This is a genomic window from Flavobacterium arsenatis, assembly GCF_031456785.1.
In the GTDB taxonomy this organism is placed as follows: domain Bacteria; phylum Bacteroidota; class Bacteroidia; order Flavobacteriales; family Flavobacteriaceae; genus Flavobacterium; species Flavobacterium arsenatis.
This window is the reverse complement of the sequence record NZ_JAVDVI010000003.1, coordinates 173015-230685: the sequence shown is the minus strand read 5'-3', so window position 1 is coordinate 230685 and position 57671 is coordinate 173015. Positions and strand designations below refer to the sequence as shown.

At 36.3% G+C, this 57671-nt stretch carries 49 protein-coding genes and 1 tRNA gene (2 of these 50 running past the window's edge); 14 read left to right on the top strand and 36 right to left on the bottom strand.

Going from position 1 to position 57671, the window contains the following annotated elements:
- The 7 genes from J2X31_RS05080 to J2X31_RS05050 all read left to right on the top strand — a co-directional run.
- Positions 1 to 184 carry the final stretch of an alpha/beta fold hydrolase gene (locus tag J2X31_RS05080; RefSeq protein ID WP_310024965.1) on the top strand. It extends 710 nt beyond the left edge of the window, so 184 of the gene's 894 nt are visible here — the last part of the coding sequence; its start codon lies off the left edge, out of view; the stop codon is at positions 182 to 184.
- Positions 165 to 614 carry an SRPBCC family protein gene (locus tag J2X31_RS05075; RefSeq protein ID WP_310024964.1) on the top strand — a complete coding sequence of 150 codons (450 nt, stop codon included), beginning with the start codon at positions 165 to 167 and terminating at the stop codon, positions 612 to 614. Before J2X31_RS05080 ends, J2X31_RS05075 begins: the two co-directional genes overlap by 20 nt.
- A gap of 42 nt (positions 615 to 656) precedes the next feature.
- The gene (locus J2X31_RS05070) at positions 657 to 1067 is read left to right on the top strand and encodes a DoxX family protein (RefSeq protein ID WP_310024963.1); all 411 of its coding nucleotides are present in this window, start codon (positions 657 to 659) and stop codon (positions 1065 to 1067) included.
- A gap of 11 nt (positions 1068 to 1078) precedes the next feature.
- Positions 1079 to 1939: an SRPBCC family protein gene (locus J2X31_RS05065; protein WP_310024962.1), complete on the top strand. Its 861-nt coding sequence runs from the start codon at positions 1079 to 1081 to the stop codon at positions 1937 to 1939.
- An 18-nt stretch (positions 1940 to 1957) separates the two neighbouring features.
- The gene (locus tag J2X31_RS05060; RefSeq protein ID WP_310024961.1) at positions 1958 to 2395 is read left to right on the top strand and encodes a VOC family protein; all 438 of its coding nucleotides are present in this window, start codon (positions 1958 to 1960) and stop codon (positions 2393 to 2395) included.
- A gap of 455 nt (positions 2396 to 2850) precedes the next feature.
- A complete protein-coding gene (locus J2X31_RS05055; RefSeq protein ID WP_374725209.1) occupies positions 2851 to 4707 on the top strand; it encodes a M61 family metallopeptidase in 1857 nt (618 codons plus the stop codon).
- A gap of 224 nt (positions 4708 to 4931) precedes the next feature.
- Positions 4932 to 5645 (top strand): DUF4369 domain-containing protein, encoded by a 714-nt coding sequence (locus J2X31_RS05050; RefSeq protein ID WP_310024960.1) that lies wholly within the window; start codon positions 4932 to 4934, stop codon positions 5643 to 5645.
- A 191-nt stretch (positions 5646 to 5836) separates the two neighbouring features.
- On the opposite strand, the gene J2X31_RS05045 is transcribed toward J2X31_RS05050, so the two are convergent.
- The 7 genes from J2X31_RS05045 to J2X31_RS05015 form a co-directional block, all read right to left on the bottom strand.
- Positions 5837 to 5910: transfer RNA gene (locus J2X31_RS05045), tRNA-Thr, on the bottom strand.
- A gap of 76 nt (positions 5911 to 5986) precedes the next feature.
- A complete protein-coding gene (locus tag J2X31_RS05040; protein WP_310024959.1) occupies positions 5987 to 6256 on the bottom strand; it encodes a hypothetical protein in 270 nt (89 codons plus the stop codon).
- A gap of 58 nt (positions 6257 to 6314) precedes the next feature.
- On the bottom strand, positions 6315 to 7283 hold the full coding sequence (locus J2X31_RS05035) for a type I phosphomannose isomerase catalytic subunit (protein WP_310024957.1): 969 nt from the start codon (positions 7281 to 7283) through the stop codon (positions 6315 to 6317).
- A 248-nt stretch (positions 7284 to 7531) separates the two neighbouring features.
- Positions 7532 to 7942, bottom strand: coding sequence for a 6-pyruvoyl trahydropterin synthase family protein (locus tag J2X31_RS05030; RefSeq protein WP_310024956.1), 411 nt, complete (start codon positions 7940 to 7942; stop codon positions 7532 to 7534).
- Positions 7943 to 7984: 42 nt separating this feature from the next.
- Positions 7985 to 8512 (bottom strand): isopentenyl-diphosphate Delta-isomerase, encoded by a 528-nt coding sequence (gene idi, locus J2X31_RS05025; RefSeq protein WP_310024955.1) that lies wholly within the window; start codon positions 8510 to 8512, stop codon positions 7985 to 7987.
- Positions 8513 to 8609: 97 nt separating this feature from the next.
- Positions 8610 to 10169 carry an NAD(P)/FAD-dependent oxidoreductase gene (locus tag J2X31_RS05020; RefSeq protein WP_310024952.1) on the bottom strand — a complete coding sequence of 520 codons (1560 nt, stop codon included), beginning with the start codon at positions 10167 to 10169 and terminating at the stop codon, positions 8610 to 8612.
- Between the two features lie 51 nt (positions 10170 to 10220).
- Positions 10221 to 11273, bottom strand: coding sequence for a DUF2891 domain-containing protein (locus J2X31_RS05015; protein WP_310024950.1), 1053 nt, complete (start codon positions 11271 to 11273; stop codon positions 10221 to 10223).
- A 109-nt stretch (positions 11274 to 11382) separates the two neighbouring features.
- On the opposite strand from J2X31_RS05015, the gene J2X31_RS05010 reads away from it, so the two are divergent.
- Entirely contained in the window at positions 11383 to 11616 is a 234-nt protein-coding gene (locus tag J2X31_RS05010) for a hypothetical protein (RefSeq protein WP_310024949.1), read from the top strand.
- 54 nt (positions 11617 to 11670) lie between these two features.
- On the opposite strand, the gene recQ is transcribed toward J2X31_RS05010, so the two are convergent.
- Positions 11671 to 13866, bottom strand: a complete 2196-nt coding sequence (gene recQ / locus J2X31_RS05005) for a DNA helicase RecQ (RefSeq protein ID WP_310024948.1) — start codon at positions 13864 to 13866, stop codon at positions 11671 to 11673.
- Between the two features lie 86 nt (positions 13867 to 13952).
- Between recQ and J2X31_RS05000 the strand changes: the two genes are divergently transcribed.
- From J2X31_RS05000 to lptB, 4 genes are all read left to right on the top strand, one after another.
- A complete protein-coding gene (locus tag J2X31_RS05000; RefSeq protein ID WP_310024946.1) occupies positions 13953 to 14918 on the top strand; it encodes a KpsF/GutQ family sugar-phosphate isomerase in 966 nt (321 codons plus the stop codon).
- Positions 14918 to 15721 carry a twin-arginine translocase subunit TatC gene (gene tatC, locus J2X31_RS04995; RefSeq protein ID WP_310024944.1) on the top strand — a complete coding sequence of 268 codons (804 nt, stop codon included), beginning with the start codon at positions 14918 to 14920 and terminating at the stop codon, positions 15719 to 15721. Before J2X31_RS05000 ends, tatC begins: the two co-directional genes overlap by 1 nt.
- 12 nt (positions 15722 to 15733) lie before the next feature.
- Complete coding sequence (locus tag J2X31_RS04990; RefSeq protein ID WP_026706201.1) at positions 15734 to 16084, top strand: carboxymuconolactone decarboxylase family protein; 351 nt, start codon at positions 15734 to 15736, stop codon at positions 16082 to 16084.
- Positions 16085 to 16297: 213 nt separating this feature from the next.
- Positions 16298 to 17038 (top strand): LPS export ABC transporter ATP-binding protein, encoded by a 741-nt coding sequence (gene lptB / locus J2X31_RS04985; RefSeq protein WP_310024940.1) that lies wholly within the window; start codon positions 16298 to 16300, stop codon positions 17036 to 17038.
- Between the two features lie 293 nt (positions 17039 to 17331).
- Here lptB and J2X31_RS04980 read toward each other — a convergent pair whose 3' ends face one another.
- Both J2X31_RS04980 and J2X31_RS04975 read right to left on the bottom strand, forming a co-directional pair.
- Complete coding sequence (locus J2X31_RS04980) at positions 17332 to 18186, bottom strand: glycoside hydrolase family 25 protein (RefSeq protein WP_310024939.1); 855 nt, start codon at positions 18184 to 18186, stop codon at positions 17332 to 17334.
- 194 nt (positions 18187 to 18380) lie between these two features.
- Positions 18381 to 19100: a CDP-alcohol phosphatidyltransferase family protein gene (locus J2X31_RS04975; RefSeq protein ID WP_310024937.1), complete on the bottom strand. Its 720-nt coding sequence runs from the start codon at positions 19098 to 19100 to the stop codon at positions 18381 to 18383.
- A gap of 98 nt (positions 19101 to 19198) precedes the next feature.
- Between J2X31_RS04975 and J2X31_RS04970 the strand changes: the two genes are divergently transcribed.
- Together J2X31_RS04970 and J2X31_RS04965 are read left to right on the top strand one after the other, a co-directional pair.
- Positions 19199 to 20266 (top strand): putative type IX sorting system protein PorV2, encoded by a 1068-nt coding sequence (locus J2X31_RS04970; protein WP_445351657.1) that lies wholly within the window; start codon positions 19199 to 19201, stop codon positions 20264 to 20266.
- Positions 20267 to 20371: 105 nt separating this feature from the next.
- Complete coding sequence (locus tag J2X31_RS04965; RefSeq protein WP_310024935.1) at positions 20372 to 21505, top strand: lipoprotein N-acyltransferase Lnb domain-containing protein; 1134 nt, start codon at positions 20372 to 20374, stop codon at positions 21503 to 21505.
- Here J2X31_RS04965 and J2X31_RS04960 read toward each other — a convergent pair.
- From J2X31_RS04960 to rpoC, 26 genes are all read right to left on the bottom strand, one after another.
- The gene (locus tag J2X31_RS04960) at positions 21474 to 22874 is read right to left on the bottom strand and encodes a sugar transferase (RefSeq protein WP_310024934.1); all 1401 of its coding nucleotides are present in this window, start codon (positions 22872 to 22874) and stop codon (positions 21474 to 21476) included. The genes J2X31_RS04965 and J2X31_RS04960 overlap by 32 nt on opposite strands.
- Before the next feature lie 179 nt (positions 22875 to 23053).
- Positions 23054 to 24073, bottom strand: a complete 1020-nt coding sequence (locus J2X31_RS04955; RefSeq protein ID WP_310024933.1) for a glycosyltransferase family 4 protein — start codon at positions 24071 to 24073, stop codon at positions 23054 to 23056.
- Positions 24045 to 25403, bottom strand: coding sequence for an O-antigen ligase family protein (locus J2X31_RS04950; protein ID WP_310024932.1), 1359 nt, complete (start codon positions 25401 to 25403; stop codon positions 24045 to 24047). The genes J2X31_RS04955 and J2X31_RS04950 overlap by 29 nt, the downstream gene beginning before the upstream one ends.
- Positions 25404 to 25406: 3 nt before the next feature.
- Positions 25407 to 26540, bottom strand: a complete 1134-nt coding sequence (locus J2X31_RS04945; protein ID WP_310024929.1) for a glycosyltransferase — start codon at positions 26538 to 26540, stop codon at positions 25407 to 25409.
- Entirely contained in the window at positions 26530 to 27615 is a 1086-nt protein-coding gene (locus J2X31_RS04940) for a glycosyltransferase family 4 protein (RefSeq protein ID WP_310024928.1), read from the bottom strand. Before J2X31_RS04940 ends, J2X31_RS04945 begins: the two co-directional genes overlap by 11 nt.
- A 10-nt stretch (positions 27616 to 27625) precedes the next feature.
- Entirely contained in the window at positions 27626 to 28450 is an 825-nt protein-coding gene (locus tag J2X31_RS04935; protein ID WP_310024927.1) for a class I SAM-dependent methyltransferase, read from the bottom strand.
- A 262-nt stretch (positions 28451 to 28712) separates the two neighbouring features.
- On the bottom strand, positions 28713 to 30500 hold the full coding sequence (locus J2X31_RS04930; protein ID WP_310024926.1) for an asparagine synthase (glutamine-hydrolyzing): 1788 nt from the start codon (positions 30498 to 30500) through the stop codon (positions 28713 to 28715).
- A complete protein-coding gene (locus J2X31_RS04925) occupies positions 30481 to 31827 on the bottom strand; it encodes a glycosyltransferase family 2 protein (protein WP_310024925.1) in 1347 nt (448 codons plus the stop codon). The genes J2X31_RS04930 and J2X31_RS04925 overlap by 20 nt, the downstream gene beginning before the upstream one ends.
- Complete coding sequence (locus tag J2X31_RS04920; RefSeq protein WP_310024924.1) at positions 31817 to 32869, bottom strand: exostosin domain-containing protein; 1053 nt, start codon at positions 32867 to 32869, stop codon at positions 31817 to 31819. Before J2X31_RS04920 ends, J2X31_RS04925 begins: the two co-directional genes overlap by 11 nt.
- 2 nt (positions 32870 to 32871) lie before the next feature.
- Positions 32872 to 34041 carry a glycosyltransferase family 4 protein gene (locus tag J2X31_RS04915; protein ID WP_310024923.1) on the bottom strand — a complete coding sequence of 390 codons (1170 nt, stop codon included), beginning with the start codon at positions 34039 to 34041 and terminating at the stop codon, positions 32872 to 32874.
- A complete protein-coding gene (locus tag J2X31_RS04910; protein WP_310024921.1) occupies positions 34038 to 35210 on the bottom strand; it encodes a glycosyltransferase family 4 protein in 1173 nt (390 codons plus the stop codon). Before J2X31_RS04910 ends, J2X31_RS04915 begins: the two co-directional genes overlap by 4 nt.
- Complete coding sequence (locus J2X31_RS04905; protein WP_310024919.1) at positions 35207 to 36580, bottom strand: asparagine synthase-related protein; 1374 nt, start codon at positions 36578 to 36580, stop codon at positions 35207 to 35209. Before J2X31_RS04905 ends, J2X31_RS04910 begins: the two co-directional genes overlap by 4 nt.
- Before the next feature lie 131 nt (positions 36581 to 36711).
- Entirely contained in the window at positions 36712 to 37842 is a 1131-nt protein-coding gene (locus J2X31_RS04900) for a glycosyltransferase (RefSeq protein WP_310024916.1), read from the bottom strand.
- Complete coding sequence (gene asnB, locus J2X31_RS04895; protein WP_310024915.1) at positions 37839 to 39659, bottom strand: asparagine synthase (glutamine-hydrolyzing); 1821 nt, start codon at positions 39657 to 39659, stop codon at positions 37839 to 37841. The genes J2X31_RS04900 and asnB overlap by 4 nt, the downstream gene beginning before the upstream one ends.
- Positions 39660 to 39774: 115 nt before the next feature.
- Positions 39775 to 40713, bottom strand: a complete 939-nt coding sequence (locus tag J2X31_RS04890; protein ID WP_310024913.1) for a glycosyltransferase family 2 protein — start codon at positions 40711 to 40713, stop codon at positions 39775 to 39777.
- Positions 40713 to 41639 carry a glycosyltransferase family 2 protein gene (locus J2X31_RS04885; protein WP_310024911.1) on the bottom strand — a complete coding sequence of 309 codons (927 nt, stop codon included), beginning with the start codon at positions 41637 to 41639 and terminating at the stop codon, positions 40713 to 40715. The genes J2X31_RS04890 and J2X31_RS04885 overlap by 1 nt, the downstream gene beginning before the upstream one ends.
- 1 nt (position 41640) lies before the next feature.
- Positions 41641 to 42339 (bottom strand): LbetaH domain-containing protein, encoded by a 699-nt coding sequence (locus J2X31_RS04880; protein ID WP_310024910.1) that lies wholly within the window; start codon positions 42337 to 42339, stop codon positions 41641 to 41643.
- A 2-nt stretch (positions 42340 to 42341) separates the two neighbouring features.
- Complete coding sequence (locus tag J2X31_RS04875; RefSeq protein ID WP_310024908.1) at positions 42342 to 43643, bottom strand: polysaccharide pyruvyl transferase family protein; 1302 nt, start codon at positions 43641 to 43643, stop codon at positions 42342 to 42344.
- 1 nt (position 43644) lies between these two features.
- Positions 43645 to 44352, bottom strand: coding sequence for a WbqC family protein (locus J2X31_RS04870; RefSeq protein WP_310024906.1), 708 nt, complete (start codon positions 44350 to 44352; stop codon positions 43645 to 43647).
- Between the two features lie 6 nt (positions 44353 to 44358).
- Complete coding sequence (locus tag J2X31_RS04865; RefSeq protein ID WP_310024905.1) at positions 44359 to 45432, bottom strand: DegT/DnrJ/EryC1/StrS family aminotransferase; 1074 nt, start codon at positions 45430 to 45432, stop codon at positions 44359 to 44361.
- A 152-nt stretch (positions 45433 to 45584) separates the two neighbouring features.
- Positions 45585 to 47363 carry an ABC transporter ATP-binding protein gene (locus J2X31_RS04860; RefSeq protein WP_310024903.1) on the bottom strand — a complete coding sequence of 593 codons (1779 nt, stop codon included), beginning with the start codon at positions 47361 to 47363 and terminating at the stop codon, positions 45585 to 45587.
- Positions 47364 to 47946: 583 nt separating this feature from the next.
- Entirely contained in the window at positions 47947 to 48702 is a 756-nt protein-coding gene (locus J2X31_RS04855) for a hypothetical protein (protein ID WP_310024901.1), read from the bottom strand.
- Positions 48703 to 49290: 588 nt separating this feature from the next.
- The gene (locus J2X31_RS04850; protein WP_310024900.1) at positions 49291 to 49467 is read right to left on the bottom strand and encodes a hypothetical protein; all 177 of its coding nucleotides are present in this window, start codon (positions 49465 to 49467) and stop codon (positions 49291 to 49293) included.
- A 161-nt stretch (positions 49468 to 49628) separates the two neighbouring features.
- The gene (locus tag J2X31_RS04845; RefSeq protein ID WP_310024899.1) at positions 49629 to 56495 is read right to left on the bottom strand and encodes a T9SS type A sorting domain-containing protein; all 6867 of its coding nucleotides are present in this window, start codon (positions 56493 to 56495) and stop codon (positions 49629 to 49631) included.
- 224 nt (positions 56496 to 56719) lie between these two features.
- A complete protein-coding gene (locus tag J2X31_RS04840; protein ID WP_310024898.1) occupies positions 56720 to 57031 on the bottom strand; it encodes a DUF3467 domain-containing protein in 312 nt (103 codons plus the stop codon).
- A gap of 96 nt (positions 57032 to 57127) precedes the next feature.
- A protein-coding gene (gene rpoC / locus J2X31_RS04835; RefSeq protein ID WP_310024897.1) for a DNA-directed RNA polymerase subunit beta' crosses the window boundary here: on the bottom strand, positions 57128 to 57671 show its 3' end. 3767 nt of this gene lie beyond the right edge of the window; the window shows 544 of its 4311 coding nt (coding positions 3768-4311); its start codon lies off the right edge, out of view — the gene reads right to left on this strand; the stop codon is at positions 57128 to 57130.

Sequence of the window (57671 nt, the reverse complement as noted above, 5' to 3'; positions counted from 1 at the left end):
CGTAGCCACTTCCGAACATGTTGTGGCAATGTCCAAACTTATTCCCAACTGCAAATTGGCAATCATTCCTGGAGGACATGGAGCTTATATTGGAGAAATAACAACCCTAAAAGAAAAGTACAATGGCACTGATTTTATTGTTCCGATTATTGAAAATTTCCTTGATGAAGCAGCAACAAACTAACAATCAATATAAAGAAACTATGGAAAAAATAACCGTAAGCACAACCGTAAACGCATCTATTGAAAAAGTATGGGACACTTGGACAAATCCTGAACACATTGTCAACTGGAACAATGCTTCAGAAGATTGGCACACACCGTTTGCCGAAAACGACTTAAAAATGGATGGAAAATTCAAATCTACCATGGCAGCCAAAGACGGCAGTATGAGTTTTGATTTTGAAGGCATTTATACTACCGTAGAAAACCACGAAAAGATAGCATACAAAATGGCTGATGACCGGGAAGTAATCATCCTTTTTGATAACTTGGGCGACCGCGTGAAGATTACAGAATCCTTCGATCCTGAAAGTGAAAACTCTTTGGAAATGCAAAAAGCTGGCTGGCAAGCAATCATCGATAGCTTTAAAAAATATACTGAAAGTATCTAAACAAATTATCTAGAAATACACTTTAAACAAAATCATATTGCTATGAAAGCAACCAAGAAACAATTAATTATAGGTTGGACATTAAGCGGATTGGTAATTCTCTTTATGCTTTTTGACGCAACAATTAAATTCCTAAAACCAGTAGAAGTCATCCAAACTACCGTAAACGAACTTGGATATACTGAAGATCACATTTCTATACACGGAATTCTAGCACTAATAGCAACGTTGCTCTATGCTGTTCCAAGAACATCTATTTTAGGTGCAATTCTTTTAACTGGATATTTTGGTGGTGCAATTGCCTCTCATTTAAGAGTGGACAATCCAACATTTAGCCATACGCTATTTCCCCTTTACGTTGGTTTATTAACTTGGGGCGGACTATGGTTAAGAAATATAAAACTTAGACAGATATTCCCATTTGCTACACAAAACAATATTAATAACCTTTAAACACACTTGCTATGGAACCAATCGTTATCAATTTTACCTTCAATGCTCCTCTGGAGAAAGTTTGGAATGCCCTATCAAACGAAACCGAACTCAAGAAATGGTACTTCCCTGTGGAAGATTATGAGTTTGAGGTGGGAAAAGAATTTACGTTCTACGAAAGTACCGAATCTCAAAAGTACTTTCACAAGGCCCGTTTTCTAAACATCATTCCCAATCAACTGATTGAACACACCTGGGAACATCCCAACGATTCCAAAGGAAGTTCCGTTGTGAAATGGGAATTGAAAGCCGAAGGTGATTCCACAAAAGTGACCCTCACCCACACCGGTACCGAAAGCTTTGAAGATGCAGGACCAGACTTTACAACAGCCAATTATGAAATGGGATGGACTGCCATTGTAGGCACCTCGCTTCGCAATTACCTCTACAACATCTCAAAATTAGAATTTACGGTAGAAATCAAAGCCACTCCACAAAAAGTGTGGCAGGAACTCTGGGACAAGGAATCCTATAAAACTTGGACGAATCCTTTTTGCGAAGGTTCCTATTATGAAGGCGAAATCAAGCAAGGCAATAGGGTTCATTTCCTGACACCATCAGGCGAAGGCATGTTTTCGGACATCTTTTATCTGAAAGAAAATGAAATCACGGTCATCAAGCACCTGGGGGTTTTAAAAAACTTCGAAGAACAGCCTATGGACGAGGAAACCCTGCAATGGTCGGGCTGTTTTGAAATCTATAAGCTGACAGAAGTGGAGGGCAAAACCCACTTCAAGGCCGAAGTAGATTCCTTGGAAAAATATGTAGGACACATGAACAAAACTTTCCCGCTGGCGTTGCAGGAACTAAAGAGAATATCCGAAATCAATTAACACTTAAAAACAAATAAAATGGCAAAAGTAAATCCTTATTTATCCTTTGACGGCACTTGCGAAGCGGCATTTACCTTCTACAAATCAGTATTTGGGGGCGAATTCCCCTATTTGGGCTACTACCGAGACATGCCTCCGGCCGAAGGTTTTGAAATGCCGGCCAGCGAAGGCAATAAAATCATGCACGTTTCCTTGCCAATTGGTGGCGACACGATGCTTATGGGGTGCGACAGCTCCGAAGCTTTTGGACAAAAGCACATCAACGGCACCAACTTTTCGGTCTATCTTACCGCCGAGAGCAAGGAAGATGCCGACCGTCTTTTTAGCGGACTATCAGCTGGCGGAACCGTAACTATGCCGATGGAAAACACCTTCTGGGGCTCCTATTTCGGGATGTTCTCCGATAAATTTGGCATCCAATGGATGGTTGGTTTTGATGAGTGCGAGGAGAATTAGATATTGTCTTCATCCTCAAACAATAAGATAAATCCCAAAATACAAATTCCAAAATACAAATAAGCTTCAAGTATCAATTTCAAAAATTCAAAAACTTTTCTTCGTGTGGAAAAGGTTTGAAAAATTGAAATTTTAAGAATTGGAATTTATTTGTATTTTGGAATTTTTCTTTTGTCTCTCTTCTGATTTTTTACAAAAGCTTAGGAACAGTTAAATGCACTTAATTTTATCGAACAGTATCTTGAAACTACTCTTCATACTCCTGCTCTTTGGGGGTATTATTTTTTTTACTCAATCCAAACTTAACAACTTCAGCTCGTTTTAAAAACAGAATAAAAAACTCCTTCATAAATTAACAACTCTATAACTCCCAGCCTTTTCTTAATTAACTTTCTTTGCATTGTGTAACAAAATTGTTAAACCACAGTCTTACATTCAAATCAAATCTAAAAAAGATGAAATTAAGGATCCATAACATCAAAAATTTTTATTTCCTGGCACTAACCATGTCATTATTAAGCATAAATGCTAATGCCCAATCAAAGGACAAGCAAATACAAGTTGACATTGATTTGAATGCCGTTAAAGACGATAAAGTAATGGTTACTGTTACTCCGCCAAAAATCACCACCAACGAAGTGACGTATCACATCCCGAAAATCATACCAGGAACCTATTCCGAAGATGATTACGGAAAGTTCATCGAAAACCTAAAAGCCTTCGATGCAAAAGGAAACGCACTCACAGTTGCCAAGATGGAAGAGAATTCCTGGACCATCAAGGATGCCAAGAAGTTGAGCAAAATCACCTATTATGTCAATGATACTTACGACATTGAGGACACACACGATATCTTCTCTCCAGCAGGAAGCAACATCGAAGAAGGCAAGAACTTCATGATCAACACCCATGCTTTTGTGGGGTACTTTTCAGATTTAATCGAGCTTCCTTACAAGGTAAACATTGCCCATCCGGCAACACTTTGGGGAGCTACAGCAATGGTTGATACGGATGCAAGCGACACAAAAGACACCTTCAACACCGCTCGTTATGCCGAATTGGTAGAAAACCCAATCATGTATTCAAAACCAGACTACACAACTTTTACCATCAACGGAATGGAAATCATTATTGCCGTTTATTCTCCAAACGGACTCATAACTGCCGAAAGCATCACACCGGAAATGAAAACGATGATGACGGCCCAAAAGAATTTCTTGGGTAAATTCAACTCTACCAAGAAATATGCAGTATTGCTTTATCTTTCCGATATGAACCGTGCAGATGCCAAAGGCTTCGGAGCCCTTGAACATCCAACCTCCACAACGGTAGTAATGCCCGAGATGATGCCGAAAGAACAATTGGCCGAACAGTTGAAGGATGTGGTTTCACATGAATTCTTCCATATCGTTACACCACTGACTATCCATTCAAAGGAAATCCAATATTTCGACTACAACAAGCCGAAAATGTCTCAACATTTATGGATGTATGAAGGCGTTACCGAATATTTTGCCAATCTGTTTCAGGTCAACCAAGGGCTGATTACCGAATCGGAATTCTACCAAAGGATGTCCGGAAAAATTGCCAACTCACGAACAATGGACGACACCATGCCGTTCACAAAAATGAGTGCCGAAGTCTTGAAAAAACCCTACAAGGACCAATATTTGAACGTATATGAAAAAGGAGCCTTGATTGCAATGTGTCTCGACATCGAAATCCGTGAAAAAAGCAACGGCCAAAGAGGAATTCTAGACCTGATGCAGAAACTTTCAACCGAATACGGAACCACAAAAGCCTTCGACGACAAAGATCTTTTTGCCAAAATCACACAGTTGACCTATCCAGAAGTGGGGCAGTTCCTAAACACCTATGTAGCAGGACCAACCCCTATTCCCTATGAGACTTATTTTGCAAAGATGGGTGTCACAAAAGGAATTATGGAAGTCCCAACCAACATTTTTATCCATAACCAAGCACCCGTTCTCACCGTTATGGACCCAACAACAAAAGAACTCATCATCATTCCCGGAGCCGAATTAAACGAATTCATGAACACCATCGGCATCAAGGGCGGAGACGTACTCTTGGAAGTAAACCAAGTAAAATACAACCTCGATAACGTAAACGACCTTATCATGATGAGCATGGCACTAAAAGACGGCGACCCAATAACCTTCAAAGTAAAACGCGACGGCAAAGAGTTAACCCTAAAAGGAACCACAAAAATCCCAACAGAGAAAGCCGAAGGCTACCAAGCAACAGACGCTTCAAAAGAAAAACTAAAAGAAGCTTGGTTAAAAGGATAAGGAGCGAAAGGCTAGGGCATTTTGGGAATCCATTTTCCTGCTTTCCGCAATAGTTTTTGTTCTGAACCCCAGAACAAAAAGCTATTTGCTCCAATCAGGGCTACAAAGCAAATCATAAAACCTGAACCTGAAAAAAAGAAATCATATTAATCCCCAATTTAAAATCTAAATTGGGGATTTTTTCATTATTTTGCCGAACATTAAAAAGCAATAAAAATTTACAAATGAAAAACGCTGTCGTTGCCCTATTTTCAATATTCCTAATCATCAGCTGTAGCAAAAAAGAATCGGACAAAAACCTTCACATAATAGGAAACATCAAAGGATTGCAGGAAGGAAAACTATACCTTCAAAGAATTGTCGATACCAACCTAGTAGCAATCGACTCCGTAATCCTTGACGGAAAATCCAATTTCGAATGGCATTTGGATATCGAATCGCCAGAAATGTTCTATTTGTTCCTCGACCGTGGCGTTACCAACTCTGTAGACAACAACCTTCCTGTTTTTGTAGAGCCAGGAACCATCAACATAGAAACCGATTTGAAACGTTTCTTCGCCGAAGCCAAGATAACAGGTTCAAAAAACCAGAAACTCTACGAAGACTATAAAAAGATAAATGCACGATTCACCAACCAAAACCTAGAACTTTCAAAGGAGAGATTTGACGCCATCAGATTCAACAGACCATCAGACGTTCCTGCTATAGAAAAAAAGATAGAAAGCAACCTAAAAAGAAAATACCTCTATGCCATCAATTTTGCCATTACAAACAAAGATTTTGACATTGCTCCTTACATTGCTTTATCCGAAATCAGCGATGCCAACATCAAATATTTAGACACCATCAATAATGCATTGCCAGAGAGCGTAGCAAAAGCCAAATACGGAAAACTACTGTCAAAATATATTGAAGACGTGAAGAAAGTTGAAAAATAAAAAACTACCGTTTCAAAAACCAAAAAACAAAACCAAAAAACCATCCGCCGTCGTGGATGGTTTTTTTTTATATATCGATTAGTGAAAATTTGTGAAATTCGTGTTGGTGTTTTCAAGAAGTAAATTTCCAAGAAAATCAAAAACCTATAAAACCAAAAAACCACCACATTGCTGTGATGGTTTTCTTATTGAGCCGGCGGAGGGACTCGAACCCACGACCTGCTGATTACAAATCAGCTGCTCTAGCCAACTGAGCTACGCTGGCGACTTCAATACGAGTGCAAATATAAGACTGAAATTTAATTTTCCAAAAAAAATCTGCACTTTTTTATTGTTTTTTTCTACTGCAATTCGTTGATTTTAGCAACCAATTGATTTGCAGCTTGTTCTAAATCTGCGTTAATTTGTTTGAAGTGTGCTTTTTTGTTTTCAACATTCTTTGCATTCACTTTTGCAATCAAAGTATCGAAAGAAGCAATCGCCTCATCAATTAAAGCATTAGTTTCTGGAGTTGGTTTTCCTGTTGTTGACATTTCAAATAAGTAAACTGCCTCAATAATATCTCCTAAAACGTAGTTGATGTCTTTCTTTAAATTCTTAATGTTTGCCATTGTATTTTTTAATTTTAATTTGCGATTGCAAAAGTACACATAATCTTCTTATAACCCACTATGAAATGTAAATTTCTAAAATTGAAGCATTTCCGCTGATTTTAAACATGTTCATCCCTGCAGGAATCAAAACGGTAGCGCCTTTTTCATAGGTATATTTTTCATCGTAGTATTCAATTTCAAAATAACCATCCACACACATATAAACCGTAAAGGATTCAAACGTTTTGTCAATTTCTATTGTGCCTTGAAGCGGAAGTACGTTTGTGGTAAAGTACGGACAATCAACAATTTCGTTAAAAACGTTTTTTTGGGTTTGGTATTTTTTCTGGGTTTCAACAACATTATAATTGATTGCATCGAGAGCCTGATCAACGTGCAATTCCCTTGTGTTTCCTGATGCATCTACACGATCAAAATCATAGATTCTGTAGGTAATGTCAGAAGTTTGCTGGATTTCGGCCAAAACGATTCCGGCTCCAATTGCGTGAACTGTTCCTGTTTCGAGAAAGAAAACGTCGCCTTCTTTGGCTGGAACTTGCTCTAAAATGGAAAGCAAATTTTTGTTTTTTAGATTTTCCAAGTACTCTTGTTGGTTGGATTTTTCCTTGAAACCTACAATTATACGAGAACCTTCGTCGGCTTGCATGATGTACCACATTTCGGTCTTGCCGAAAGAATTGTGGCGTTCCTTTGCCAATTCATCATTTGGATGCACTTGTATGGAAAGGTCTTCCCTGGCATCAATGAATTTAAAAAGCAAAGGGAATTGTTTTCCGAAACGTTCGTGCACTTTTGTTCCAAGGACTTCATCGGGAAAATTATTGATTAGGTCTTGAAGTGATGTTCCTTTATGTTCACCGTTTGCAATAATGCTAATATCGCCTTGAACTGTTGAAAGTTCCCAGCTTTCGCCAGTTATTTTAGAAGTAATGTCTTTGTTTAGGACTGTCTTTAATTTTTCGCCTCCCCAAATTCTTTCTTTCAAAATGGGGTCGAACTGTAACGGATATAATGCTGGATTCATATTGAGTTTTGTTTCTACAAAGTTGGGAAATTTTGGGTTTTTTCCATTACACTATTTTGTCAATTGTTTACACTAATTCGCAATTTTGGCCCAAAAGATTCAAAAGGAATATGGATTTTCTAATAGCCCCGACAGGAGGGAAAATCCTTTTTTCAATTGCCTCGGGTTTTAACCCGAGGCAATTGAAAAAAGATTGGAAGGATGGCGGGAACATGGATAAAAAGCATGCCCGAACGATTCGCTCCTAATTATTCGCCACGATAGGTAACGAAGTTTCTTGGTGTTTCGTAAAGCACAACTTCGAGATCGAAATCGGGATTGATTTTTTGTCGGAGTTTGTTCCAGATGACGACCACGATATTTTCGGCAGTTGGGTTTAGGTTTTCGAATTCGGGAACATCTAAATTCAAGTTTTTATGGTCGAACGGGACTTCGACTTCCTGATAAATCAAATCGCTCAAATCTTTAATGTCCATGACATAACCAGTTTCTGGGTCGATGGCTCCGGTAACGCTAACGGTAAGGTCGTAATTATGACCGTGAAAGTTGGGGCTGTTGCATTTTCCAAATATCGAATCGTTTTTCTCGAACGACCAATCCTTTCGGTACAACCTGTGAGCGGCATTGAAGTGGGCTTTTCTGGAAATAGTTACTTTCATGAGGATTTGGGATTTAGGATTTGAGATTATAGGATTTGGAATTTACAACTTGTGTTCCTCAAGATAGTGATAAAATTCGTCAAAAATAATCTTGAACCAAACGGTATAGATTTCTGGATGGAGCTGCATGTCGCTTTTTACGTCTTCGATGCACATCCATTTCCAGCTTTCTACTTCTTCTGGATTTATTTCTGGAGCTTCGTTGTAATAGCCAATCATTACGTGGTCGAGTTCGTGCTCGGTCAGGCCGTTATCGAATGGGGCTTTGTATATGAAATGAAAAAGTTCCTTGAGTTCGGTTTTGAAACCCATTTCTTCAAACAAACGGCGTGTTCCGGCTTGAACATTCGTTTCGCCTTCTCGCTGGTGGCTGCAACAGGTGTTGGTCCACAAAAGAGGTGAATGGTATTTTTGCGAAGCTCTTTGTTGCAACATGATTTCGTTTTTTTCATTGAGAATAAAAACGGAGAAAGCACGATGCAATACGGCTTTTTCATGTGCTTCAAGTTTTGGCATCAGGCCAATTTGCTCGTCTTTTTCGTTGACTAATATTACTTTTTCTTCGGTCATTTAAATGGTATAACTCGTTCAAAGGTAGTAAAATCTTGCGTTTCTTTGAACGCTTTTTAGATTATTGGAAAGTTTAACGAATGTTGAAGGGGGAAAATCATTTCAGGCTTTCTCCTATTTTCAAGGCACATTTTTCGCCATCTATTGCTGCCGAAATAATTCCACCTGCATAACCAGCACCTTCAGCACAAGGATATAAACCCTTGATTTGAACGTGTTCTAAAGAAATTTGGTCACGAGGAATTCGAACTGGTGATGAAGTACGCGATTCTGGTGCATGAAGTATGGCTTCGTTGGTATAATAACCTCGCATTGATTTACCAAATTCGGTAAAACCTTGACGTAATATTTGGGTAAGAAATCCTGGGAAAACGTGACCTAGTTCTACCGAAGTTGTCCCTGGAACATAAGAAGTTTTCGGAATATCGGCTGAAACTTTTGTTTGTGTAAAATCGACCATTCTTTGAGCTGGAACTTTTTGCGTTTCTCCAGCCAAATGCCATGCTTTTTGTTCGATGCTTTTCTGGAATTCCATTCCGGCCAAAGCTCCGAATTTTGCATACGGCTTGAAATCTTCCAATTTCAATTCAACCACGATTCCGGAATTGGCTGTAACTTGGTCTCGTTTTGAAGGCGACCAACCGTTGGTTACCACTTCTCCCGGACTTGTTGCACAAGGAGCAATCACGCCACCAGGACACATGCAAAACGAATACATTCCTCTTCCATTCACTTGCTTTACGATAGAATAAGGTGCTGGCGGAAGATATTCTCCTCGATAATCACAGGAATATTGTATTTTATCAATCAGCTCTTGAGGATGTTCGGCTCGAACTCCAAGAGCGAAAGGCTTGGCTTCTATAAATATTTTTTTTCTGTCTAATAATTCAAAGATGTCTCGGGCCGAATGTCCTGTTGCAAGAATTAATTTCTTTGCATTGATGGTTTCACCTTTTTGAGTGACAACTCCTTGAACTTCATTATTCTTCACTAAAATATCCACAACGCGGGTTTCAAACAAAACCTGACCGCCAAATTCAATGATTTTCTCACGGATGGACTTGATGATTTTTGGTAATTTATTGGTCCCGATATGGGGATGTGCCTCAATCAGGATATCTTCGGATGCACCAAAAGCGACAAACAATTCGAGAATTCGGTCCACATCGCCGCGTTTTTTAGAACGGGTGTATAATTTTCCGTCCGAATAGGTTCCGGCTCCACCTTCGCCATAGCAATAATTGGAATCTTCATTCACAATATGGTCGCGGTTGATGGCTTTCAAGTCGCGTCGTCTTTCTTGCACGTCTTTTCCCCGTTCGAGTACTATCGGCTTCAAGCCTAATTCAATTAACTGAAGTGCCGCGAAAAGTCCGGCGGGTCCTGCTCCAACCACCAATACTTCTTGGGCTTTGGAAACATCTTTGTAATCTGGAAGTTCTATTTTTCGTTGCACAAATTCTTCTCCTTGGAAGAAAATCAAAACCTTGAGATTGATTTTTATGGCTTTCTGACGTGCATCAATTGAACGCTTTAGAATCGTTATATGCTGAATTTCCTTGACAGAAGTCTGGATTAATTTTCCAATATGTTCCTTCAGCAATTGTTCGTTGACAGCTACTTCGGGTGAAACTTGAATAAGGAGTTCTTTTGACATATTGAAATTTTTGGCAAAAATAAGGATTTGAAATTACAAAACGGCATATCGCTATTTCCTAACTTCATAAGCTCGTAATGCAAACGATGCCAACCAATGTTCGCCTTCATAATTCCCATCGACCACCGAAGGTAATGAAAAATTCAAATGTGTATCGGCTAATGGTTTTAGATGAGAAAATTGTTTTGGATATTGATTGACAAGGAAATATAAATTCCAAGCCCGACTAAAATTCAGCCCGTCAAGATGTACCAAATGACCATCGGTTCTGTCGGAAACTTTGGCAACTTCCCATGTAAAATCTTTTTTGGAAAGAGAAGGAGCAAATCTTTTCAACCAAATCAAAAACCCATGTTCTGGCAAAATTCTTTGCATGATGCCAATTTCTTCCATACACGGAGAAAGGAAATCAGTTCCGCTTGGTTCCCATGTGAACGGACAATTTTCATCGTTTTGGAACAATCGAACAGCATTTTCCTTTATGCTTTTTTGGAATAACACATTTTTAGAATGAAATGCATAATCCCAAGCAAACGTCAATCCGAATGCGGTATTGGAATGGGTTCCGACTCTGATCGGATATAATAATTTTGGTAGAAATTCAATATATCTTTCGATAACCAAATCAGATAAAGGTTTTAAATTCTGTGCCAATTCTTTTGCAAATGGTTCGTTTGAAATTTCCAATTCCAATTGCAATTTCAAGAGCCAAACCCAACCATAAGTTCTTTCAAATGATTTTTCGTGAGCTTTGGAAAGATAATGTACTTCTGTTTGGATGTTTTCTTTTGAAAGATTGATTTTTAGTTTATTGATGATTTCTTTCTTCTTGTCAAGATTGGGATAATGATTCAAAAGATACACCAAACTCCAATGACCGTGAACAGACGAATGCCAATCGAAACAGCCATAAAAAGCGGGATGCAATACTTTTGGCGATTGAATTTCGGTACTATCAATCAACAACTGACTTAATTTATTCGGATATTCCTGTTGAAGACATTTTACAGGAAGTGTTGCGAGATGATTAGCTTTTTCGAGTGTGAGCTCTTGGGAAAAAACTATTGAGGAGAAAAGTAGGAAAGTGTAGCTTAGAAACTTCATAAGAAAAAATTTACCTTCAAAAATACTAAAAGCAAATCTTTTAATCCTTCTATCTGTAAATCTTTTAGTCTTTAAATCCAATATCAATATCTTTGTAAAAAAAAAATCAATGTCCAGACAAATAAAACTAATTTGGGATTTTAGAGGACCTGCTTCCGCAAAAACTGCCGAACACCACGAGATTCATCTTAAAGAATATATTCAGATTGAAAAGCTCCCTTTAAACATTACAGGTTTTGAAATTTTCAACGAAATGCATGCCATCGCTTTTATGGTCGTAACCGATGAATTTATGATTCCAGTTCGTGATGCTTTGAAACCACATCGAGGGGAGGTTTTTTAGTTGGCAGTGTTCAGTCGCAGTTGGCAGTTCCTCACTGTGACTGAAAACTAAACACTAATTCGCCACTTCGCTGATAAATTTGATTCGCATTAATCGAAGTTCTTCGGTATCATAATCGCCGTCAAATTCCTTCAAGGCATCTTTTATATTATCGGATTCGGCTTCCATGAAATAATCGAAGATTTCTTCTTGTTGGTCGTCGTCCAGGATTTCATCAATCCAATACTTGATGTTGAGTTTTGTTCCTGCATAAACAATCATTTCCATTTCCTTTATCAACGAATCCATGTCCAATCCTTTTGCAGAAGCTATATCTTTGAGCGATAACTTTCTATCAATATTTTGAATGATATACAATTTATTGGCAGAGTTTACACCGGTAGATTTCACCACCAAATCATCTGGTCTAATAATATCATTATCATCAACATAACGACTGATCAAATCGACAAAATCTTTACCATATTTTTTAGCTTTCCCTTCTCCAACTCCGTGAATATTCCCTAATTCTGAAAGTGTGATTGGATATTTCAACGCCATATCTTCAAGCGATGGATCTTGGAACACCACAAATGGCGGAACGCTTAACTTTTTGGCCACTTTTTTACGCAAATCCTTCAACATTCCCATCAAAACTTCGTCGGCAGTTCCAGATGATTTTGCCGCCGTTACAATGGCTTCGTCTTCTGTTTCGTTATATTCGTGGTCTTCCGACATCATAAAGGAAATTGGGTTTTGAATATAATCCAAACCTTTATCAGTAACCTTTAAAATTCCGTAGGTTTCAATGTCTTTTGATAAATAACCTTCCACCAAAACCTGACGGATCAAAGCCATCCAGTGCCTTTCTTCAAACGAACCTCCGGAACCAAAAAAAGACTGCGAATCGGTTCTATGTGCTTTTATGGTTGCATTTACCTTACCTATTAAGGTATAGACAATTTCTTTTGATTTGTATAAATGTTTGGTATCACGAACCACCTGAAGCAATTTCACCACTTGGTCTTTGGCTTCCACTTTTGCTTTTGGATTACGAACGTTGTCGTCCATATCGGCACCTTCGCCTGTTTCGCTATCGAATTCTTCACCAAAATAATGCAACAAGAATTTACGTCTGGACATCGAAGTTTCAGCATAAGCCACGACTTCCTGCAACAAGGCAAAACCAATTTCCTGTTCGGCAACGGGTTTTCCTGACATAAATTTCTCTAATTTTTCTACATCTTTATAGGAATAATAAGCAAGGCAATGCCCTTCGCCTCCATCTCGTCCTGCACGACCCGTTTCTTGGTAATAACTTTCGAGTGATTTTGGAATGTCATGGTGAATTACAAAACGAACATCCGGTTTGTCAATTCCCATTCCGAAGGCAATTGTGGCTACAACAACCTCAACATCTTCCATCAGGAACATATCTTGATGTTTGGCTCTGGTTTTGGCGTCCAAACCTGCATGATAGGGAACAGCACTGATGCCGTTTACTTGCAAAACTTGAGCAATCGCTTCAACCTTTTTACGGCTTAAACAATATATAATTCCTGATTTCCCTTTGTGCTGTTTGATAAAACGAATGATGTCCGACTCCACATTTTTAGTCTTGGTTCGAACTTCATAATATAAATTAGGTCTATTGAAAGATGCTTTGAAAGTATTTGCATCCGACATATCAAGGTTTTTCAAGATGTCTTCCTGCACTTTTGGTGTTGCAGTAGCGGTCAAGCCGATGATTGGAACGTCGCCCAACTGCTTAATAATATGACGTAAATTTCTGTATTCTGGTCTGAAATCATGTCCCCATTCCGAGATACAGTGGGCTTCATCAATGGCTACAAAAGAAATGGGCACGTTCTTTAAAAACTGAACATATTCTTCCTTCGTAAGCGACTCTGGGGCTACATATAATAATTTGGTAATTCCAGATGTAATATCTTTCTTCACCTGGTTGATTTCGGTTTTGGTCAAAGAGGAATTCAAAACGTGTGCAATTCCATTTTCTGAAGATAAACTCCTGATGGCATCAACCTGATTTTTCATCAAGGCAATTAAAGGCGAAACCACAATTGCCGTTCCATCTTTAATTAAAGCGGGTAACTGATAGCAAAGCGATTTTCCTCCACCTGTTGGCATAATGACAAACGAATTATTGTTTGTGATAATGCTTTTTACTACCTGCTCTTGCAATCCTTTGAATTGGCTAAAACCGAAATACTTTTTTAACTCTTTGTGGATGTCAATTTCGTTTGAATTCATTCTTTATTTAGGGTATTTTACATAAATTTGCACCACATAAAGATACAACTTTCTTTTATACCAACAAATTTTATACAATTTCTGTTTTGATAACAAAAGAAAATATATTGGCGATTGCCAAAAAGACCATTCTCTCTGAAAGTGAAGCCATTATAAAACTGATTGATTTCCTTGACGACCAATTTGTAAACACTGCCGAAATTATTTTCAATACAAAGGGCCGATTGATTGTAACGGGAATCGGCAAAAGTGCAATAATTGCTCAAAAAATTGTTGCCACAATGAACTCTACCGGAACACCATCGATGTTTTTGCATGCTTCGGAAGCGATTCATGGCGATTTGGGAATGGTGCAACCGGGAGATGTTGTAATTTGTATTTCAAAAAGTGGCAACAGCCCAGAAATCAAGGTCTTGGTTCCGATTTTAAAGCGATTTGGAAATACTTTAATAGGCATGACTGGAAACACAACTTCGTTTTTAGCCAAAGGGTCTGATTATGTTTTGAATACTACTGTCGATTCAGAAGCATGTCCTATAAATTTGGCTCCAACAAACAGCACGACTGCTCAACTCGTTATGGGTGATGCTTTGGCCGTTTGCCTGATGGAAATGCGTGATTTCAAAAGCGATGATTTTGCTAAATACCATCCAGGTGGCGCTTTGGGGAAAAAATTATTGCTCCGTGTGAAGGATATGCTCGAAAATTCTTTGAAACCAATGGTCAATGCCGATGCTTCGATCAAGCAAGCTATTTTCGAGATTTCAGAAAAACGTCTTGGTGTGACGGCTGTTGTAGAAGACAATAAGGTGATTGGAATCATAACCGATGGCGACATCCGAAGAATGCTGAACGAACGCGATACTTTCTCCGATTTGACAGCAAAAGATATTATGACCAAGAATCCAAAGATGATAAAATCGACCGACATGGTGGTGGATGCCTTGAATATCTTGGAAGATTTTTCGATTACACAACTGATTGTGGTTGATGGAGATGAATATAAAGGAGTGTTGCATCTGCATGATATTTTAAAAGAAGGCATCGTATAATGGCAAAAAAAAATCCAAGCGAAATGTCCTTTTTGGACCATCTTGAAGTATTGAGATGGATGCTCATCCGAAGTACAATTGCAATATTAATTGGAGCTGCTGTAGCTTATAATTTCAGTGGTTTTATCTTTGACGTCATTATCTTCGGACCAAAAGACGGAAATTTCATAACCTACAGATGGTTTTGTGAATTGGCAAACGAGTTTAACCTTGATAAAAGTTTTTGCATTCAGAAATTGCCTTTTGAACTGCAGAATCGCACGATGGAAGGGCAATTTTCTATGTTACTATGGACTTCCATTACAGCTGGATTTATCATTGCTTTCCCTTTTATCCTATGGGAATTATGGAAATTTGTGAGCCCGGCCTTGTATGAAAAAGAACGAAAAAACATCAAATATTTCATTGCAATTGCTTCACTTTTATTTTTTATCGGAGTTGCCTTTGGATATTTTATCCTCACACCGCTTTCAATAAATTTCCTGGCAAATCTAACCATCAGTTCGCAAGTGGAAAACCAAATTGACATTGCTTCCTATATTGGCTTGGTAAAAACCACTTCGCTTGCTACAGGTTTAGTATTTGAATTGCCTATAATTATTTTTTTCCTAGCAAGAATTGGGCTCGTAAATGCTCAATTTTTAAGAACTTACAGGAAATATGCCATTGTCATCATTTTAATTATCGCCGCAATCGTAACCCCACCGGATGTAATCAGTCAGATTATTGTGACGATTCCGTTATGGATACTTTATGAGATCAGTATTTTTATTGCCCAATTCGTTTATAAAAAGAACAAATAAAATACCCAAATTATGTCAGATTTAGTAAAAGAATTTAATGATTATCGTGGGAAGATGAATGAGAAATTGCTTGCTGATAACAATAAAATCATCAAGAGGATTTTCAATTTAGATACAAATGCCTATGCAGAAGGAGCTTTGGACGTTAAAACTAAAGAACTTCTTGGATTGGTAGCATCAGCCGTTTTGAGATGTGACGACTGCGTGAAATACCACCTTGAAACCAGCTATAAAGAAGGCGTGACCAAAGAAGAAATGATGGAAGCGATGGGAATTGCTACTCTGGTTGGAGGGACAATCGTGGTTCCGCATTTGAGAAGAGCTTATGAATTTTGGGAAGCACTGGAGGAAAGTGGTCAGTGATCAGTCACAGTTTTCAGTCGCAGTTTTCAGTCGCAGTTGCAAGAGAAAATGAGTTAATTTGAAAATTGTCAAGACATAAACCGCAACAATTTGTTAATGACTGAACTTATTCTCGATTTCTTATTTAATTTTGTCGCATAAATTTTACTCAAAATGGTTTTGCCATGGAATTGGCATTATCTAATTTTCTAATTTTCAAATCATCAAATTAAAATGATATTAAGAGCCGACAATTTAATCAAGACCTATAAAGGCAGAAGTGTCGTTAAGGGAATTTCTGTGGAAGTGAACCAAGGTGAAATCGTTGGGCTTTTGGGACCAAATGGTGCCGGAAAAACAACTTCTTTCTACATGATTGTGGGTTTGGTAAAGCCAAATTCAGGAAATATCTATTTGGATAATTTGAACATTACCGATTATCCGATGTACAAAAGAGCCCAACACGGAATTGGTTATTTGGCACAAGAAGCGTCGGTTTTTAGAAAATTGAGCATTGAAGATAATATCTTAAGCGTTTTGCAATTGACAAAACTTTCGAAGGCAGAACAAATTGCAAAAATGGAATCCTTAATTGATGAATTCAGTTTGCAACACATCCGAACCAACAGGGGCGATTTGCTTTCTGGTGGAGAAAGACGTAGGACAGAAATCGCCCGTGCCTTGGCAACCGACCCAAAATTCATCTTATTGGATGAGCCTTTTGCAGGAGTTGATCCGGTTGCGGTTGAAGACATCCAAAGGATTGTAGCCCAATTGAAAAACAAAAATATCGGAATCTTGATTACGGATCACAATGTTCAGGAAACATTGGCCATTACCGACAAAACCTATTTGATGTTTGAAGGCGGTATCCTAAAAGCAGGAGTTCCAGAAGAATTAGTACAGGACGAAATGGTGAGAAGGGTTTATCTGGGTCAGAATTTTGAGTTGAGGAAGAAGAAGTTGGAGTTTTAGAGAAAGATGGAAGTTGGGAGATGGGAGAAAAAACCTAAGAAATAAATATATTTAAATTAAAACCTGAAAGGAAACTTTAAAAGTTCTTTTCAGGTTTTTTAGTTTAGAGTAACGCGAAGCTCTTACTATTTTTTTTATGATTTCTACAGAATTTTTTTGGCTTCTCCTGAACTTTTTTGGCTTCTCCTCTACTATAATTAGTTTCTCCCGAACCAAGTTTGATTTCTCCCTAACTCTTTTTGGTTTCTCCTCTACTATGAGTGGTTTTCAATCTTCCAACTTCCATCTTCTTATTAATTCCCAATCGTCTGAAACCTCAACTCCTGCAGGTTTCCGTTGAAGATGTTAACATCGACATTGCCTTTGATTCCCGATACGGAACCTTTTTCGGTGAATTGCCACATCAGCCATTCGTCTTTGATGTTTTCTACGAAGAAATTGTAGTTGGCGATCCAGAAGGTATAATCAGCGAATTCGTCCTCGAGGAAATCATTGTAGTAGCTTTCACCGGAATAGATGATGGGTTTTTCGCCATAATGCTGTTCGACTCTTTTGAGCCAACGTCTTAAACCCACTTTTAGGCTGTCGATGGATTGGTTTTTGGGTAGTTTTTCGATGTCGAGTATGGGTGGCAAATCGCCTTTTTTGAGTTTGACAGTTTTGATGAAAAGTTCGGCCTGCTCCAGTGAATTTTCGTTCGGACGATAGTAATGATAGGCTCCACGGATGACTTTTTGTTTCTTGACGGCTTTCCAGTTTTGATGGAATTTGGCATCTACCCTATTCTTCCCGGCTGTTGAACGAAGGATTACAAATTGGATTGGAAAGGTGCCTTCGATGTTTTTTACGGAATCCCAAAGGATGTTGCCTTGGTATTCTGAAACATCGATTCCGACTATCTTGCCATTGTGTTTGGAAAGGATTTGAAAGTTCCGAACGTCTGAAAGTCGTTTTTTCTCGGCTTCTTCTTTGATTACCTTGTCGGTTTTGAATCCCAGATAATAGGCCAGTCCGTTTCTATAATGATAGCCGATTATTGCAATTACTGATAAAACCCCGATTGTGATGAGCAAGTTTCGCAACCAGGAAGATTTCTTTTTGGGTTTTCTTCTTGGTGTGGGTTTCTTTCTTGGTGTTGGTCTTTTCATTCGGGATTGAAAGATTTAAAGATTGAAGGATTTGGGATTTGGGATTTAGGATTGGTTGCTGTAAATGAATTTCCCTCTAGCCCTGATGCTGGAATTGTTTGAGCTCTCAAACCTGTGACCAAACAGGTTTGAAGCGAGTTCCTGCAGCAGGAAAATGGATTATTCTCTGCCCTAACGCTTCGCTCCTACTAATTTTAAATGCTCTTTTTTTGCTTGTTGTTGATTACGGAAAGTAAAATATAGGTCATAATTAAAAGTGGAATTCCTAGGAATTGGAAAAAAACCAAGAGCAATACTGAAATGGCTAGGAAGCCGACTTGGAGCTTGTATTTTGCAAAGCTGAATTGTTTGATTTTGAGTGAGAAAAGGGGAATTTCGGCATTTAGGAGATAGGCACTTAACAAGGTAATTGCCAACAAAATCCATTGGTTTGTGAGAATTTCTACGATGATCAGCGAGTCTGTATTTTGCAAAACCAAAGGCAAACTCAAGATAACCAATGTGTTTGCTGGTGTTGGCAGGCCTATGAAAGAATCGGTTTGTCGGGTATCGATGTTGAAATTTGCAAGTCGGTAGCAGGAGCCTAAAGTGATGATAAAACCAAGGTAGGGGAATATTTGGGTATAATTTAAATCGGTTGTTGTGGAAGTATCGGTCATCATCTGAAACATTATCAGGCCTGGAACAAGTCCGCTTGTGACCATATCGGCTAGTGAATCAAGCTGCAATCCTAATTCGCTTGAAACATGGAACATTCGGGCAAAAAAACCATCGAAGAAATCAAGAAAAATCCCAAGGCAAACAAAGAAAAAAGCCATCTCGAATTGCTGATTGAAGGCAAAAACCAAGGCAATACAGCCACAGAAGAGGTTGAGTAAGGTTATAATATTGGGAATGTGCTTTTTGATGTTCATCGTGATATTTTTTGAAAAACAAATTTAGTACAATAACTTAAAGAGAAGTGCGTTTTTTATTAGAGATTTTTATTTGATATTTGCAAAAATTAAAGACGTTGAAAAAAACCGCATTAATTGCTTTCCTTTTAACCTATTCACTTACTTACAGTCAGGCAGTTAGAAAATATTCTAATGAATTCATGAACATTGGTGTCGATGCGGCAGCTTTGGGCATGTCCAACGCTGTTGTGGCAAGCACAAACGACGTGAATTCGGGGTATTGGAATCCTGCAGGATTGGTGAATTTGGAAGACGGACAGGTGGCGTTGATGCATGCAAGTTATTTTGCAAATATTGCCCAATATGATTATGCGGCTTATGCAAAACCGATTGACGACCGTAGTGCTTGGGGAATCTCGATGATTCGGTTTGGTGTTGACGACATTATGAACACCACCCAATTGATTGATGGTGATGGAAATATCGACTACAACAGGATCAGCTTGTTTTCGACGGCCGATTATGGGTTTACTTTCTCCTATGCAAGAAAACTGCCGGTTCCAGGGTTTCAATATGGCGTGAATGCAAAAGTGATCCGTCGTGTGATTGGGGATTTTGCAAATTCGTGGGGATTTGGTTTTGATTTTGGATTGCAGTTTGAACGCGACGACTGGCATGTTGGATTGATGCTTCGTGACATTACAACTACTTATAATATTTGGAATATTGACGAGGAGGAATACCAAAAAATAGCCAATGCAATTCCGGGCGAAAACCAAGAACCGCCTGAAAGCACCGAGATTACCTTGCCGAAAGCCCAACTGGGAGTTTCCAAGAAATTTGAATTCCATAATGAGATGTCGCTTTTGGCGGCGACCAATTTGAATATGCGTTTTGAACAGACAAACGACATCATTTCTACAAAAGCGGTGAGTATCGATCCTGCACTTGGTTTTGAATTGGGCTATATTGATTTGGTATTTGTTAGGGCTGGTGTGGGAAATTTCCAAAATGTTTTACAGATTGACGGCAGCGAAAAAGTGAATTTTCAACCAAATATCGGACTTGGATTTAAATACAAAGGTATCCAGATTGATTATGCCTTAACGGATTTGGGCGACCAAAGTGCGGCTTTGTATTCGAATGTTTTTTCGGTTAAGGTGGATTTGGGGATTTTTAGGTAGAAGTTATACGTTGTAGGTTATAAGTTGTAAGTTCTGTAAAATCTAAAATCTACTCCCGTCCCGAAATTTCGGGATTGGGACTAAAATCTAAAATTATTTATCAAAATGATAAAAAAACTACTTCTCTTTTCCTTCTTCATCTTTAGCCAGATTGGCTTTTCGCAATCATTGGTTTCGGACAATACGGTTGTAAGTATCCTAACTGTTGGCACTGCTGATGCTTCCCATTCGCTTTATGGGCATACAGCTTTACGCATTAAGGACGAAACCAAAAACATTGATTTGGTGTATAATTATGGAATGTTCGATTTCAGCACGCCTAATTTTATGTTCAAGTTTGTAAAAGGCGATTTGCAATACTATGCCGCAGCTTATCCTTACGATGATTTTGAATACAGTTATAGGGTGGAAAACAGGTCGATTTACGAACAGGTTTTAAATTTATCTAATCCAGAAAAAGAATTGCTCATCAAGAAATTAGATGTCTCCTTATCTTCAGACGACAAATTTTATACCTATAAATTTATTGACCGAAATTGCACGACAAAAGTGATTGATGTTGTAAACGGAGTATTGGAAGGAAAGCCAATTGTAAAGAAAAATATCGATTCAAAAACCTATAGGGATGTTTTATTTCCGTATGTAGAAAATCATTTTTACCAGAAATTGGGCATCAATATTATTTTCGGACATCGAGTGGATAATCAAGCAATCATTATGTTTCTTCCACTAGATTTGTTTGAGAATTTAAAAGTAAGCTCTTATAAAGATAAACCTCTTGTAACGGAAACCAATGTGATTTTCGAAGCAAATAGGCCTTCTGCTTTTTCTTTTCTGGACAGCATTTATTCGTTGATTGCTGTATTGTTGCTTTTCGTTCTGATTAAGAAAAAAGCAATGCAAGTAACTTACTTCCTAATTCTTGGCTTAATTGGTCTGTTGTTTTCTTTGATTGGATTGTATTCCCTGCACCAAGAAGTTTTATGGAATTACAATGTACTGCTTTTCAATCCGCTTTTTCTGGTGTTGCTTTATTTTATGGCTACCAATAATTTGAAGTGGATCAAGAAGCTGTCTTGGATTTGTCTTGCTTTTTTGGGAATTTATGTAGTGTATATGCTCAACAAGATCCATATCTTCATCGTTCTACCAATCGTAATCACAACGGCAATCCTCCTATTGCGATTGATTTATCCTGAAAGAGGAATTATTGGCCTCGGTAGAACAAAACCGTACTAAAAGTTTTGATGACGATATTCAGATCGAGGAAAATGCTTCTGTGCTTGATATAATACAAGTCATACTGCAATTTGATTAGGCTTTCTTCGATACTTTCACCATAGGAATAATTTACTTGGGCCCAACCTGTCAAACCCGGCTTGATAACGTGACGCGTTTCATAAAAAGGCATTACTGCAGCAAGCTCCTTTACAAAAAAGGGACGTTCTGGTCGTGGTCCGATAAAGCCCATATCGCCTTTTAGGATGTTGATAAATTGAGGGATTTCGTCAATTCTCGATTTTCTTAAAAGCCTACCAAAAGGTGTGATTCGTGCATCTCCTTGAGTAGCAAACTTGATGCCTCCACTCTCGGCATTCTTGATCATGGTTCGGTACTTGTAGATTTCAAATGGAACACCATTTTTTCCAACTCTGGTTTGGGTGTAAAAAAGCGGTCCTCGATTTCCGATCAAATTACCAATTAACACAAAAGGCAAGATAACCAATCCGCCAAGCAATCCAATAATTGAAAAAGTAAGCTCTAAAAGACGCACAATCAACAAGTACAGTCTATTTTGATTGCTTCGGCTAAAAGGAAAATAGCGGTAAAAATCCTTGTCAAAATGCTGGATGGGAATACGGTGGGTAATTGCTTCATATACCTGTGTATAGGCTCTTATGACAAAACCGTTTTCTAATAATACCAATAGATTATTATAAAGCTCTACCGTGATGCCATCTGTTTTCTGTGAAGCGATTACAATTTCGGAGACACCATTTTTTCGCACAAATATTTCAATTTCATCAAGGTTTACAGGTCTGATTATAGAAACCATATCAGCATCAACATTTGCATTCTGGCTGTCTGTATCTACAAAACCTACCACTTTATAATGCGGATCGGCCTTTTCTAGCGAAGTAGTCAATTCCTCCAACTGGTTTTGGTCGCATACGATAATCACTTTTTTAACAAACCTTTGCGAGGCAAGGAATTTCTGATAAAACAACCTCCAAATAAACAACGAGATGGTTATGGATAAAAAGAAATAGATGATCTGTAGTCTATTGGAAGGTAAAAGAGGTGTGAATATTGGCGTTAGCAAAAAGAAAAGCACTGTTGTAGAAGAAGTTAACACAATACTTTTTATAATCTGAAACTGATTACTGGCCACCTGAAGATTATACATCTCAAAGACAGTCCCTAAAATATTTAAATACAAGGCAAGCACAACAGTCCAATAGAAACTGCCCTCTGTTATAGTGAAATAACTAAAATTAAAAGTATGCCCCACAAAGGAAAGGCCACCAATAACAGCCAATACGTCAAACAGTCGTAAGAGAATTTTCCTTTCGGAAACTTCAAAATGCATTTTTTTAGAAGATAACATATGGGGTATGTCTTTTGAAAGCACGAATTTAACATTTTTTTCTAAAATAGAGCTCAAATCACTATTATTTATAACCTACTTGATTGTTATTATTTTTTCACTCCTCACTACTCCACAACATATTTGGCATGAAAAACCAAATTCATTAATCCTAAATTCCTTAATCCTAATTCTCCAATCTAAAATCTACATTCTAAAATCTCCTCCCACGCTTCCTTCACAATCTGCCAATCAAAGCTTTCTGTCTTGCTTCTAGCATTTCTTCGTAAAGCTTGAGCAAGATTTTCATCCTCACATAATGTTTCAATCGCCCCAACCATCTGATTCACTGAACGATCTTCAACCAATAAGGCATCAACGCCATTATCAAGCAGATAAGGAATACCACCAACATTCGTAGTGATGACAGGCAACCCCAATGCCATAGCTTCCATAACACTTACCGGAGTATTGTCAAAATGGGTAGTATTGATAAATAGATTATAATCTTCAGACAATGCAATCCATTCTTTTTTGGAAAGTTTTCCAGTAAAATTGACATTCAATCCGTAATTAGAAGCCAATAGTTTTGCCTCCTCCAAGGAACCATCTTTGTCTGGACCTACCATACATAACGTAGCTTCTGGATATTTGTCTTTGATAATTTTAAAAACCTCAATAGCCATGTTCGGGTTATAAATTCGGGCAAACGATCGAACCCAAAGCAGATTAGGAGAAACAACTTTTCGCTCTTTATAGGTATAGTTATCAATCTCCAACGTATTCGGAATATAAACCGTATTGGTAAAACCCTTCAATTCAAAATGATGCAGGAGGTATCGGGATGGGGCTACATTTTTGTAGGCATTGCTAAAAAGCATCCTGCAAAGTCGGGGGTTGTTTTCAAGCCTATTCGGAAGGTTACCACCATGCAAAATAGGGATGTATTGGATGCGCAGTAGTCTTGCCAATTGACTTACAAAAAAAGCATACCAAAAACTAGAAGTACTATAAGTATCAATTAATATAAGATCAACTTTATTGTTTAATTGTACTACTTTCCAAAGCATATCCAGCATTCTCAAAGCCATGCTTTTTTTTGAAGAAGCATAATAAAGGTTATACCCTTCATCTTTCAATAAAGGCCCTAGCGTTTCAATAGTCGTAACGGGAACTCCATGTTGCGAAAGCTTATTTCCTATGTAAAGCAGGTTCTTCAAATGAGGTAAATTTTAAAAGTGTTAGGGCATAGATAAAGGCGGGTGCCGCCAATCGCATAGCCGCATGATTAATGGTAAGTAGCCAGAATATAAAAAAGGAATACATATAAAGGTTCTGCGGATTGTTAACCGATAATAGAAAGGGTGTTGCAAACAATATCAACAAAGCCAGAATACCCAAGGAACCGTGTTCGGCAAGCATTCTGGTAAGTTCATTATGCGAAGCAAGCTCTAGCCCTGTAAGTTCTTTACGGGTCTCCTTGTTTTTCCCAACCCCGATTCCAAAAATAGGATTATCCAGAAACATATTTAATTCGGTTTCAATAAGGATTTCTCTTCCAGAGAGCAAATTGTCTTTTTCCCTTCCCAAGGCATCCTCATTCGCATAACGTCTTTCAATCAATCCATTTGTCTGATAGGAACTATAGCCCCATATTCCTATCAGAGCAAAAATAGCTGCACCAAAAACAACCATCAACTTCATTTTTCCTCTGCTGTTACCAACGATAAACAATTTACCCAATAAAAGCAATATCATAATGCCTCCTGTAATCACACCTCCTCTTGAGAAAGTGATGAGACCCCGGTAAGTAGCCAAAAGCAATAAAAAACCATTAAGAGCTTGCAGATATATATTTTTGGAATAAAAAATAGTCCGAACAAAGAACACAAACATTCCCAATCCCAAGATAGTAGAAACTTGATTAGGACCAAATCCACCTGATGTTGCCGAATTAGAAGCAGTTCCAACAACCAAATCCCTTATACTTGGAGTATAAAAATACAGATAGGCTAGTGTAGTTATAATAGGGAAAGTCATCATCTTAAACAAATTTTCGATTTGCTTTGGCGTAACAACCCTCTGATAACAATAAATAGCGGAAATTCCCAAGCAAACAGGACCGCTTATATTAAATATTATAGCTTTTCTTACATTCGTTTCTAAATTCAAAACAGTGGTGGATATAACAATTCCTGGAATCAATAAAAGCAAAAAAATCCATATCGGGATTGCATTTTTGGAGAAGCTCTTATAATAAATTCCCATCAAAACAAATATCATTACGACATATTTGCCAAATTCATTACCAATATTTCCTTTGGTCATCCTAAGAAATACTTCAGCACAAACCACATAGGCACACCAACAAAGCACCTGATTGTTCTTATTTTTATTTTTTAAGATATCGATAAAACCTATTGCACTTATAGCAACAGCATATACAATTGACAAAGGTTTAAACAGAAAAACAGAAAACCCAATCAAGATGTGCAAAAATAGTAGTATAAGATAATAATCTTTAGTGGTATTTAACTGTCTAGCAAGCATCTGTTATTTAAAAATAAAGGTATTCAATTTTTCCAAATAGGCCATAAAAGTAAACTTTTCTCCTAGATTCACAACCTCAAAAGACTTTTCTTTTAATTCTTTTGTTGTACTAGATATAGCTTTTTCTATTATTTTAGCATACGATGTCTCCTCTTTCCTAAACCACAAATAGCCATTTGCATCGTTTACATAATGCGAAATACTGCCAACATCGGACACAATCGGAAGTACGCCGTAACATGCAGCTTCAGCTATAGCCTTAGGAAAACCTTCTGCAACTGAAGGAAGAAGAAAAAAATGACTTTCAGATAAAATACTATGTACGGCTTCTTTCGATAAAAAACCATGAAAGACAACTTTGTCTTTCAAAAAAGAAACCTGTTGCTCATAAATAATCCTTTTAGGTCCATCACCAATAAGATTTACTTTACTTATTTTCTCCAAAGGAATACTCTTCAAGGCTTCAATAATCCTATCTACCCCCTTTTCATCTTCAAGCCTTCCTACGAAAGTCAAAACAAAATTACCATCAAAAGCTTTTTTTAGGACTATTGATTTTCCTTTTTCAATATCAGCTAAAGTCAGACAAGGATTTTCAAAAGAATAACAGTGTTCTTCTTGATTGGGCCAAAAACCATTGAGCGACACTTCACATCTTGTCAAATTTTTTTTAAGCCACCAGCGTTGAAAACGAAATGACAAGGGCGGACAATCATCCCCCCAATTTCCTGCATATTTTACCCACAAAGTATATTTTCGAGGAAGAAAGAAGCTAAACAGCGGAAGCAAAAACAGCCCCATACTGGTAGGAAGACGTAATTGTACTTCGGTAGCTCCATCTAAATTTCGAACTACTTGTGATATGATTTTTGGAATTTTTGTAAAAATCAACACTTTTGACAACAATGTTTTGCCACCGTAGGGTGGAATGGGTACATAGTTAATATTTTTGCTTGAATAGGGCAAGGCACTTTTTGGAGCCACCCCTTCTTTCATACAGCCAATATGCACCACCTCTTCCCAAAAATCGGCAAGATAGTTCACCTCGTTAATCGTCGGCCCCCAACCTACAATTTCTTGGTCTTGATTTCTATAGTGCTCGGTATGCGATATGATAAGAAGTTTTTTACGCTTCATGCTGTATTGTTTTTAGATAATGGTGTATGATGTGGTTCCAATCAAAATGGGTACTCCATTCTTGGGCCTGTTCAGAATAGCGGGTATGGTCCTTCATGATGGCGAAGACAGCATTTACGATGTCCTTCGGGTCGTTTTGATCAACTAAGATACCGGAATACTTGTTTTTTATAGCATCGGCAATGCCTGAATCTCGTGAACCAATCGCAGGAATTCCTAATGAATTGGCTTCAAGTACTGCAATTCCAAACCCTTCAAAATCATTTTTTATCCGCTGGCTAAGCATCAAGAAAATGGAACTTTTCTTGATAACATTATTTCGTTCAGTATCGGATAAAATACCGTGAAAGGTAATATGATCCAAAACGCCGAGCGATTTAGCCAATTCAGAAAATTTCTCTCTTTCTGTTGGAATACCAATACAATGATAATGCACTTCAGGAAATTGCTCCTTGAGTAAAGGCAGTGCCCTAATTACATTCTGCTGTCCTTTTCTAAACGTAAGGTTGCCAACAGTTACTAAGTTTAAAGCAGTGGAACTTTCTTTTGAAGAAGTTTCAAATTGCCCAATTTCAAAACCATTATTGATCACCTCTATGGATAGATTTGAATCTACAGTTAATGCAAATTGTTTAGTGAATTCAGAAACAGCAATAAGGGTGTCAAATTTCCTCAAGCTCCATTTTGTAAGGTTTTGCAAGGCTCTATTTCCCGCTTTAAGTTCTGAGCCGTGAAGAACAGCTATGAATTTCTTTTTATAAAAAAAGGTTTTGAACAAGGCTCCCATCCATAAAGAGAATTTGCCCGAACAAATAACGGTTGAATTTTGCTTGATAAGGGAATTTGCCTTCTTGATTCTATGAAGCTGGGTAAATTTGCTTCGCTTTGTCCGATGGATTGTGAAGGACTGTTTTGCATCAAATACCAAATCTTCTTTTTGCTTTCTAAAATCGCATAGGACCGAAATTTCATACCCCGATTGTTGCAGGTATTTGGATAACAAATAGGCATGATTTCCTATACCACCTGGTAGCGGCGGGAATTCGGATGAAATTATAAAGACTTTATTAATCAATTCTGTATAGTTACTTTTTTCCTAAAAACATGGTCAAATGCATGCAAGGATAAATTTCTTCTTTTGCATTTACTTCCCAATCCTCTTGAATCATTTTCTGTATTTTTTTGTTTTTGGTTTCCTTGCTCAAAGGCAGAAAAGAAAGTAGGATGCCATATTTGCTTTTCCCTAAGATACCTTTCACATCAAACACCTTAAAATTGGCATAAAGCTTGTCGATGACAGCTTTACTGAAGGGCCACTCCCAATCTTTATCGCTTTGGAAGGGCCTGTAAATACCTCTTACTATTTTTATGGGTAAACTGGTTTGTAGGGGATCGTAGGATAGGATTACACCATCTGGTTTTAATTTTTCTTTCAATTTTTCAATTAGAACATCAAAATTCTCAAAATGATGCAGAACCCCGTATGCATAGATGATATCAAAATCCTTCTGATAAAATTCATCCGACAGGAAATCAACTGCTAGAGCCTTGGCATTAGGACAGTCTGCTTTTTCGATTTTCTTTTGCAAATCATTTATGGCCACATCGCTCAGATCAATCCCGATATACTCCCTGGCATTTTTAGCCATATACAAAGAAAGTGCATTCCCTCTTAAACAGCCTAAATCGAGAATTTTTTTATCACTCATATCCCCTAACCACGTTTTGTGTTGGGCATATACTTTTTCAGAAATATTAAAATTACGTCTATAATCTGCCAAGAGACCATTTCTGATGCTGGACCAGATCCTGGAGGGCAAATTGCTCTTCTTTTTACTATTATTTTCGTTATAAAATTCTTTCTGCTTTTGGTTGATTAAAAGCATTTCATCTAAACCGTTATCTTTCATGTGTTATTTTCATTTTTATTAGCAAAATATAATTCACGACATATGCGTCAGTATATACTTCAATCCGGATATAAACTTATTCTTAATTTTTCAGTGTCTGTTTGCAATTTTTGAAATACTTTTAATTCATTTCCTTTTTTTTTGTTCTCCTTTGCAGAAATATAATCATCAAAAATTAATAAAATTAATTGAATCATATTTAAAACATATCTACTAAACATTAAAATCCCTTTCAATATTTCTAAATATTTTGAATAAAAATTTATCGTTTTTTCAAATCAATCAATTTTAATATAAATGAAAAAGTGTTTATATCTACTTCACTCAAAGGCCAAAGCTCCCCATTTGCTCTCTTATTGAATAAATTTATAGGAAGTTCTCTATGCTTAACATCTTTTAAAAAATTTTCTAACAATTGATTATTTGATTCACGACAGTAATAATCTTTCCATTCTATATGCTTTACCAATCGCTTTCTTCCAGATTTTATCAAAATTTGATCTAATGAACTCCTAAATGCCCAAATAATATATTTGATATAGATGTTTGAATTATAACCAATAAAAGGAACTTGCGAAGTAGGGAAATGGGAAACTTTATTGAAATTACTATTTCCTAAAAGCTTGTGGGTAAGTTTATCCTCAAATCTATCTAACGGATTATAATTTAATATTTTCTTTACTAGGTGTCTATTACTCATAAGTACAAAAGCATTATAATTCCCCTTAAACAAATTTATTTGCTTTGCCATTGTTCTAGCTCCCCATGTAAAGATATAAAAAACTTCTTCTAAATTTAATTGGTTTTTAGGTTTGGTTTTCAAAATAACATAATCTAGAAAAGCTTCAACATCTGATTCTAATTCTTCTGAAAATATTTTTTCATCAAAACTCAATTCTTCTTTTAATTGTGGATATTCAGAAAAAAGAATAGATAATTTTGATAAATAATTATCTATAATCATACCTTTAAAACTAGGCTTATCCAATTTTACTTCATTCATTTTTAAGCCAAAAATATTTTTTGATTGAAATAAAATTCTTTTTTTTCTACTTCGGATAGATTTGATATTTTTCGCTCTCAAAATATCCAATACATCTCCTATAAGAATAACTGAATCTGCCTTAGATATATAATTAGTACTATCCAAACAATTTAATACCGAAAACCAACTGTTGATAAAATACTCTCCTCCATTTTTTACTTGTAAATTAAATTCCTTGTTTGTAGGAAAAAGGGAGTCTTTAAAAGAAACATCAATATGATTCAAATTCAAATAAGCTGTAATTTCTCTAGCAATTTTATTGTCAATATAATCCTTCTCTCCATAAGATAGAGTTTTTACATTCTCTTTGTTTAAGGCTTCGAATGAACTTAAAGTTATTCTAGAGTCAACCCCCCCTGATACTGGAAGTAATATCTCTTTAAAAACACGTTGATAAATTGTCGCGTTGTTTTTGAGTAGTGATATTATCGATTGACACTCTTCCTTATTTATTTTTTTGTTTTCAATATCAATAGAATCAATAATGTAATTCAATTCATTGGTCTTAATGTTGAAAGAGATATATTCTCCGCTTCTAAGTAGATTGACTTTTTTGAAAAAGGTTCTTTTATTTAAAGGAATATAAAGAATCGAAACCAACGATTGTATCAAAGCAGTTTTATCAAATTCAAAATTTAAATCTAAAAAAGAATAAATATTATTGGAAATTATCTTATTGGAATCTTCTATACAATAATATAGAGGTTTCATTCCAACAAAATCTGTTATTAAATTAATCACATTGTTTTTAATACAAACTATGTTAAATTGTCCTGTTATGTGATCTTCAAAAACAATATTTTCATTGTTGTACTTTTTGATAATTTGTTTAAGAGTTTCGTCAGCAACTTCTTCATTTTTCAAAGTGTCATATACAAAACCCTCAACTAGTATTAATTCGTCTTCAGAAATAAGTATTCTATAATCTCCGGAAAATTTTATATAGAAATCATCAAATTGATATTGATAATTTTCTAAAGGAATATTAGATATCAAATAACTCATTAGCATATTTTTTTGAATTCAACATTTTTGAAGATTTACTCCAACTTTTACTAAAAGTATATATAACTAGGGGAAACACAAGTAATGTAATGAGCATAAAAAAAACTCTTTTTTTTGAATCCCCTTTATATTTATAAGGTATAAAAGAATAAGAAGCCATTTTTATCCCCTCTTGAAAGGCATTTTTATTTCCGAAATATTTCCGAAACAAATACAACACACTTGGAATTGGTCTGGATGCAAAAATTTTTTTAGGCCTCAATTCATCCCAGCTTCCCATTTGCCTTAATCCTCCTTGACTAACTTTCAAATGTATTCGCTTAGCTTTTGGATTAGATATGTTCTTATATCCTGCTAAATAAGCCCTAAGTCCAAATTCCCCATCACCCATACGTTGTTTTTCGAATTGCCTATCAAATAATCCTATCGCCTTAAAAATACTCTTTTTAATCAATACGTTCCCTGTATCCAATTGATCACTCCACCTGAAATAGCTATAATGTAGGGGTACTTGTGCACCTACAAGACTTATTGAAACTCCACTAGATAAATCAGCTTTAAAAAAATCCAATGTTTTGAGGTGCTCTTCTATCCAATTATTTTCAACTAGAGAATCATCATCATACAATAAAACATATTCTCCTTTAGAAAATTTTATAGCTTCATTTCGGGCTTTCCAAAGTGCTTTTTCTTCTTGAAACCAATAGTGTAAATCTAAATTCCATCCTTCATAAAAATCTGCTCTAAAGTCATCTGTCTGATCTACTACAATAACTTCAAAATTTTTGTAGGTTTGGTTTTCTAAATCCTTAAATACATCTTTTAAATATTCATAGCGGTTTAAAGTTGGGATAATAACCGAAATCATCGGTTTTTCTTGAATCAATTCACTATCGAAAGCTTCGTATTCTTTGTATTCAATAGAATTCTTAGAGTAATCCTCTCTTTTTACTTTTCGAGATTTTAAGAAGCCCGCGATTTCATTAAAAGGATTTTTCAAAGTAATTAAACGAATAAACAAAACATATACATTCCATGCCTTATGGAAATTTTTCCTTAAAAAACGATATTCATCTTGAATAGGAAGCTCTGTTTTTTTCCAAACATCAATTCCTTCTTCCTCAGAATTTGATATAAAACCAACCTGAAAAGCTCTCCAAGCTAAATCCAAATTCTGAGCTTCTAAATTTTTATAGCCCAAATCTCGATCTAAAGAAAAACCTTGTTTCTTTAAGGTTTCTTCTAGCGGAAAATAAGAAAAATCCCGAAAAGGTTTCAGGTTAAAGTACCAAATGGGCTTAATATAGCGTAAAAATTTAAATACCATCTTTTATCATTATCATATTCAGAATACTTGCTACTGAAAGTTGTTCTTTCCAAAGCTTTCTATTTTCTAGTTGCATTGTTTTAAAATCGTAATCAGAGAGTTTGCTATGAAATTCTGCAACTAGGTTAGCGATATTTTTTCTATTTTTCCATTCAACCCATACTACATGATTCTTCCATTGGATTTTATCGCCGAAGGGAAGCAGACAATCGGTATTGACAAAAATGGGGATTCTACCCATCATAAGGGTTTCGTACAAACGTACGGAAAAATTTCCTGCTCCTCGAACACAAAGTACATAATCAGAAGTTTTAATGTTATCATAATATTCCAAAGTGGTTTTGGCACGCTCTTCTTCTGAAGTGGCCCCTGCCCTATAATTGTTTCGATAAATAAAATTGGTTTCTACAAGATGAGATGCTTCAAATGACTTCAAAAGTTTGGCTCGTTCAAGTGCAGAGGCAAAAAGCGGTTCATAATCTTTACGGAAAGGGTTTTGAAAAAAACGTTTTAGATTTTCTTTTACAAATTTGATATTTTCCTTCACGCTTTTGCTTGAAGACAAGGTAGCATGTCCACAAAATCCCACGACTGCCCTATTTTGTCTCTCTCTTACATCAATGGCGGTCTTTTTATAAATACGCTCAAAATGATCGGAAAGCGATACAGGGAGACTTTTATTGCTCGACGGCAGTTGAGATTTAAAACCGCCCATTCTAAAAAAAACAATATGGTCAAAATAACCGAAGTCAGCTCCAAGATCCCCCGAAATATAGCCATAGGCTTTGATGCTATTTTGCATACAAATTGAATTGATGGCATTTAATTCATCTTTCGAATAACTATTTATAGGGTTTGGAATAAAAAAAACAGTTGCCTTTTCAATACGATCAACATAGGCAAACACATCAGAAACTTCAAATTGTTGTTTTACGGCTGCAGAATTTCCCCACCCATCAGGGTTTAGAAAAGGACGTGTCAATACAAACAAGGATTTCTTGTTTAGAGTAGAAAAATCAATAGGCGGTATATAAATATTCATGGCTATTCGGTATAAAAAGCTAAAAATTCTTTTTGCTGTTTTTCTAAATTAAATTCCTTTTGAACTCTCAAAACAGCTTGATCGCCGATGATTTGTTTTTTATTTTCAGGCAATTGAAGTAACTCTTTTATTTTTTCAAAAAGCAGTAGCGGGTTTTGTTTTGCAACAACAAAACCTGTTTGATTGTCAAGCACATTTTCACTCAACCCTTCTGCATTAGAAACGACGCAAAGCAATCCCATTGCTTGAGCTTCCAAAACCGCATTACAAAATCCCTCCTGAATACTATACTGCAAGTAAATGTCAGCTTTTGATAAGGCTTCCTTTACTTGCTCTGAAGATAACTTTCCTGCAAGAGTTACATTGTCATTTAAACCAAGTTGGTGAATTGCAAATTGTAAACGCTCTTTTTCTACCCCATCTCCTATAATCGTATAATGGAAATCAATACCTTCTTTCTTTAATAAGGACACCGCTTCGAGTGTTGCTTCCAATCCCTTAATCCAATGAAGTCTTGCAACGGTTTTTATTTGTATTGTATCGGATTTTATGCTTTCTCTTGCATCAAAAATTTCAATATCAATAGCGGGAGTTATCTTGAAAATTACTTCTCCTTTGATTCCATTTGCCATTAATCCTTTCTTCATTCCTTCCGAAAGCACATGGTATTTTACTTTTTTTGCAAACAATACCGAATAGCAGTTTTTATTCCTAACAGGATATACATAATAATCAAAACCTCTAAAACTTACAGCCATTTCGGCTCCTATAGCTGTAGCAACATTTTCTCTTCCCAAAGCCATAGTCCCAAAACCAAAATGCAGCCAATCTACTTTTTCGGAAAGTAAGAACTGATTGGCTAAGATTTGCTTTAGATTTTGAGAAAATGAAATCTCATCTTTTTTATTAAGCTGATACAGTTTGAAGCTTTTGGCAGGATTTAAAAACAATACTTTTACGAACTCTAAAAACAAATTAAAAGCAACAAACAATTGGTTTCTATTTAATACTGGAGCCTTAACTACTTTGCAATTCAAATAGCTATTGGGTGCTTTTGAGTGATTTACATAAAGAAGGACCTCATGGCCACTTTGTTGCAAACCAAGAATCTTATTCTTGAAAAAAGTCTCAGAATAAGCTGGAACATTGGGCAAGACAAGTGCTATCTTCATGATGCTATTACTTTTTGATACAAAGAAATCATATCCGAAATCATCTTTTCTGTGGTATGTTGTTGCTCAATGGTTATTTTAGCCTGTTCCATCATGCTTTGTTTTTCTTCGTGAGGAAGCTGGGCAATCTTCAATATGCTATCAGACATTTGTTGAGGATTTCTTGTAGGAACAATAAATCCGTTCTGCCCATTTTCTATTACCTCATCCATACCGCCACAATCTGTAGAGATAACAAGCGTTCCGAGCTGCATTGCTTCCAAAACTACATTTGCAATGCCTTCTTCCAAACTCGGAAGCAAAAGGACATCAGCATTTCTCATAGATTCTTGCACTTTAAAAAAAGGCATTTTCCCAGAAAGCAGAACTTCTTCTTGAAGGTTTAAAGTATTTACCAAATAGGTTAACTCTTCTGAATCATTTGCTCCTACAATTTGATAGTTGAATTTGAAACCTGAATCTTTTAGGATCTTACAAGTTTCTAAGGCATAATTATAGCCTTTTTTCCAGTGTGTCCTGCCAACGGAAATAATGGTAAAAGTCTTGTCTTCATTACTTTTTCCTGGAACAATAATTTTGTTCAATCCACTGTAAACTACTTGAATTTTAGCTGAACTTGCTCCATACTTCTCTGCTTCTTTGCCAATAGCTTTGGAAACAGCATGAAAACCATCTACTTTAGGAAAAGTCTTTTGATAAAGCAGGGCAATTTCTGGATGTGTTATTGGGGTATAATTAATATGGGCACCTCTCAAACTTACAACAAGTTTTATCCCAAAATTTTGTACCCAGATCCAATCCTCGATGCTTCTAGCCCATTGCAAATGAAATACTTCTGGTTTGTGCCACAACACAGGATAATACTTGATTTTAGAAAGTGTTTTGTTTTTGCTTTTAGCGGCAATTATAACATCTAGCTGTTTTTTTTCTTCCCTTTTAAAAAGACCTAATAATAAGCTGTATTTTATAAGATGAAATAACTTTTGAATTCTATTATCAGAATACGTAGTAACCGATATGGAGGAACTACTATATCTTGTTCTCTTTTTCAAATAACCAAACAAAAGAATAGTATAGCCTTCATCTGAAAGTCCGTTTATGAGACGTTCTATAAAAGTAGTACTGGGAACTTCGCCAGAATAGACTGCTATTTTAATCTTTTTGCTCATTGATTTTGTTTGAAAAATAAAGACAGCGTTAAAAGCATACTCACGGGATGTGAATAATAAACATCATCTTCTGTTTTGAATTTTTGATAAAAAGCGTTTGTAAGCTCGGTTGGAATTACCGCATTCATTTTTTCATTTTCAAGTAATCTTTCCTTTAATTGCTTCTCGTTTTCAGTCCCCAAAAACTGCAATTCCCAATTTCTTTGTATGTGCTTTTTGGGGTTTAGGGTTCGCTTGACCTTATCTAAAATACGATAAGGCATATTATAAGGTTTTTTATTAAAGTGATAGCTATAGAGATTAAAAGGTTTCTGTCCCTGCCAAACAATTTTTGCAAGATCAGGATTCCGCATCTTCAAATACTCAATCTGTATCTGTCTTCCTGCGAGATATTTTTCTGGAACGGTACAAATAAATGCACACATCCTGTTATCATAATAAGGAACGGTTATGGGTTTTTCATGTTCAAAAATACTTAGATTAACACTAGTCCATCTTGGAGCCCAATAAAGGCTCTTAAAGGCACGGATCTGGGCATTGGCACTCTGAGGAATATCAATTTTAAGAAGTAAGCTTTTAAGCCTCTGATACAGATAATCTTCAAAGTTGCCTTCCATATTCCATTCTTTCCAAAGGGTAGTCGCTAATTCTAGACCTCCTTTTTTAACCACTTTTTTAAACAGTACGGCAACCTGTTGCTCAACAGTCAGATCATCGGCAACACCCATGTCATCAAAAAGCACATCGCCCCAATGTCCGAGCGAAAAAACATCCCCCATTTGGGCATATTGGTCGATAAAGGCCATTTGCCTGGGATGTGTAAAATCGGAATAGCAACCGTTTATTTTTGCCAAATCCTCTATTTTATTCCATAAATAGCCATTTGGTATGCGCCAATCTTTAAAAGCAAAACCACAAACTTCGGCTATTTGTTTGGAATATTTGGTTTCATCATGACCTCCTTCAAAAGCATAACTATACGCGGAAACATCTTTCTTGAGATAGTGTAAAGCACAGGCCTGTGTGCGACTGTCCAATCCTCCTGACAAGGGAAGTATCACTTTTCTATTGCCAACCTGCTCCTCTATAATTTGCTCAAAAAGCACTGCAAATTCTTCAACAACCTGCTTAAAAGGACGTTCAACAGGTGTATGGTGCCATTTAAAATAAGGTTGTGTTGCAGTTGTGGATCCGTTATCTATTGTATATTGGTTGGCAGGTTTCAAGACTTTCTGTTCTAAGAAATAGGTGTCGTCATCTAAGAAAAAGCCCAAAGCCGAAAAAACACAGATGGCTTTATGGTCAAGTGTTTTTTGAGCACCTATAAAAGTAGCTTTTGAGGGAATGATGGGGGTATTAATTTCTTTCATTTTTTACTTAAAATTGGATTTCTCAAGGGAGAAACTTAATTTACAATCAACAGAACAAGATTGAATGCTAACAACATTCATCGAGATATAAACAAGTTTCAATCCATCTAGATGCAACGTTTTTTTCACTATCATATCTCTCTTTTGAGTAAAGACAAATAAAATTGTTCATGCTTTTGTATTTCAATTCCTATAGAATAATTTTGAGAAACTAGGTTCTGAAATTCTTTACCTAGCTCAGTAAGTTCCGCTCTACTTTTACCCATAAAAAAAGACAATTTCTTTGCTAATTCTATTTCATTTTTCGGAGTAAAAAGATGTTCTGGAAAGCTTCTCAGTTGGTCTCTTATTCCTGGCACTCTTGAACCTAAAACGACTTTTGAGTTTGCCATGGATTCTAATAAAGCGACAGGAGATCCTTCTCTTCTTCCTTCATCAAGGGTTGGCAATACAAAAATTTCTGCATGGTTCAAATAGTCCACCACATTCATTTGTTTTCCTGAGAACATAACCTTTGAGTTTAATCCTAAAGCATCTACCATCCCGTGAAGCTTTTCTCCATACTCATTTTTATCATCTCCAACAAGCCACAAAACCCAATCTTCATGCTGTGCTTTTATTTCATCAAAAGCCGTTATGAGAGTTTCTATTCCTTTAACAGGAACAAAATTAGCGACACAAATCAACACTCTTTGATTTTCTGCTGTTTTCATTAAAGCCTTAATATGGGAATCTGGAGTTGAAAAATGGAATTTTTCTATATCGACTCCTCTGGAAATAAGCGACGTCTTGTTTGAATGAGGATAAAAAGATGCTTTCATATCCGTATTCTGTAAAGCAATCTTATTTGCTAAAAACGAACGAAGTTGCCAACTGTTTTTGGACAAACCTCCCCAGCTCATATTTTTTTTTGTAAAGACCCATTTTATACCTGCTAATCTTGTGGACAAACCTTCTGTATAATTAGAATTATAATGAAAACTATGAACAATATCTGGCTGTATTGCTTTTAACTTTCTAGATAATTTCCAGCACTTTTTTAGCATCTGAAGAATGGGTCTCTCTTTTGGAATGTAGTCAAAAACATGGATGGGAATTCCTGATTTTTCTACGGTTTCAAAAAACGCACCCCTATTATGCAGACATAAAATATGAGGCTCAAACAATTCCTTATTCAAGCCTAAAGCTAAATTAAGCAATGCTTTTCCACTTCCTGCGGTATCAAAATTGGGAATAGTATAGAGTACTTTTATTTTTTTCATTTTAACAAACTATAAAGCGTAAATAACGCCCATTTTAAATCTTGTTCACCTTTTAGATGTGTCGTTAACATTTTCTCAACTTCTTTTTTTTCAAATCCAAAATTTACTAAGTTACCATCTAAAAGTGTACTCTGGAAAACGGGTTGCAAATCTTCTCTAATCCATTTTGATAAAGGAACAGAAAAACCCTTTTTTATTTGCTCTTTTGGAATTTGAGGAACTCTGCTAGACAAAATATTTTTTAAAAGTTGTTTTTGCACACCATTTCCGTAACTCAACATAGGATCTATTTTCAAAGAAGCTTCTATCATCTTTTTTTGTAAAAACGGTACTCTTACTTCAAGACTATTTTCCATGCTGGCTAGATCGACTTTTCGTAGCGTTTTTTGCATCATCCCATAAAATTCTGCTTTTTGCAAACGTCCTAAAAGTACTCTCTCATCTTTTGTGTTGTCATAATTGTAAACATCCCATTCTGGCAAAGCTATATCTTTCAAATCTGGAGCAATTAAAGGCAACCAGTTGCCCCTAAATCGTGAATGCAATCCTTGATGTACATCCGAAAATTTATCAGCCAACAAGTTACTATTTACTCTTTTTGCTTTTGTCAGATACTTATCAAACCCATAAATAGCTTTTTTGGCAATAGAAGGGTAATGCTGATAATTGATATTTTTTCCTATGTTCCAAAAACGTTCGTAACCAAAAAATAGTTCGTCTCCACCATCTCCACTCAACGCTACTGTAACATTTTGCTTGGCTAATTTAGAAACCAAATAAGTGGGTAGGATGCTAAAATCGGCTAGAGGTTCGTGGAGTGCCATCATCGCCTCATCCCAACTCCCCAGTACTTCTTTGGCCGATAATTGCCAAATATGCTGTTTGATTTCGAGAGCTTCTGCAAATTGTCTTGCTCTTTCTGATTCATCGTGTACTTTACTGTCTGAACCAATAGAAAAAACTTGTAATTCCTTATGATAGTCTTTAGCAAAAGAACAGATCAAAGGGGAGTCAACCCCTCCAGATAAGAATGCCCCTAAGGGAACATCTGACAACATTTGGTCATGAACACAGGAATCCAAAGTAGCAGTCACCAAATTTTGGGCTTCCTTTTTATCAAAAACAGAAAAATCATTTTCTGCAGGAAATTCCCAATATCTAGTATGCTTTTTTGTCCCGTTCGGATAAAAAGTAATCATTTCACCAGGCAATACCTGATAGGTATCCTTGTAAAGCCCAAATGGTGCTGGCATAAAATGTTGTTGCAGATACAGCTTTAAAACACTTAAATCCAAATCGGCTTTTTCAAACATCGGATGTGCCCTAATCTGATCGTATTGGCTTGAAGCAAATAGGGTATCGTTTTTGAAACCATAAAACAACGGTTTGATTCCTGCAAAATCTCTTGCCAAAGTGACCGATTTTTCTTTTGCATCAAAAATAGACATGGCGAACATACCGTCTAACAAGGAAACAGTTTTCTCTATTCCCCATTCCTCCAGACAAGCTGTTATGGTTTCGGTATCGCTGCTGCCTCTAAAGGAGGTATAGTCAAGTTTTTTTCTTAAAGCTAAATGGTTGTATATTTCTCCGTTGAAGACAATTGTAAAACGTTTTTGAGGACTCTGCATCGGCTGTTGTCCTGCAACCGATAAATCTTGAATAGCCAAACGATTAAATCCTAGCTGAACAGAAGTACCGTCGCTCCAATAACCCTGTGAATCTGGACCTCTTTTTTGAGATAGATTAAGGAGCCCGATAAATTCAGGCTTGGATATCAAGGTGTTTAAACTGTATTCTGTCGTGAATCCACACATTATTGATGCTTTTTATAAATTACAAATATTTCTAATTAAGAAATGACTAAAAAAGATTATTTTAAATACTATGCAACTTGAAATAAACATTATCTAATTTAGAATGATTTTTTTTCTAATTATTACTTAGAAACCTATACCCTTTATTAGTTAAGTAATATAGACTACCAAAAAGAGCATTACCCACAATCTTAATAAAAACTCTAACTGAGAATTCTTTTCGCAACATAAAAACACTTAGTAAAAATGCCTTTCTTAGATTTTTATCAATATAAAGTCTTGGTATAAGACTCAGCAAGGCTGTTTCTACATATGTATTAGTATCATCTCTTAACCTATATCTATTATCATAAAGAAACCTAAATATCAAAGTTTTGGAAACAGTCTTGGTGTTACGAGATTTAATTTGATTATCATGTTCTCTATTTGCTACAAGATTTTCATGGACAACAATAGGATTGAGTCCTTTCAAAAGAACTTCGATATGAAACTTGAAATCCTGACCATTCTTAAGTCGTTCATCAAATTTAATATAGTGTTTTATCAAGCTCTCTTTTTTCCATAAAGGAGCCGACGTGCTCCAACCAATTTGTTTTAAAATAAAGCTGTCAATAGGATTTTCATCATAAAGATTCTCATTCCACACACCAACCATTTCCTCTCTTCTGGTTTTAAAAAAAGTAGTTTGACATATCGCAAAATCCTTATTGGAACTCATTAGGGCATCTAACTGCATTTTTATCTTTTCAGGATGCATTAAATCATCGCTATCAAAGAAATTCAAATACTCTCCTTTGCTAATTTCAAAACCGTAGTTTCTTGCACCATTTCCTCCCGGTTTATAATTATTTGGACGCCTGTGAAATTGAAACCTAAAGTCTTTTTTTAAATGTTCAAAAATAACCTCTTCTATGTTATCCATACTGCCGTCATCCACAATAATACATTCCCAATTTTTATAGGTTTGTTCTAGAATACTCTCTAAAGTTTCTTCTATAAGATGAGCACGATTATAAGTAGGAATAATTATGGAAACTAAAGGTTTATTATTCATTACACTCTATCAAATATTGTTTTAATAGTTTTTTTTATCTCCTTCTTATTTCTAATCAAATTCAGCAACTCAAGTATTAGATTCTTTTTCTTTAAACTCTTGTCTCTGGCATATACCTTGTTACTTATAATGCTACGTAATGTATTAAAATTTGCAACTCGTGCATTATCATCTTCTTTATTGTTTTTGTAAAGCTCCTTCGTTATTAGATAGGCTGTTTTTAACTTATTATCTTTTGTCCCCAAACTAAAAAAACCTCCTTCATGAACATGATAGGCACCTAAAATCGCTCTCATATAATAACCCTTACCTTTTTTTAATAAATGATAGTTAAAATGAACATCTCGGGTAAATTTATAATTCTTGAAGTCATCAGGATTATATAGTTCTTTTCTATAAACAAGAGTAAGGTTCTTTGTCAGCCATTGATTAAAAAAGAGTGGTAAGGTTATATCAAATCCTTTTTGTGAACTATCTTTACAATTTTCAACATTCTTTATAACAATCTGCTCTTCTCCTGTTATTGTATTAACTGACTTAAAACCTCCACATACTAAACTATATTCTGGATTCTTCTCCAGAAAATCTACCTGTTTCTGTAATTTTTGAGGATCTATCCAATAGTCGTCACCTTCACAAATGGCAATATACTTACCCTCTGCTCTTGGAAGATTATGTCTGAAATTATGCCCTTTAATACCCTTTGACCATTGATTTTCGGTTTGAATTATAGGCTTTATGATATCAGGATATTTTGCCTGATATTCCATAATAATATCAGATGTTCCATCTGTAGAGGCATCGTCGTGGATAAGCACTTCAAATTTAAAATTACATTTTTGCATCAAGAACCCGTCAAGACACCTCCTGATGTAATCAGCATGGTTAAAAGTGAGCGAACAAATGCTTACTAACGGTTTTTCCATATTATCGAATATTCTTAGTATAGGTTAATTTCTGCTCAATTAGCTCCTCATCATATTCTTTGAGTGTTTGATTTATCGTGCTTTTGACCAAAGTATAATCCGGAATGTTTCTATTTATAACTGTTGTTGCTCCAATAATACATTTTTTCCCAATCTTGACCCTATCAAATATTGTTACACAAATTCCTATGAATGTTTGCTCTTGTACAAAGCAATCACCAGCTATAAAAGAGTTTGCCCCGATAAAACAATGATCTTCAATTATAGAATCATTTCCTATAAACGCTTTTGTTTTAATAAAGACGTTCGAACCAATAATTGTATTTGTATCGATTACTGCATAATCTGAAATCCAACAGTTATCCCCATTAATTTCGCCATGTATTATCGCTGTGGGAGAAACTATATTTGCAAATCTATATCCTAATCTTTTAAACTTACTATATACATCTTTGCGATCTTGGTTTACTTTATTCCATTGGATTGCTATAAAAATCAAATCGGTAGAACTATTAAAGCTTTCCAAGTTTTCACTTTCACTAAAACCTATAATTGGCAACCCACAGAAATCGTCATTTTCTTTGTACGCTTTATCTACAATAAAACCTTTTACGTTAAAAAGATTATATTTTACGACAAATGTAAATATTGATTTTGCAGTCGTACTTAATCCAAATATGTATAAGTTCTTTTGAGACATAATTAATTATTGACTAATTCTTTCAGAATTTTATAGCTATTTTGTGCCTGTAATCTTATTTCGGGTAATTTCAAATCCAAGTGATTTTTAATTTTCTCACGGTTGCTCCAATATTCATCTACTTTATCAATCATATTATTGAGATTATTTGGATCAACAACACAATCAATTAAATCCAACTGTTTCGCAAAACCTCTAAGCTTATGAGCTTTTGGTTCATGACCATAATCAATAATAATTGTGGGAACACTTTGAGACAATCCCGCTACAGCGCCATGCAATCTTCCAGAAATGAATAAATCAAATTGAGAAATTATAGATTTTGTTTCGCCCGGTGTGTAAACTCCGTCTAACAAAAATAATTTATCATTAGGGCTCTTTTCTTGGATAATATCATACAATTGTTTAAGAATAGGGAAATCCCTACCATGAATTAATTTAAATTCGGGCTCCATTAAAAAACCATTTGAATGGGACAATAACATTACATTTACGTCTAATTTTTGTGTAATAAATTCAATTAGACCAATAAAATTATCATATTCGTCATTTGCTCTTGGCCATTTGCTAAAAGGAGGTTGCTCCATGTTCCAGCCACAAATATTAATCCCGATAATTGGTTTGCTTTTATTATATAGTAGGGTATTTTCAAGCTTATTTTTAACAATTTCAAAATCATCACCTTTATATAAATAGGATGGACACGTGTATTCTTTTACATTATCCACAGGTAATCCTGCCTCTTTGAGCAGGGACTTTGAGAGTCCATCTCGCGTTGTAATGACATCAAAATTAATAAGAGCCTCTTTTACTATCGGCAGATATTCATCATTAAAAGGACCAGGGGAACAGCCTAACAGAACATTCTTTTTTCCTAATAATTGAATTGTTCTATTTTTTAGAACTCCAACAATGAATCTGTTCTCTCCTGCTAAATCGGCATTTTGACCCCACATATCTCCACTATGATCAATAACCAAATCAGATTTTAAAACTTCATCTATAAATGGCGTAGTATCAATCAGTTTTCCTGTTTTATTGTAAATATCGGCAATAGCATATTCTAATAAAGCATTACTAAGATCATCTTCACTCCAATTATAATAAAGCTCTAATGGGACACATTTTACTTTTTCTCTTAAGCAAAATTCATCTGTCAGTTGTATAGTGGTATATACTGAAGCATCAGGAAAAGTTAAATGTATTTGTCTAAAAAAACTTTCCGTTACATAATAATTACCGATGTTTCCAAACTCTTTTCTTCCCCAATGAACTGAAGTTTGTCCTGTAACAAATATTCTCATTTTAAGTTATTTTGTATTTTAATAAATATTTTTTTGTTTCTTCTACTGAATTGAACATCAGTACATCAATAATGGATAACCATGGTACAAAATCATAATCAAATTGCCTATAATCAATGAATTCTGATTTAATAAAATTAAGTTCAATTCCTTGATTTTTAAAATCTTCTTTAGAATAAAGTTCAACACCGCCTATTGGGTTTATATAAATCTTGGCTTCGAGATGTTTGCAAATTTCTATCACTTTATCTTTGGCTTTAAATTCTTCGATGTCAAAATCCAACTCAGATGATTTTACAATTTTACACTCTATACCCAGCAATGATTTTATGGCATCAATTGAATTAAATATAAAATCAAATAAATTATCTCCTTGATATTCAAATATTTTTTCAATGAGCGGAAATATATCATTATAAAACGGAGCCTTCACGTATGCCCCCTTTAGTTTGTTCATGATTTTCATTTTTTCATTTTGAAAATCATCTGACAAATAGCGTTGATTTACATTTAAATAATCAGAATCCTTTTTTAAAGGAATTGTAATAAATTGATCTTTCCCATTAACAAGTACTCTGTTTCTATTGATCCACCCTTTTTTAGTAAATTGTATGTTATCGTAAACAACAAAAGTATCTACTGAATTCATTAACTGATAATATCCAATATAAGGCATAAAATAGGGTTGCATAATGGCTATTTTCATCATCACTCCTTAAACTATTTGATTTATTAGCCTACAGATTTCTTCAATATTCTGGTTTTCAATCCCTACATACAATGGTAAACACAAAATTCTATTTGAAATATTTTCAGACACAGGCATTTCCTTGCTCACTATATATGTGATGGTATTTAACGATGGGCAAAAATACCTTCTAGGAAAAATATCATTTTCATTTAAACGCTTTTGTGCCTCTAAAACTTGTTCTTCCGATTCAAAAACCACGGGATAATAACTATAATTCCAATCTGTATGTTCTCTGATTTTCATTTTTTGAAGAGTAGAAAAGTCCAATAGACGATCATAGCTTTCTACTGCTTTTTTTCGTGCATCAATGATTTGGTCCATGAATGGAAACACGGCTAAACCCATTGCAGCATGAAGCTCTGATATTTTACCATTAATTCCTAAACCGTAAAAATCCAATGCTCCTTTATGTCCAAAATTGTGGCTGTAAAAGAGCTGATGCCTCAATTCCGGATCGTTAGCAAACATAGCACCTCCTTCTCCAGTATGAAATAACTTGGTAGCATGAAAACTACAAGTGCTTACATCTCCAAAATTAAAGATACTTTGTCCATTATACTTAACCCCGAAGGAATGAGCGGCATCATAAATGACATACAGATTATGTTTTTTGGCAATAACTTCTATTGCTTCGACCGCACAAGGATTTCCAAAGACATGGGTGGCAAGGATACAGGTGGTTTTATCGGTAATGGCTGCTTCTATTTTAGTCTCATCAATGGTGAGATATTCAGGATGGATATCTACAAAGACAGGTGTGCAATTTTCCCAGACAATGGATGCCGTAGTGGCCACATAGCTGAAAGGTGTTGTAATAATTTCTCCTCCCTTACCCAAAAGCTTGAGTGCAATTTGCAACGGAACCGTGCCATTGTTGGTAATTGTCATCCAATCTACACCCAAATAGCCTTTAAGTTGCTCTTCTAATAGTTTTACAAGATCACCCCTATTGGTAAGCCACTGCTTGTCATAGGCTTTTTGCACCCATTCAGTGTACTCTTCTATCGGAGGTAAAAAGCATTTGGTTACCGGTATCATATTTTATTTTTATTAAACAGTACTACACCATTCGTACTTCTATTCGCTCTATTTTTGTTCCATCTATCCTCTTCTTACATCTTACATCTCCCAACTCCCATCTTCCAACTTCTTCTTTCTTCCCTCTCCCAGCTTCCAGCTTCCCTCTTCTCTCAAATCTCCTGTAATTCCACCATTCTTTTAAATCGCTCCGAAGAAGAAGTAAGTTCAGAAAAGTTTCCTTGTCCGGTAATAGTGCCCTTGTCCATTAAATAGATAGTATCGGCATTTTTGATGGTTGCTAAACGATGTGCAATAATCAATAGGGTAAACTTACCTTTAAGGGCGTCTATATTTTGTTGGATTTCATTTTCGGTTTCAGAATCTAAAGCGGAAGTAGCCTCGTCTAAAATCAAGATTTCAACTTCCTTAAAGAGTTCTCGGGCAATTGAGATACGTTGTCGTTGTCCTCCACTCAAATTAACACCATTGTTCCCTAAAAGGGCTTGCTCTTTTAATTTTAAACCATCAATAAAGTCGCTTAAAGAAGCCATTTTTACAACTGCTTGAAATCTGCTAATGTTATAATCAGTAGGCTCTGCCCAGAAAGTTATGTTTTCAAAAATGGTAGCATTAAAAACGGTAGCCTCTTGAGAAATATAGCCTATTTTTTTTTGATAAGTAAATTGGTTGAATTGTTTTATGTCAACTCCATCAATTAATATTTCTCCACTATGTACATTAAGCAATCTAATAATTGTATTGACCAGAGTAGTTTTACCACTTCCACTTTCTCCAACAAAAGCAATAGTGCTATTTTTAGGAATGCTAATATTAATTTTATTCAAAATAGTCGTATCATCATATTTAAATACAACATCTTTGATTGTTATAGAATGTTGTAATCCCTCAAATATTCGTTTACCTACTTTTTCTTTATAGGTTTTTAATTCCAATAAAAAGCTTGTAATGTTATCAATGGCACCTTGATTAGCAAGGGTATTGTTATAGCTGTTTTGTACAGAAACAACAGAAGTTAAGGCACGATAAAAAAACAGCAAGCTGATCATGATTGCGGATATACGAGCATCAAAAAAAGTGATTTGTGCAAAAATTACAAGCACTACTATACAAATCAACATCGGCTCTCTATAGGCACTAACTTTTGAATTTAACATACCCATCTGCAAGGATTCATATTGCACATGATCGATAGATTTTTCTACTTTATTTTTATAATCCATAACTTTGCCAGTAGCCTTAAGATATTTAAAGTTATGCACATACTGAATCAGTACATTCGAAAATGCATTTCCCACTTTAGAGATATTTTTGGATTTTTCTTTGGTAAGTTTATTGATCTGACTGAAGATCAAATTAGACAAAAGACCTCCAAGACACACCAGCAATGCAAATTGCCAATCTACAAGGAAAGAAAAAAGCATATAGACAATAATCATAATCGATCCTTGAATCATGGAGACATAGTTGGTATAAGTATTAGACAATCTCACAATTTCTCCTAAAAATATATTTTGAATTTTTCCTATATCCGTTTTTACAAATTGATTGTAGGCAAAGAGGGGAAGCAAATCAACAATACTCATACGTACTTTTTTAGTAAGCCGTTGTTGTGTGAGTATTCTATAAACACTAGCCCTGTAAACTACACTACCTTTCAGTAAAAATATAATTACTAGAAATAAAAGTGCCTTGTTTACGGTTAGCGTAATGCCTATGCTACTTAAAAAATTAGTTATAACACTCAAATTACCCATGTCAACAGCATCACCTCCATCGGCCAACTGTAGTAAAGGCAAAAACATGGTAAGCCCAAGACTATCTAAAAGCCCAACCACAATACTGAAACCTATTACAACCAACAACCTCGACCGTAGGATGGAGTAGAAATAAGCAAAAGAAGAAAAGTATTGTTTGATGTAGCGTTTCATTAATTGAAATCTTTTTTTGCAAAAATAGTACTAACCGACAAATTTAATAAAATTATGTTAAAATCGAATATCCTGAAAAGCTGGGCAATCAAACGGTTCGAGAAGGGCGAAACCAGAAAATTAAAACTTTTATATTTAATTAAGCCTAAAGTAGCGGGAGTTTGTAATGTAGTAGATAAGAAATGGGGTGCAACTAGCTTGTAGAACATGCCCAAACAACCTTTTAAAAATATAAAAAGCAGGTTGCTATGATACCAGACTCCAAGTAGGTGAAGACTGAAAAATTGGTCTTTTGGTTTGATCGCAAACAACCAATCCTGATCTTTAATATAGTTCATTTTATTTGCCTTGGGGTCTTCGATTTACTTCTATCAAGGGGGCGGTCAAATATAACAATTAATGCCAAAACATCAATTCTTTTTTAAAATTTTAATCCACATTTAAAGATTTAGTCACACTTCTGTTGATTTTTTGCTCAATTTCCAGCAAACACACCCTATTAAATCATTATCAACAAAAAACAAAAAAAGTCCCTACACTTGGCAGGGACTAAAATAAGCAATCAGGAAAGAAGTGGCTATTTTTACTCGGTAACTTCCAATAAGTTCAAGACATTATAGACTTCATTGTTCAAAGGATATTGAACGCCATTGATTTCTTGAAAAAACTCAATAAGGATGAACCAGAAAACAAAGCCTTCACCAACCGGAAGCTCCTCTGGTGCCAAATCCACAGCAACAGCATTCATATCCAGAGGGAAATTTTCTACCTTGCTGTACTGCATGCCGTGCGAACCCGTTTCAAAGTTGAGTAAAAGTACACCTGTTTTAAACGACACATGCGTAGCCGATTGTGGATAATACAACATCGTACCAGGAATAAAATCAGCCATTGAGAAGGTTTTGGTTGTAGTATCCAAGCTAAACGGACACCGTAAAACACTACCGAATTGAGACTTGCCATTAAAATCAAATCCGTTGAGCAAAGCCTGGCCTTCGGCCGACCTGAGTCCAATACTAACTTGCCTTTCTCCCCTGCGGGAATTGGTGTCATAATTCTTGACCTTTGTCAGCACACCAACAAGTCGGTTGTTGAGTTTAGTGTCTCTCGCACTGTTGATGAGCGAACTAGCACCCAAACGCACTTTTTTACCAGCACTAGCCACAATTCCAAATTCCGAACCATTTTCCCTTGTTCTGGCAAAGGCCGGATCCTTCGCAATACGCTCTTTCGAGATACCGCCTTTGTTCTTCACGACATATTCCCCATTCTTTTGTTTGTAGAAGGTTAAGTCGCCAACAGTTCCTTCAATCTTGATAAAACTTCTTAATTTTGCCATTGTATAAATGATTTTTAGTTAAACAATGACCCAAAACTAATGCAAGAAACAATACCCTCAACAAGCTGACAATCAAACGTTACCCTATTATACCTCTATTTACTTCCTATTCTATTTTAGGTTGTTCTTTTTCCGAATAGTTCCTAAATGTCCTCATTATTACTCAAAAAAAAATTAAGTGTGTTATTTGTTAGGAAACAGATGAAAAATTCATAATCTTAAATAATAAAACAAGCAATGGTTCGTTTATGTTAAAAATAGTTCATTTGTTTAATTTCGGATTGAAGTTGTAAAGAAGTACAGAGCTTCCAAAAAAACAGCGTAGGTTCAAAGGTAACGGAATAGTTATTTTAGGACAAGGAACAAATTAAGTCAGACAGGCAACAACTAAACAGCTAAAGGGCAGTTAATCCGTAGGTAAGCCACAGTTAAGGCGTATTTAAGCGACACCAAGCACTAAAAGTCACCTGATTGAACTTTAAAAGCAAATAAGGTATAACATTAAAATTTAAAGCCATGCAGAAATTGGTGCTCTATGCAAAGGACATATCGTCAATAATGGGAATTTGCGAAAAATCATCTCAAAAACTAATAAAGAAGATAAACCAAGAGTATGATCTTGTAGAAAATAGATTTATCGCAATAAGCATATTCGCAAAATACACAAACATTGATGCCGAAATAATAAGAAATACGGTCAATCAATCCAACCGTGAGTACGGCAACCTCTGCATCCGTTGTCCACATCAATCTCAAAAGTAACATCGTACTACCCTTCAATCATCCACAACAAAAAAGATTAAGCACTCTTGATAAATCGATTAAGAGCCATACGCATCCAATCACTAAAGGCATAAAAAAATCCCGATTGTCATACAGACAACCGGGATTTAAAAGTACCCAATGGTTTAGTATATAGCTAAAAACTATTTCTTAATTACCTTGATGTTTTTAATCAATCCGTTAGCCATTACATTGATGATGTAGTTCCCTGTAGCCAATGAACTCATATCTATTTTAACTTCTTGGCTGTTATGTGCTTTTTTATACACTTTTTGTCCAAGTACATTAAAGATTTCAATGCTTTCAATAGCACTAGAATAAGTCACAGTCAACACATCCGAAACAGGGTTTGGATAGTATTTCAAGCTTGCTGAATCAAATCCTGGTGTTCTAAGATCTACTCCTGCTGTTATCATCAATCGACCTTCACTTTCACAACCATCAACCGTTTGAGAAACATAATAAACAGTTCCTGTTGTGATTAATGTAGAAGAAGGAATAACATTTCCGTCAGTCGAAGCATCATACCAGATCAAGTCTGTACCAGTAACTTCAAAATCTGTCAAGTCATCGCCAGTAGTGAAATCCTGTGTAGGGGTTGTCGTGGTTGGAGCATCTACTGCATCCTTAACCACAACACTAACTGGAGATATCACAGAACAACCATTTGCATTTTCTGCTTTGATATAAAAAGTTCCTGATGAAGGAATTGCATCCGGACCAGGGAAACTCACATTTCCAAAAGGATCTGCCCAATAAGTCAATGTCAAATCATTACCTGAACCTGTAGTTACAGCATCAGCAGTAATATCTACCGTTTCAGAAGAACATACTGCAGCTGGGTTATTGATTACCAACAAAGGCAATTCATTAACCGTTACTGAAATACTTATAGGAACTGCACATTGTCCTGCATCTGGAGAGAAGGTATAATCTCCCGAAGCAGTATTGCTTACTGTAGCAGGTATCCATGTTCCTGTTATTCCGTTTGGAGAGGTTGTTTCTAAAACTGGAGCTGTATCACCAGAACAAATTGGTGCTATTGAAGCAAAATCCGGTACAACCATTTCATTTACAGTTACAGAGAGTATTTGTGCAACGGCACATTGTCCTGCATCTGGTGTAAACACATAGTCTCCAGAAGCCATATTATCGATTACCGCTGGATTCCATGTTCCCGTAACTCCATTTGGAGAAGTAAGCTCCAATACTGGTGCTGTAGCTCCTGAACAGATTGCAATTGCAGGGAAGTTTGGAGTAACTTCGTCATTAATAGTAACAACCAATTGGTGAACACTTCCACACTGACCAGCATTTGGTGTAAACGTATAAGTTCCTGATTCAGAAGAATCAACAACAGCAGGACTCCAAACACCTATTATTCCATTCGGTGAAGTAGCCGCCAAAAGTGGCATATCCGCTGTAGAACATAAAGTCAAGGCACTTGCAAAATCTGGTGCTATTGGAGTTGAAGAAACGGTTACAGCTAATGTTTGTGTTGCTGCACAAACTCCAGCATTCGGTGTAAACACATAAGTACCACTAGCCATATTGTCTATTAAGGCTGGAGACCAAGTTCCTTCTATTCCATTTGGAGAAGTAGTAGCCAATGTTGGCGCTACTGATCCTTCACATATAGTTCCGATGGCAGCAAAGTTTGGTTGTTCAACTTCTGAAAAAGTAACTGCGATTTCAGCCCTTGCACTTTCGCAACCACCAACTGTTTGAGAGGCATAGTAGCTTCCTTCAACTAGATTGGCAGTTTCAGACAATGCAACACCACCTGTAGCGGCATCATAAAGTTGAACATCTGTACCTGTTACTTCGCTTAAAATAGCTGCAACTGTAGCAGTCGGACAAACTTCCAAAGCACCAGGTTGGCTCGTACCACAATTAGCAGTATGAGAACCTAGAGTTGTTGCTGTTTGAGCAACATCATTATAGGTAAAAGAAGAAACTGTCCATTCAGAAGTAGCTTCATCTGTACCAGAAGAGGCCGCCCAACTGGTATTGCCTCCACAAACTGAAGATTTTCTTGTTAGAATCTTATCTACAGTAGCATTAGCAATACCTGCAACAGTCCATCCTGTTCCTGGGTCACTATCATGCTGTCCGAAAACATCAATCAAAGAAAACACAGTCCCTGAACCGCCATTCCATTCTAATCCAATAGCATCATCACCATTAAACTGGATAAAACCACTGTTATACAAATCTGCACCTAAAACATCTGTACTGTTATTGGCAATTGTATAAGTATTGTTATTGGCTAACGTTCCTGTTAGAGCTAAAGTTCCAACAACCCATCCACCACCATTTGAAGATCTTACCAATCTAAAATTGGCTAAATCTACAGCAGCACCAGTACCGTTATACAATTCGATGTATTTTTTATTGCCACCAGCACCCTCTCCATACTCAGAGATTATCAGGTTAGACACTCCACCACCGCTAGATCCGCCTGGAACTGTTGGCAAGGCTACTGTTGAAAGCAAAGTAAATTCTTGACTTGCCGTAGTAATGATACAGTTAGTATCTGTCGTCACTGTCGCAACATAAGAAACTGCTGAAGTAGGCTTGGTATAAACAACATTCGCAGGAGTTCCAAGTACGTATGGAACCGTAGCCATTGCATCAGAATACAAATCTGTTGCTGGTGACCAAGTTACCGCTGCTTGAACACCAACGTTGAAAACAACATCTGTTCTGGACAAGAAACTGGTATAGCTACCTGTATTTGCAGGTAACATACTAGCTAAGTTAGCATTTAGGACAGCAGCCGTCTGATTGTCAGCTCTCCACATAAAAGTACTTCTGTGAGTAGTAGCTGAATATTTAGCGGTATTGCTTGGGCTTGGCCCTGCATTATTATTGCTGTAATTAACTTCCACAACTAAGTTGCTAACCCCATCCCACACAAAAGGAGTATCCAATGAAAGAACATTTTGCCCTACTGTTGGAGTATGATTAGCAGCATTTCTCACCACTGTTAAATCTGTTTCAAACACTGTACCTGTAGCTTCAAATTCCTGTTTAACAGTGTTTTTCATTTTAACTACAACATTCTGTAAAGCCACACCATTAGTTGCTACCATATTTAGTGCAATATTCTCAATTGTTGCTTGAGAAGTAAATCCTAGATCCAACAATTCTTGTGCTTGGTATATCCACTGTTGCTTGGTTCCTCCGTAATAATTCTGAAAAGGATTAGGGCCTAGCGGTGTTCCAGAACCTGGAGTTGACGTGAAAGTACCAGCACCCGAAACTAAAGTTTTTGATACTAATCCTCCATTCACACTTAGCTCTTGAATTGAACCAACACACATTGACGCATCAGTAAAATCGATAGTTGCAGCTGTTGGATTATTATTAATGGTAATTACCATTGTTGATGTTGTAGAACAACCTGTAACAGAGTCAGTACCAACAACTGTATAAGTTGTGGTTGCTACTGGTGTAACAATTTCGCTACCTGTACTAGCAACTCCATCAAAAGTATATGTGTAATTAGGATTTGCAGAAGTAATAGTAATCGTTACAGGCTCTGCAACTTCACAAAAAGAAGCTTCAGAAGGCGATAGGTTTATTGCCGGAATGGCAACATTTAGAAGTGCTGCATTATTATCCGTTCCATTCCACAAACCGTTTGTTACCCCATATTTATAAGGACCGAAACCTAATTTATATCTGCTTGCAAAATAATGATCTCCTACAGGCAATCCGTTATAAGTTACTTTATATTCATCGTTGTTACCAACCTGTATATTATAGGTAGCCAATTGGAAAGCTGCTTCTGGCCATGTAGCCGGATCAGTATTTTCAGGATTCATACCAATCCAAACCTGCAAATTCATGTTTTCACCTGCTGGTTCAGTAGCTATACTATCCCAAGCTTGTGTATAAACATCTACTGTTTGACAAGGCTGCATTGTTCCAACTGCGACTCCATCTACTACAAAGGCTTGAATATTAGCCCATGTGATACTTTCTTCTGGTTGTGCAACAATTGTAAATTTATAATCCTCTGCCTCCGTTCTTGTTGTAGTAGAACAAGCCAATGGATTTGCAACACCATTTGCCGTCAATACTCTCATCCTATAACTTCCTAAAGCTACATCAGCAGGTATTGCAACTGTCTGAGTGATAGCTGCAGAAGTAGTCGTGGTAGTCCCGTATAATTTTTCAGAAGCTTCAAACACAAAATTATTATTCCAATCTACCCATACATTCAAACCTACTGGTCCTCCTGTTACATTGGCAGTAAATGAAAAAGAACCTCCTGCATGATGTATCATCTCTTGAGTAGCATAATTATCCTGATATCCTGCAGTAGCATATCCAGAAGCCAAGTTAGAAACATTACTAATGGCTCCTACAGTCGAGAAGTTATTGATGAATGTTGTAGTCAAGGTTGACGACGGAACACAATATCCTGTAAAGAATGTAGTAGCCGAACTCCACGCACTTGCATCAGTTGAACTCGTACATACTGACTTGATATAAAAGCTGTAAGTTGTACTTGCAATAAGAGAATCAAATGAAATGTTGTTAGCATTAACAGATCCTTCAGCCACCAAACCTGTTGCTCCACTTCCTGCCGCACCTGAAGTTCTTAATTCATAACTATAAGATCCTAAAGTTGTTGAAACAGAGTTTACCCAAGAAACGGTAGCTCCCGTTTGAGACTCTACCAGAGAAGTTATAGCTGTTGGAAGTGAACAAATTTCAAATAAATTGATCGTATAATCTCCCTTTTTTATGGTTTGTGAAGCATATACCCTGATATAGTAATCTGTATTTGGAATCAATCCGGTTAGATTCATTTGAGATCCGGTCAAATTTGACCCTCCGGTAATCTGAGTCAATGAACCACAGGCATTTTGATATACAGAGAAACCTACTTCAACTGGAGCCTCATAAGCTAATGAAATTCTAGTTGCAGCAACATTTCCGCTATTAAATTTGTACCAAGCATCAAAATATGTCCCTAAAGCACTTCCTGCACTCGGAGAGGCAACTCCAAAACTCTGAGTAGCACATTCATTTGAAGAAGCCGTTGATGTTCCTATAGTAAGTATTTCTGCTGTTGAACATTCATCGTTTGCAGTAACAGGGCTACACAGATCTTGCATTTCCCATGTCAATACAAAATTACCAGTTGCAGATAAGTCTGTGCCTGTTTGATATCCGTGTACAAAAACATAATATTCTACACCCGTCAAGGCATTAAATGTCACTTTAGAACTAAATTGATTAGCTCCTACACAAGCTGGAGCTGCATCATCATTTACAGCCACACAGGTAAAGTTACTACATCCCCCAGAGTAAACAGATAATCTGCTATCAAAACCGATTGTTGGGTGGCAAGTTAAAAATGTTATTTGCTGATTATTACCCATGAATCTATACCAAGCACCTCTTTCGGTTGTTTGAGAACCCAGTGCAGCACAGTTTAAATAATCCGTTCCTACAACGGCGCCTACTGTTGAACCTACTTTAGATGTAACAGCTGGATTAGACAAATCCAATTGTATAGCATTGGCACAACTTCCATTGGTTGCCCCTTCTACAACTAGGGTAGCAGGTGTGAAATCTACATTGTAGTAATTCACATTAGGCGTTCCTGTACATCTTACATATTCGTAGATTTTTACAAAATAGTTTCCAGGAGTCAATCCTGTAACCGTCACATTAGATCCTGTACCATCATATACTATTTTCTCGCCTGATGTATAAGCTGTAGAAACTCCGGTTACATCAGCTGTTGATGGAGCCGTAAACTCGTTAACGGTATTGATAACTACATATCTTCTTGTTCCGTTTCCGTTTGCCCAAGATAAAGTTACAGCACCCGCTAAGTTTTCAATCTTCTGTAAATTCGTAGGGAGTGTTTGAGGAATAATTGGCCCTTTCACTTCCGAAACTTCTGAATAATCAAATAATCCTGATTCCGAACAAGTTACTTTTAAGCGATATTGAATATCCGTTCCAGCAAATACTGGAGGCGTGTAACTCATCGTTGTAGCTCCAGTACCACCCACCGCATTAACAAAATCCACCCCATTGATTGATTCTTCCCATTGATAGGTCAATCCTGATGCACCAGTTGTTGATCCCGTTACAATTCTTGCAACAGGAGCTACACCAACACAAACATTCGTTAGTAAGGGCATTGCAATTCCTGCTTCAGGTGTGCCTTCACAAACTGGCGGAGGTGTAAAAGTAAATTTCTTGCCTACCAAATTTGTAGTGGCAGAAATACCATTATTAGCAGTAGTCCCTGAAGCAGTTGATGGTGCAGCTGGGGTAATACTCAAAAACGAACTACTATCGTTCAAACCTACCGAGGCAGACAAGGTTCCTGCAGCAGCCATAATTGGTCCATAAACAAACTCAACAATATTGGTAGTTTCATACAAACGTAATTTAAAAGACGCTTTATTAGTTGCAGAAGTTGCTCCGCCACCACCAATATTTATTGAATTCCAACCTACCGATAAAACACGATTGGGTGCAACTCCTGTTAGTTCATAATTAACTGTACCGCCTGTTGCATTGTTGTCGTCCCAAAAAGGAGCGACAAGAGGTCGCAAAGTAGTCGTATTTCCTAATGAATTTGTCCAACCTGTATCTACAATTGTATTCCCCAATCTAATCATACCATTGGTGGTAATTGAAAATGTCGTATAGGTTGTGACCCCTAATTTAAAATCAAAACCTATAGAAATGGTACTCTGCGTGCCATCATCACCTGTTGCTGTAGAAAGTGTCCCTCCTACTGGCACATACGTTTCCGTAGATTCTGCAAATAAATACGTACTAACTTGCTGAGCATAAAACTCACTGCTTGACAGCATAAGAATTAGTGTCAAAACAGACAAAAGCTGGCTCTTCGGCCAACTCGAAAATTTGCGAATACCTTTTACAGGCATTGATGAGGACATTCCTCTGCAAATCTGTTCTGGTAGGATCCTATAACCGCTACCCCTAGAATTGTAATTTAAATCCATAAAAATTTTGTTTTTATTAAGATAGGAAATTTATAAAAAAAACTTAACATATCATTAAAAAAAACTTAAAAAATTATCAAATAAGTATTTGAGTCAACCATATCAAGTGAATAAAAACTTTTATTATCACAATAACTACCCTTTTCTTTAACTAAAGACAAAACTTATTTTCCGCATATTCCTATTAACAAAAAAAGCCCTTTCATAATTTGAAAGGGCTTTTATTATGCTTGTCCGGTTGGACCAAAATTTAACGGTATTGGAGGTTGCTCCGAATCTTTAATTTCTCCGTGGGCTAGTTCATATCTGTGAATGTTTTCACCCATAGCTTTTAGAAGTCTTTTGGCATGTTGAGGTGTCAAGATAATTCTTGACTTTACCTTAGCCTTAGGTGTTCCCGGCATTATGCACACATAATCCAATACAAACTCTGATGCAGAATGGTTGATTATGGCTAAATTAGAATAGATACCTTCAGCCGTTTTTTCGTCCAGTTCGATATTTATCTGACCTTGGTTTTGATTTTGATCGCTCATAAAATTATTTTAGATGTTTAAATTAAAAAAACCTAACAGACTAGTCTGTTAGGTTTAGTAAATATAGAAAGAATATTTTTCCTTTTAGAATAAATCCTAGTAATTGTACTCTTCTTTTGTTGCCATCATTTCATTGAAATCTTCTTTTGATCCTACGATAGTGTTATCGTATTCTCTCATACCTGTTCCTGCAGGGATTCTGTGTCCTACAATAACATTTTCTTTCAATCCTTCTAAGTAATCTACTTTACCAGCTACTGCTGCTTCGTTCAATACTTTAGTAGTTTCCTGGAACGATGCCGCAGAGATAAATGATTTAGTCTGTAACGAAGCTCTTGTGATACCTTGCAATACTGGCGTTGCAGTTGCAGTGATTACCTCACGTGCTACAACTAGGTTCTTATCATTACGTTTCAATTGTGAGTTTTCATCACGCAATTCACGAGAAGTAATGATCTGTCCTGGTTTCAAGTTATCTGAATCTCCAGCGTCTTCAACCACTTTCATTCCGTATAATTTATCATTCTCAACGATAAAGTCTTTTGTATGGATCAATTGATCTTCTAGGAATAAGGTATCTCCTGGATCTTGAACTCTAACTTTACGCATCATCTGACGAATCACAACTTCAAAGTGCTTG

What these genes read in the sequence shown, in the direction of transcription:
- J2X31_RS04840 (WP_310024898.1), bottom strand. Translation starts at nt 57,031, where the DNA reads ATGAGCGATCAAAATCAAAACCAAGGTCAGATAAATATCGAACTGGAC.
- J2X31_RS04935 (WP_310024927.1), bottom strand. Translation starts at nt 28,450, where the DNA reads ATGAAAGATAACGGTTTAGATGAAATGCTTTTAATCAACCAAAAGCAG.
- asnB (WP_310024915.1), bottom strand. Translation starts at nt 39,659, where the DNA reads ATGTGTGGATTCACGACAGAATACAGTTTAAACACCTTGATATCCAAG.
- J2X31_RS04845 (WP_310024899.1), bottom strand. Translation starts at nt 56,495, where the DNA reads ATGGATTTAAATTACAATTCTAGGGGTAGCGGTTATAGGATCCTACCA.
- J2X31_RS04890 (WP_310024913.1), bottom strand. Translation starts at nt 40,713, where the DNA reads ATGAATAATAAACCTTTAGTTTCCATAATTATTCCTACTTATAATCGT.
- J2X31_RS04875 (WP_310024908.1), bottom strand. Translation starts at nt 43,643, where the DNA reads ATGAGAATATTTGTTACAGGACAAACTTCAGTTCATTGGGGAAGAAAA.
- J2X31_RS04930 (WP_310024926.1), bottom strand. Translation starts at nt 30,500, where the DNA reads ATGAGTTATTTGATATCTAATATTCCTTTAGAAAATTATCAATATCAA.
- J2X31_RS04885 (WP_310024911.1), bottom strand. Translation starts at nt 41,639, where the DNA reads ATGGAAAAACCGTTAGTAAGCATTTGTTCGCTCACTTTTAACCATGCT.
- J2X31_RS04865 (WP_310024905.1), bottom strand. Translation starts at nt 45,432, where the DNA reads ATGATACCGGTAACCAAATGCTTTTTACCTCCGATAGAAGAGTACACT.
- J2X31_RS05055 (WP_374725209.1), top strand. Translation starts at nt 2,851, where the DNA reads ATGAAATTAAGGATCCATAACATCAAAAATTTTTATTTCCTGGCACTA.
- J2X31_RS04960 (WP_310024934.1), bottom strand. Translation starts at nt 22,874, where the DNA reads ATGTTATCTTCTAAAAAAATGCATTTTGAAGTTTCCGAAAGGAAAATT.
- J2X31_RS04990 (WP_026706201.1), top strand. Translation starts at nt 15,734, where the DNA reads ATGTCAGATTTAGTAAAAGAATTTAATGATTATCGTGGGAAGATGAAT.
- J2X31_RS04965 (WP_310024935.1), top strand. Translation starts at nt 20,372, where the DNA reads ATGATAAAAAAACTACTTCTCTTTTCCTTCTTCATCTTTAGCCAGATT.
- J2X31_RS05020 (WP_310024952.1), bottom strand. Translation starts at nt 10,169, where the DNA reads ATGTCAAAAGAACTCCTTATTCAAGTTTCACCCGAAGTAGCTGTCAAC.
- J2X31_RS04980 (WP_310024939.1), bottom strand. Translation starts at nt 18,186, where the DNA reads ATGAAAAGACCAACACCAAGAAAGAAACCCACACCAAGAAGAAAACCC.
- J2X31_RS04860 (WP_310024903.1), bottom strand. Translation starts at nt 47,363, where the DNA reads ATGAAACGCTACATCAAACAATACTTTTCTTCTTTTGCTTATTTCTAC.
- J2X31_RS05030 (WP_310024956.1), bottom strand. Translation starts at nt 7,942, where the DNA reads ATGAAAGTAACTATTTCCAGAAAAGCCCACTTCAATGCCGCTCACAGG.
- recQ (WP_310024948.1), bottom strand. Translation starts at nt 13,866, where the DNA reads ATGAATTCAAACGAAATTGACATCCACAAAGAGTTAAAAAAGTATTTC.
- J2X31_RS05010 (WP_310024949.1), top strand. Translation starts at nt 11,383, where the DNA reads ATGTCCAGACAAATAAAACTAATTTGGGATTTTAGAGGACCTGCTTCC.
- tatC (WP_310024944.1), top strand. Translation starts at nt 14,918, where the DNA reads ATGGCAAAAAAAAATCCAAGCGAAATGTCCTTTTTGGACCATCTTGAA.
- J2X31_RS05050 (WP_310024960.1), top strand. Translation starts at nt 4,932, where the DNA reads ATGAAAAACGCTGTCGTTGCCCTATTTTCAATATTCCTAATCATCAGC.
- J2X31_RS04880 (WP_310024910.1), bottom strand. Translation starts at nt 42,339, where the DNA reads ATGTCTCAAAAGAACTTATACATATTTGGATTAAGTACGACTGCAAAA.
- J2X31_RS04870 (WP_310024906.1), bottom strand. Translation starts at nt 44,352, where the DNA reads ATGATGAAAATAGCCATTATGCAACCCTATTTTATGCCTTATATTGGA.
- J2X31_RS05070 (WP_310024963.1), top strand. Translation starts at nt 657, where the DNA reads ATGAAAGCAACCAAGAAACAATTAATTATAGGTTGGACATTAAGCGGA.
- J2X31_RS04950 (WP_310024932.1), bottom strand. Translation starts at nt 25,403, where the DNA reads ATGCTTGCTAGACAGTTAAATACCACTAAAGATTATTATCTTATACTA.
- J2X31_RS04855 (WP_310024901.1), bottom strand. Translation starts at nt 48,702, where the DNA reads ATGGCAAAATTAAGAAGTTTTATCAAGATTGAAGGAACTGTTGGCGAC.
- J2X31_RS04910 (WP_310024921.1), bottom strand. Translation starts at nt 35,210, where the DNA reads ATGAGCAAAAAGATTAAAATAGCAGTCTATTCTGGCGAAGTTCCCAGT.
- J2X31_RS04850 (WP_310024900.1), bottom strand. Translation starts at nt 49,467, where the DNA reads ATGTTACTTTTGAGATTGATGTGGACAACGGATGCAGAGGTTGCCGTA.
- lptB (WP_310024940.1), top strand. Translation starts at nt 16,298, where the DNA reads ATGATATTAAGAGCCGACAATTTAATCAAGACCTATAAAGGCAGAAGT.
- J2X31_RS04945 (WP_310024929.1), bottom strand. Translation starts at nt 26,540, where the DNA reads ATGAAGCGTAAAAAACTTCTTATCATATCGCATACCGAGCACTATAGA.
- J2X31_RS04900 (WP_310024916.1), bottom strand. Translation starts at nt 37,842, where the DNA reads ATGAAAAAAATAAAAGTACTCTATACTATTCCCAATTTTGATACCGCA.
- J2X31_RS04975 (WP_310024937.1), bottom strand. Translation starts at nt 19,100, where the DNA reads ATGAACATCAAAAAGCACATTCCCAATATTATAACCTTACTCAACCTC.
- J2X31_RS04925 (WP_310024925.1), bottom strand. Translation starts at nt 31,827, where the DNA reads ATGGTATTTAAATTTTTACGCTATATTAAGCCCATTTGGTACTTTAAC.
- J2X31_RS05075 (WP_310024964.1), top strand. Translation starts at nt 165, where the DNA reads ATGAAGCAGCAACAAACTAACAATCAATATAAAGAAACTATGGAAAAA.
- J2X31_RS05065 (WP_310024962.1), top strand. Translation starts at nt 1,079, where the DNA reads ATGGAACCAATCGTTATCAATTTTACCTTCAATGCTCCTCTGGAGAAA.
- J2X31_RS04915 (WP_310024923.1), bottom strand. Translation starts at nt 34,041, where the DNA reads ATGAAGATAGCACTTGTCTTGCCCAATGTTCCAGCTTATTCTGAGACT.
- J2X31_RS04905 (WP_310024919.1), bottom strand. Translation starts at nt 36,580, where the DNA reads ATGAAAGAAATTAATACCCCCATCATTCCCTCAAAAGCTACTTTTATA.
- J2X31_RS05035 (WP_310024957.1), bottom strand. Translation starts at nt 7,283, where the DNA reads ATGAATCCAGCATTATATCCGTTACAGTTCGACCCCATTTTGAAAGAA.
- J2X31_RS05015 (WP_310024950.1), bottom strand. Translation starts at nt 11,273, where the DNA reads ATGAAGTTTCTAAGCTACACTTTCCTACTTTTCTCCTCAATAGTTTTT.
- J2X31_RS04920 (WP_310024924.1), bottom strand. Translation starts at nt 32,869, where the DNA reads ATGAATATTTATATACCGCCTATTGATTTTTCTACTCTAAACAAGAAA.
- J2X31_RS05040 (WP_310024959.1), bottom strand. Translation starts at nt 6,256, where the DNA reads ATGGCAAACATTAAGAATTTAAAGAAAGACATCAACTACGTTTTAGGA.
- idi (WP_310024955.1), bottom strand. Translation starts at nt 8,512, where the DNA reads ATGACCGAAGAAAAAGTAATATTAGTCAACGAAAAAGACGAGCAAATT.
- J2X31_RS05060 (WP_310024961.1), top strand. Translation starts at nt 1,958, where the DNA reads ATGGCAAAAGTAAATCCTTATTTATCCTTTGACGGCACTTGCGAAGCG.